General features: G+C 73.7%; 52 protein-coding genes (2 of these 52 cut by a window edge). 28 read left to right on the top strand and 24 right to left on the bottom strand.

Annotation, left to right across the window (positions count from 1 at the left end; all coding sequences use genetic code 11):
- Positions 1–1337 carry the 5' portion of a transglycosylase domain-containing protein gene (locus tag OHS33_RS33530; protein ID WP_443065380.1) on the bottom strand. The gene continues 877 nt to the left of window position 1, outside the view, so the window shows 1337 of its 2214 coding nt (coding positions 1–1337); the start codon lies at positions 1335–1337; the stop codon falls past the left edge of the window.
- A gap of 136 nt (positions 1338–1473) precedes the next feature.
- Between OHS33_RS33530 and OHS33_RS33525 the strand changes: the two genes are divergently transcribed.
- Positions 1474–1809, top strand: coding sequence for a PadR family transcriptional regulator (locus OHS33_RS33525; protein ID WP_330334178.1), 336 nt, complete (start codon positions 1474–1476; stop codon positions 1807–1809).
- The gene (locus OHS33_RS33520) at positions 1806–2696 is read left to right on the top strand and encodes a hypothetical protein (protein WP_330334177.1); all 891 of its coding nucleotides are present in this window, start codon (positions 1806–1808) and stop codon (positions 2694–2696) included. Before OHS33_RS33525 ends, OHS33_RS33520 begins: the two co-directional genes overlap by 4 nt.
- Positions 2697–2720: 24 nt before the next feature.
- Here the strand turns inward: OHS33_RS33520 and OHS33_RS33515 are convergent, their stop codons facing one another.
- A complete protein-coding gene (locus tag OHS33_RS33515; protein WP_330334176.1) occupies positions 2721–3497 on the bottom strand; it encodes a class I SAM-dependent methyltransferase in 777 nt (258 codons plus the stop codon).
- A 142-nt stretch (positions 3498–3639) separates the two neighbouring features.
- Positions 3640–6456 (bottom strand): AfsR/SARP family transcriptional regulator, encoded by a 2817-nt coding sequence (locus OHS33_RS33510; RefSeq protein ID WP_330334175.1) that lies wholly within the window; start codon positions 6454–6456, stop codon positions 3640–3642.
- Between the two features lie 228 nt (positions 6457–6684).
- Between OHS33_RS33510 and OHS33_RS33505 the strand changes: the two genes are divergently transcribed.
- Positions 6685–7353, top strand: a complete 669-nt coding sequence (locus tag OHS33_RS33505; RefSeq protein ID WP_330334174.1) for a helix-turn-helix transcriptional regulator — start codon at positions 6685–6687, stop codon at positions 7351–7353.
- On the opposite strand, the gene OHS33_RS33500 is transcribed toward OHS33_RS33505, so the two are convergent.
- Positions 7344–9239: an AfsR/SARP family transcriptional regulator gene (locus tag OHS33_RS33500; protein ID WP_330334173.1), complete on the bottom strand. Its 1896-nt coding sequence runs from the start codon at positions 9237–9239 to the stop codon at positions 7344–7346. The genes OHS33_RS33505 and OHS33_RS33500 overlap by 10 nt on opposite strands.
- Positions 9240–9445: 206 nt before the next feature.
- Positions 9446–9904: a BP74-related protein gene (locus OHS33_RS33495; RefSeq protein WP_330334172.1), complete on the bottom strand. Its 459-nt coding sequence runs from the start codon at positions 9902–9904 to the stop codon at positions 9446–9448.
- A 362-nt stretch (positions 9905–10266) separates the two neighbouring features.
- Here OHS33_RS33495 and OHS33_RS33490 point away from each other — a divergent pair, with 362 nt between their 5' ends.
- Positions 10267–10737: a hypothetical protein gene (locus tag OHS33_RS33490; RefSeq protein ID WP_330334171.1), complete on the top strand. Its 471-nt coding sequence runs from the start codon at positions 10267–10269 to the stop codon at positions 10735–10737.
- Between the two features lie 124 nt (positions 10738–10861).
- Positions 10862–12433, top strand: a complete 1572-nt coding sequence (locus OHS33_RS33485; RefSeq protein WP_330334170.1) for a purple acid phosphatase family protein — start codon at positions 10862–10864, stop codon at positions 12431–12433.
- A gap of 114 nt (positions 12434–12547) precedes the next feature.
- Here the strand turns inward: OHS33_RS33485 and OHS33_RS33480 are convergent, their stop codons facing one another.
- A complete protein-coding gene (locus OHS33_RS33480) occupies positions 12548–13336 on the bottom strand; it encodes a TetR/AcrR family transcriptional regulator (RefSeq protein WP_330334169.1) in 789 nt (262 codons plus the stop codon).
- Positions 13337–13443: 107 nt separating this feature from the next.
- On the opposite strand from OHS33_RS33480, the gene OHS33_RS33475 reads away from it, so the two are divergent.
- Complete coding sequence (locus OHS33_RS33475; protein WP_330334168.1) at positions 13444–14361, top strand: ATP-binding cassette domain-containing protein; 918 nt, start codon at positions 13444–13446, stop codon at positions 14359–14361.
- 89 nt (positions 14362–14450) lie between these two features.
- Positions 14451–15182 (top strand): ABC transporter permease, encoded by a 732-nt coding sequence (locus OHS33_RS33470; protein ID WP_330335304.1) that lies wholly within the window; start codon positions 14451–14453, stop codon positions 15180–15182.
- 39 nt (positions 15183–15221) lie between these two features.
- On the opposite strand, the gene OHS33_RS33465 is transcribed toward OHS33_RS33470, so the two are convergent.
- Both OHS33_RS33465 and OHS33_RS33460 read right to left on the bottom strand, forming a co-directional pair.
- Positions 15222–16406 carry a GDSL-type esterase/lipase family protein gene (locus OHS33_RS33465; protein ID WP_330334167.1) on the bottom strand — a complete coding sequence of 395 codons (1185 nt, stop codon included), beginning with the start codon at positions 16404–16406 and terminating at the stop codon, positions 15222–15224.
- A 4-nt stretch (positions 16407–16410) separates the two neighbouring features.
- Entirely contained in the window at positions 16411–17037 is a 627-nt protein-coding gene (locus OHS33_RS33460) for a TetR/AcrR family transcriptional regulator (protein ID WP_330334166.1), read from the bottom strand.
- Between the two features lie 218 nt (positions 17038–17255).
- Between OHS33_RS33460 and OHS33_RS33455 the strand changes: the two genes are divergently transcribed.
- On the top strand, positions 17256–19130 hold the full coding sequence (locus OHS33_RS33455; RefSeq protein WP_330334165.1) for a choice-of-anchor R domain-containing protein: 1875 nt from the start codon (positions 17256–17258) through the stop codon (positions 19128–19130).
- 64 nt (positions 19131–19194) lie between these two features.
- Complete coding sequence (locus OHS33_RS33450) at positions 19195–19944, top strand: dienelactone hydrolase family protein (protein ID WP_330334164.1); 750 nt, start codon at positions 19195–19197, stop codon at positions 19942–19944.
- Between the two features lie 17 nt (positions 19945–19961).
- Here OHS33_RS33450 and OHS33_RS33445 read toward each other — a convergent pair whose 3' ends face one another.
- From OHS33_RS33445 to OHS33_RS33425, 5 genes are all read right to left on the bottom strand, one after another.
- Positions 19962–20237, bottom strand: a complete 276-nt coding sequence (locus OHS33_RS33445; RefSeq protein ID WP_330334163.1) for a hypothetical protein — start codon at positions 20235–20237, stop codon at positions 19962–19964.
- Complete coding sequence (locus OHS33_RS33440; RefSeq protein ID WP_330334162.1) at positions 20234–20989, bottom strand: GmrSD restriction endonuclease domain-containing protein; 756 nt, start codon at positions 20987–20989, stop codon at positions 20234–20236. The genes OHS33_RS33445 and OHS33_RS33440 overlap by 4 nt, the downstream gene beginning before the upstream one ends.
- 104 nt (positions 20990–21093) lie before the next feature.
- A complete protein-coding gene (locus OHS33_RS33435) occupies positions 21094–22701 on the bottom strand; it encodes an alpha/beta hydrolase (protein WP_330334161.1) in 1608 nt (535 codons plus the stop codon).
- Positions 22702–23001: 300 nt separating this feature from the next.
- Entirely contained in the window at positions 23002–24639 is a 1638-nt protein-coding gene (locus tag OHS33_RS33430; protein WP_330334160.1) for a hypothetical protein, read from the bottom strand.
- A 51-nt stretch (positions 24640–24690) separates the two neighbouring features.
- Entirely contained in the window at positions 24691–26868 is a 2178-nt protein-coding gene (locus OHS33_RS33425; RefSeq protein ID WP_330334159.1) for a hypothetical protein, read from the bottom strand.
- A gap of 280 nt (positions 26869–27148) precedes the next feature.
- Here OHS33_RS33425 and OHS33_RS33420 point away from each other — a divergent pair, with 280 nt between their 5' ends.
- The 6 genes from OHS33_RS33420 to OHS33_RS33395 all read left to right on the top strand — a co-directional run bounded on the left by OHS33_RS33420 (position 27149) and on the right by OHS33_RS33395 (position 35627).
- On the top strand, positions 27149–27850 hold the full coding sequence (locus OHS33_RS33420; protein ID WP_330335303.1) for an NPP1 family protein: 702 nt from the start codon (positions 27149–27151) through the stop codon (positions 27848–27850).
- Positions 27851–27947: 97 nt separating this feature from the next.
- Positions 27948–31796 (top strand): nSTAND1 domain-containing NTPase, encoded by a 3849-nt coding sequence (locus OHS33_RS33415; RefSeq protein WP_330334158.1) that lies wholly within the window; start codon positions 27948–27950, stop codon positions 31794–31796.
- A gap of 196 nt (positions 31797–31992) precedes the next feature.
- Complete coding sequence (locus OHS33_RS33410; RefSeq protein WP_330334157.1) at positions 31993–32892, top strand: C40 family peptidase; 900 nt, start codon at positions 31993–31995, stop codon at positions 32890–32892.
- A gap of 58 nt (positions 32893–32950) precedes the next feature.
- A complete protein-coding gene (locus OHS33_RS33405) occupies positions 32951–33322 on the top strand; it encodes a hypothetical protein (RefSeq protein WP_330334156.1) in 372 nt (123 codons plus the stop codon).
- Positions 33323–33471: 149 nt separating this feature from the next.
- Positions 33472–34182 carry a response regulator transcription factor gene (locus tag OHS33_RS33400; RefSeq protein ID WP_330334155.1) on the top strand — a complete coding sequence of 237 codons (711 nt, stop codon included), beginning with the start codon at positions 33472–33474 and terminating at the stop codon, positions 34180–34182.
- Complete coding sequence (locus OHS33_RS33395) at positions 34179–35627, top strand: sensor histidine kinase (RefSeq protein ID WP_330334154.1); 1449 nt, start codon at positions 34179–34181, stop codon at positions 35625–35627. The genes OHS33_RS33400 and OHS33_RS33395 overlap by 4 nt, the downstream gene beginning before the upstream one ends.
- 36 nt (positions 35628–35663) lie before the next feature.
- Here OHS33_RS33395 and OHS33_RS33390 read toward each other — a convergent pair whose 3' ends face one another.
- The gene (locus tag OHS33_RS33390; protein ID WP_330334153.1) at positions 35664–36299 is read right to left on the bottom strand and encodes a VOC family protein; all 636 of its coding nucleotides are present in this window, start codon (positions 36297–36299) and stop codon (positions 35664–35666) included.
- A 164-nt stretch (positions 36300–36463) separates the two neighbouring features.
- On the opposite strand from OHS33_RS33390, the gene OHS33_RS33385 reads away from it, so the two are divergent.
- Both OHS33_RS33385 and OHS33_RS33380 read left to right on the top strand, forming a co-directional pair.
- Positions 36464–36877, top strand: a complete 414-nt coding sequence (locus OHS33_RS33385) for a hypothetical protein (protein WP_330334152.1) — start codon at positions 36464–36466, stop codon at positions 36875–36877.
- Complete coding sequence (locus OHS33_RS33380; RefSeq protein WP_330334151.1) at positions 36874–37092, top strand: hypothetical protein; 219 nt, start codon at positions 36874–36876, stop codon at positions 37090–37092. The genes OHS33_RS33385 and OHS33_RS33380 overlap by 4 nt, the downstream gene beginning before the upstream one ends.
- A gap of 101 nt (positions 37093–37193) precedes the next feature.
- Here OHS33_RS33380 and OHS33_RS33375 read toward each other — a convergent pair whose 3' ends face one another.
- Complete coding sequence (locus tag OHS33_RS33375) at positions 37194–37538, bottom strand: hypothetical protein (RefSeq protein WP_330334150.1); 345 nt, start codon at positions 37536–37538, stop codon at positions 37194–37196.
- Positions 37539–37642: 104 nt separating this feature from the next.
- Positions 37643–38152, bottom strand: a complete 510-nt coding sequence (locus OHS33_RS33370; RefSeq protein ID WP_330334149.1) for a mycothiol transferase — start codon at positions 38150–38152, stop codon at positions 37643–37645.
- Positions 38153–38343: 191 nt separating this feature from the next.
- Here OHS33_RS33370 and OHS33_RS33365 point away from each other — a divergent pair, with 191 nt between their 5' ends.
- Genes OHS33_RS33365 through OHS33_RS33355 form a run of 3 tightly spaced genes read left to right on the top strand, consistent with a single transcriptional unit; the run spans position 38344 to position 41036 of the window.
- The gene (locus OHS33_RS33365) at positions 38344–38856 is read left to right on the top strand and encodes a hypothetical protein (RefSeq protein ID WP_330334148.1); all 513 of its coding nucleotides are present in this window, start codon (positions 38344–38346) and stop codon (positions 38854–38856) included.
- A 39-nt stretch (positions 38857–38895) separates the two neighbouring features.
- Positions 38896–39732, top strand: a complete 837-nt coding sequence (locus OHS33_RS33360) for an undecaprenyl-diphosphate phosphatase (RefSeq protein ID WP_330334147.1) — start codon at positions 38896–38898, stop codon at positions 39730–39732.
- A 29-nt stretch (positions 39733–39761) separates the two neighbouring features.
- Entirely contained in the window at positions 39762–41036 is a 1275-nt protein-coding gene (locus tag OHS33_RS33355) for an FAD binding domain-containing protein (RefSeq protein ID WP_330334146.1), read from the top strand.
- Between the two features lie 61 nt (positions 41037–41097).
- Here OHS33_RS33355 and OHS33_RS33350 read toward each other — a convergent pair whose 3' ends face one another.
- Positions 41098–41937 (bottom strand): alpha/beta fold hydrolase, encoded by an 840-nt coding sequence (locus tag OHS33_RS33350; RefSeq protein ID WP_330334145.1) that lies wholly within the window; start codon positions 41935–41937, stop codon positions 41098–41100.
- 251 nt (positions 41938–42188) lie between these two features.
- Here OHS33_RS33350 and OHS33_RS33345 point away from each other — a divergent pair, with 251 nt between their 5' ends.
- Complete coding sequence (locus OHS33_RS33345) at positions 42189–42515, top strand: DUF6968 family protein (protein WP_330334144.1); 327 nt, start codon at positions 42189–42191, stop codon at positions 42513–42515.
- Between the two features lie 14 nt (positions 42516–42529).
- Here the strand turns inward: OHS33_RS33345 and OHS33_RS33340 are convergent, their stop codons facing one another.
- Together OHS33_RS33340 and OHS33_RS33335 are read right to left on the bottom strand one after the other, a co-directional pair.
- Positions 42530–43552, bottom strand: coding sequence for an aldo/keto reductase (locus OHS33_RS33340; RefSeq protein ID WP_330334143.1), 1023 nt, complete (start codon positions 43550–43552; stop codon positions 42530–42532).
- Between the two features lie 35 nt (positions 43553–43587).
- Positions 43588–45060, bottom strand: a complete 1473-nt coding sequence (locus tag OHS33_RS33335) for a hypothetical protein (protein WP_330334142.1) — start codon at positions 45058–45060, stop codon at positions 43588–43590.
- Positions 45061–45242: 182 nt separating this feature from the next.
- Here OHS33_RS33335 and OHS33_RS33330 point away from each other — a divergent pair, with 182 nt between their 5' ends.
- Positions 45243–46040, top strand: coding sequence for a GntR family transcriptional regulator (locus OHS33_RS33330; RefSeq protein ID WP_330334141.1), 798 nt, complete (start codon positions 45243–45245; stop codon positions 46038–46040).
- Here the strand turns inward: OHS33_RS33330 and OHS33_RS33325 are convergent.
- Positions 46033–46374 (bottom strand): cupin domain-containing protein, encoded by a 342-nt coding sequence (locus OHS33_RS33325; RefSeq protein ID WP_330335302.1) that lies wholly within the window; start codon positions 46372–46374, stop codon positions 46033–46035. The genes OHS33_RS33330 and OHS33_RS33325 overlap by 8 nt on opposite strands.
- 127 nt (positions 46375–46501) lie before the next feature.
- Entirely contained in the window at positions 46502–47803 is a 1302-nt protein-coding gene (aroA, locus tag OHS33_RS33320; RefSeq protein ID WP_330334140.1) for a 3-phosphoshikimate 1-carboxyvinyltransferase, read from the bottom strand.
- 293 nt (positions 47804–48096) lie between these two features.
- Here aroA and OHS33_RS33315 point away from each other — a divergent pair, with 293 nt between their 5' ends.
- On the top strand, positions 48097–49485 hold the full coding sequence (locus OHS33_RS33315) for a S53 family peptidase (protein ID WP_330334139.1): 1389 nt from the start codon (positions 48097–48099) through the stop codon (positions 49483–49485).
- 80 nt (positions 49486–49565) lie between these two features.
- Here the strand turns inward: OHS33_RS33315 and OHS33_RS33310 are convergent, their stop codons facing one another.
- Positions 49566–50216, bottom strand: coding sequence for an alpha-ketoglutarate-dependent dioxygenase AlkB (locus tag OHS33_RS33310; protein WP_330334138.1), 651 nt, complete (start codon positions 50214–50216; stop codon positions 49566–49568).
- Between the two features lie 130 nt (positions 50217–50346).
- Between OHS33_RS33310 and OHS33_RS33305 the strand changes: the two genes are divergently transcribed.
- The gene (locus tag OHS33_RS33305; protein WP_330334137.1) at positions 50347–50967 is read left to right on the top strand and encodes an L-threonylcarbamoyladenylate synthase; all 621 of its coding nucleotides are present in this window, start codon (positions 50347–50349) and stop codon (positions 50965–50967) included.
- 36 nt (positions 50968–51003) lie between these two features.
- Here OHS33_RS33305 and OHS33_RS33300 read toward each other — a convergent pair whose 3' ends face one another.
- Both OHS33_RS33300 and OHS33_RS33295 read right to left on the bottom strand, forming a co-directional pair.
- Positions 51004–51630, bottom strand: coding sequence for a TetR/AcrR family transcriptional regulator (locus OHS33_RS33300; protein ID WP_330334136.1), 627 nt, complete (start codon positions 51628–51630; stop codon positions 51004–51006).
- 42 nt (positions 51631–51672) lie between these two features.
- Positions 51673–53229, bottom strand: coding sequence for an MFS transporter (locus OHS33_RS33295; protein WP_330334135.1), 1557 nt, complete (start codon positions 53227–53229; stop codon positions 51673–51675).
- Positions 53230–53475: 246 nt separating this feature from the next.
- On the opposite strand from OHS33_RS33295, the gene OHS33_RS33290 reads away from it, so the two are divergent.
- The 4 genes from OHS33_RS33290 to OHS33_RS33275 all read left to right on the top strand — a co-directional run.
- Positions 53476–53904, top strand: a complete 429-nt coding sequence (locus OHS33_RS33290) for a ribonuclease (RefSeq protein ID WP_330334134.1) — start codon at positions 53476–53478, stop codon at positions 53902–53904.
- Between the two features lie 118 nt (positions 53905–54022).
- A complete protein-coding gene (locus OHS33_RS33285) occupies positions 54023–55216 on the top strand; it encodes a sensor histidine kinase (protein WP_330334133.1) in 1194 nt (397 codons plus the stop codon).
- Between the two features lie 50 nt (positions 55217–55266).
- Positions 55267–55941 carry a response regulator transcription factor gene (locus OHS33_RS33280; RefSeq protein ID WP_330335301.1) on the top strand — a complete coding sequence of 225 codons (675 nt, stop codon included), beginning with the start codon at positions 55267–55269 and terminating at the stop codon, positions 55939–55941.
- Between the two features lie 125 nt (positions 55942–56066).
- Positions 56067–56117, top strand: partial view of an SHOCT domain-containing protein gene (locus OHS33_RS33275; protein WP_330335300.1) — the 5' end (the start) only. The gene runs 264 nt beyond the window's last position; 51 of the gene's 315 nt are visible here — the first part of the coding sequence; its start codon is at positions 56067–56069; its stop codon lies beyond the right edge, outside the window.

The following is a 56117-nucleotide window of genomic DNA, read 5'->3' as shown; positions in this document are numbered from 1 at the left end:
ACGGCGAGCAGCCGCCCGTCGGGGGCGACGCTCGCCGCGCCGATCTTCGCGTACTGGTCGGTGGTGGGCCGGTGTTCGGCGTCGAAGGCCTTCTGCGTCTTCTGCACGGCGGCGGTCAGCGCGTCCGTGCGGTTCCTGTCGAAGGTCGTGTAGATCTGGTAGCCGCCGAGGTCGAAGTCCGAGTCCTTGATGTGCCCGGATTTGATCGCGTACGCCTTCGCCAGCTCCACCAGATAGCCGGACTGCCCGGTGGCGTCGCTGACGACGGAGCGCTCCAGCGGGTCGGGGAACTTCGTGTACTTCGCTCGCTCGGCCGCCGAGAGGTTGCCGGTCGTGACCATCCGGTCCAGGGTCCAGCTCCAGCGCTCGACGGCGCGCGCCCGGTTCTCCTTGCTGACGGCCGGGTCGTACAGGGCGGCGCCCTTGAGGAGGGAGGCGAGGAAGGCGCCCTCGCTGGCGTTGAGCTGGGAGACGTCCTTGCCGTAGTACGCCTGGGAGGCGCGCTGGATGCCGTAGGTGCCGCGGCCGAACCAGCTGGTGTTGAGGTAGTCCTGCAGGATCTGCTGCTTGCTCTTCGCGCGGTCCAGCTTCACCGCGAGGAGGATCTCGGTGAACTTCCGGGAGACCGTGCGGTCCTGGTTCAGGTAGGCGTTCTTCACGTACTGCTGCGTGATGGTCGAGCCGCCCTGCGTTTCGCCGCCGGTGACGGCGGCCTTCACGGCGCGCAGGAAGCCCGAGGGCGAGACCCCGGGGTCCGAGTAGAAGCTCGCGTTCTCGGCCGAGAGGATGGCGCCCTGGACCGGCTTCGGGACCTTGTCGAGCGGCATTTCCTGGCGGCTGACCCAGCCGGTGCGGGCCATTTTGGAGCCGTCGGACCAGTAGTAGACGTTGTCCTGCTGCTTCGCGAAGGAGTTGAGGTCGTCGGGTATGTCGGTGACGGCGTAGGCGATCCCGACGAAGGCGACCGCGGTGAGGAGCCCGTAGAGGAACGCGCCGAGCCACTGGCGCCAGGACGGTATCCAGCGGCGCCAGTCGGTGCGGCCGGGCCGGGGGTAGGCGGGGCGCAGGCGCCGTGCGAGGGGGCGCGCGCGGGCGATGAGCGGGCGCCCACGGGCTATGAGCGGGGCGAGGGCGGGCGCGACGGCGGCCCATCCGGCCAGCGCGCCGCCGGGGGCGCGGCGCTTGCGCCGACGGCCCGCGGCGGACCTGCCCCGGGACCCGGATCCGGAAGCGGACCCCGAACCGGCCACCGGACCGGGCCCGGACTCGGCCTCGGCCCCGTTCTCCGGACCGCTGCCGCCCGACCGGCCCCCTGATGCCCCGCCGCGACTGCTCACTCCGAATGTCCCCTCTGACGCTTTGCCCCCTCACCCTATGGCGCTCGTAGGAACCTCCATGACGGCGCCCCGGCGGTTCGGCCCGCCCGCCCGCTCCCCCGCCGGTATATGCCGGTGGGTGACTTACGATGCGGGGATGAGTGATCGTGCGATGCAGGAACCCACCCTCCTCCTCCTGACCGCGCTCGCGGACGAGCCCCGGCACGGCTACGCGATCGCCCGCGAGGTCGAGACGATCTCGGGCGGGCGGGTCAAGCTGCGCACCGGCACCCTGTACGGCGCCCTGGAGCGGCTCCTGGGGCAGGGCCTGATCGAGGTGCACGAGGAAGAGATCGTGGACAGCCGCCTGCGCCGTACGTACACGCTCACCCCCGCCGGGCGCGAGAGCCTCGGCGCCGAGGTCCAGCGGATCGCCGCGACCGCCCGCGAGGCGACCCGCCGCCTGGGGATCACCGGGGAGGCCACCGCGTGAGCCTGCCGCTGCTGCGCCTGTATCCGGCGAAGTTCCGCCGCGAATTCGGCGAGGAGATGGCCGAGGCGTACCGGGAGGCGACCGAGGGGGCCGGCCGGTGGACCCGCTTCCAGGAGGCCTGCGACATCGCGGCGCACGCGCTGCGGCTGCGCCTGGGGCTGGGCTCCGCCCAGCGGGGCGGGCGGCTCTTCGCCGCCGCGTCGCCCTTCGCCCTGGCCGCCACGGCCTCGTACTCGGCCTTCGACCTCGTCTCGACGGTCTCGGACTGGCAGATCAGCGACAACCCCGATTTCCTCGTGCCGCTCACCTACGCCACCGGCGGCGGCCATCTGGTGGCCCTGATCGGCGCGGTCGTGGCCCTGTCCGGGCGCCACTCGGGCGCCCTGTGGGCACTGGCGGGCCTGGTCGGCGGCGCCGTCTCCGTCCTCGTGACCGTGCTGCCCGCGGACCTGCCGGTGCCGTGGCAGCTCCCGGCCTTCCTGCTGCTGCCGATGGTGCCCGCCGTCCTGCCCCTGGCCTGTCCGCCGGACCTGCGGCCGGCGCGCCGGATCCGCAGCACCTCGGGGGTGCTGGCCCTGGCCCTGTGGGCTCCGCTGGCGGCCTTCCTGTTCGCTCTGCTCGACTCGAAGGGAATCGGGCTCTTCGTGCACTGGCGCTACGGCGTTCCGGTCATCGCGGCCCTGGCCCTGGCGGGCCGGTCGGCCCTGTCCGGGCTGCGCACCGCCCCTCAGGTCGTGGTCGCGGCGCTGCCCTTCATGATCACCGGGTTCTTCGGCGGAGTGCTCGACCAGGACAGCATCCCGACGGCCCTCCTGCTGCTGGCGGGCGCGGCCCTCGCCGTACGGCTGTGGCGGAGCCGGAACTCCGGGACGGCCACGCCCACCTGAGCCGACGCCCCGGGCCGCCTCCGCTCAGCGCGCGGTGACCCGGATCTTGGACTGGCCGTGGCCCAGTTCCTCCCAGTCCGCCATGAAGCGGGCCGCCAGTCCGTGCCGCTCGGCCAGGGCGACGAGGGTCTCGGTGCGGTAGTAGAAGTCCTCGCGGAGCACCTGGTGTTCGGAGCCGGTGGTGCGGTCGAAGGTGAAATCGAAGTGCCCGCCGGGCGCCAGTACCCGGCCCACGTGGGCGAGGCACTCGTCGATGACCTCGACCGGCGAGTGCGAGAACACGCTGTGCGCGTGCACGACGTCGAAGTGGGCGTCGGGCAGGAAGTCCAGCGTCAGGTTCCCGGTGATGGTCAGGTGCGGGACCTTGGCCTGGAGCCCGCGCTCGGTCAGGGTGCGCTTGGCCGCGATCAGGATGTCGGGCGAGATGTCGATGCCGTAGTAGTGGCCCGGCTCCAGGTGGTCGATGAAGCGCCAGCCCGCGCGCAGGTTGCCGCAGCCTATGTCCAGCATCCGCGCGCCCGGTTCGAGGCCGTGCCGGAGCAGGTAGTCGAACTGCATCCGGCCGAGTGCGAGCCACCGTTCGTGCGTGTGGCTCCCCACGGCCGCCTCGGGGCTGCGCCGGGTGTCCGAGGCCATCACGGCCCGGTAGTAGCTCACGTGGTCGGGGTGCTTGAAGGCCAGCCAGCGGTCGCGGGCGGCCCGCTTCAGGTACGGGGCGATGCGGTGCGGGCTGCTCGCGGCGTACCGGACCTTGTGGGCGAGGGACGCCCGGTTGGCGACGAGGTTCTTCTTGCTGGCCATGCCTGCTCCATCTCCGTCACATGCCGAAGTCCGGGCACGCGGGAGCGCGTCGACCGCCGCCGGACCGGGATTCATGCGGCCACTATATGTCGGTGAACGACATATACGTTTCACCGGGCCATGTGCGTGTCACCGGGTCAGGTCACCGGGCCGTGAGGGAGGTCAGGGTCGCGGAGGCCGCGGCCACTTCGGGCAGGCCCAGCGCCGCGAGCTGCTCCACCGCCTCCGCCAGCCGGTCCCTGGCCCGGTCGTGGTCCCCGGCCACCGCGAGGGCGGTGCCCAGCAGGCGCAGGGTCCGCGCCCGCGCGGCCCGCCAGCCCAGCCGCTCGGCCGCCGCCAGCGCCCGCTCACCGCACTGCACGGCCTCCCCGGCCCGGTCCGCGGCGAGCCGGGCCGCGGTCTCCGAGATCAGGTTCATGACCACGAGGGCCGGGTATCCCCCGCGTTCGGCCAGCCCGGCGCTCTCCCGGTGCCGGGCGACCGCCTCCCGCGTACACCCGGCGTGCCGGGCCACGATCCCCAGGCTGTACAGCGCGTGGGCCTCGCCGTGCCGGTCCGCGGTGTCGCGGGCGGCCGTCAGGCTCAGCCGGCAGGCCTCGGCGGCCTCCTCGAAGAGGTGCAGGTTCAGCAGGGTGCTCACGCTGTTCGAGCGCGCGCTGGTCGTGCCCCACGTACTGCCGCAGGCCGTCCCGAGGGCGATCGCCTCCCGGTAGAGGGCGTCGGCCCCGCGCCAGTCGGCGCGCGCCTGCCGGACCACGGCCAGGCAGGTGAGGATGTCGGTGCGCACCACCTCGTCGGCCGCCTCCCGCGCCGCCCGCTCGGCGTCGCGCAGCGCGGTCTGCGCCTCGGCCAGCCTGCCCAGCCGGGTGAGGGCCGACCCCAGCATGTATCCGGTGCGGCCCGCCGCCCTCGGGTCCCCCTGCTCCTCGGCGGCCCGCAGGATGCGGCGGGCCGGGGCCACCAGCGCGGCCCACAGGAACGAGCCGTCGAGCGGCGGATCGAGGACCAGGACCATGTCCGCGATCAGCCCGACCGCCGACGGGCTCGCCTCCAGCGTCTGTACGGCCACCGCGAGAACGGCCTCGATGTACGGCGCCACCGGGTGCCCCCCGCTGTCCTGGGCGGCGACGGGCACGCCGTCCGCGGCCGTGGGGGTGAGCAGGCCCACCACCGGATGTCCGGGGCGCTCGACGGCGTACGCGTACCGGGCGCGGGCCAGGATGTGGTCGACCAGCCGCAGCAGGGCGCGCGTCCGCTCCGGCGGCGCGTCGTCCCGCGCGGACCGCGCGGCGGCGAACGCTTTGAGCAGATCGTGGAACCGGTAGGTGGAGGGAGCCGGGGACTCCAGCAGCCCGAGCGCCGTCAGCCGCTCCAAGTACCGCTCCGCCCGCGGCCGTTCCAGCCCGGCCAGCGCCGCCGCCGCGGCCAGGTGCACGGTGTGGGCGTGGGGCAGCGCGAGGAGCCGGAACAGCCGCGCCTCCTCCGGGGCGAGCAGGTCGTAACCGAGCCGGAAGCACGCCTCGACGCTGTCCTCGGCCCCGGCCCGGCCGGACGGCCCGGGCGAGAGGGGTGCGTCGCGGCTCCCGTCGAGGAGCCGGACGAAGTCCGCGAGCGCCCAGGCGGGCCGCGTCGCCAGCCGGGACCCCGCGATCCGCAGCGCCAGCGGCAGCCCGCCGCAGCGCTCGGCCAGGGCCGCGGCCGCGGCGGGTTCGGCGCCGATCCGCTCCTCCCCCACGATGCGGCCCAGCAGGGTCAGCGCCTCCCCGGTGGCCAGGACGTCGAGGCGCACGCGCAGCGCGGCCGGCACCTCGGGCAGGGTGCTGCGGCTGGTGACCAGGACCGCGCAACCGGGCGAACCGGGCAGGAGGGGCGCGATCTGCGCCGCGTCGCGCACGTCGTCCAGGACCAGCAGGATCCGCCGGCCCGCGAGCCGGGTCCGGTAGAGGGCCGCGCGCTCCTCGGGCTCGTCGGGGAGGGACGGGCCCGCCACGCCGAGCGCGCGCAGGAAGGAGGCGAGCACGGCGTCGGGCCGCGCCGGGTCCTCCCGTACGCCGCGCAGGTTCGCGTACAACTGCCCGTCCGGGAAGTGCTCCCGCAGCCGCTGGGCCGCGTGCACGGCGAGGGTGGTCTTGCCGACCCCGCCGATCCCGCCGACCACGGCGATCACCACCCTGTCGGAGGCGGTCCGGGCCAGCCGGTCGAGCAGGGCCCGTACCTCTTCGTCGCGGCCGGTGAAATCGCTGGGGACGTACGGGAGTTGCGCGGGGATCGGTGGTTGGGGAGCGGTGACGGCGGCCTGGGGGACGACCGGGGCCTGGTGTGTCTCGCCGAACCGGCCGCCGCGCTCCAGGGCGGTGTCCCGCAGGGCGCGCAGCCGGTCATTGAGGGGGTGTTCCAGGCACAGACCGGTCAGTTCGGCGACGAGCCGGGCGTGGCGCCCGAGGGCCAGGTCGAGTTCGATCCGCTCCACCAGGACCGACAGGTGCAGTTCGGCCAGGCTCTCGCGCCGGATGCGGGCCTGCGGGCCGGGCAGCCCGGCCAGCGCGGCGCCGCGCCACATCGCCAGGGCCCGCGCCAGCAGGTCCCGCGCCCCCGACGCGTCATCGGCCGCGGCCGTCGCCCGCGCCCGGGCCACGAGGCCCTCGAAGCGGGCCAGGTCCAGGGCGTCGCGGCCGATGTGGAGGGCGTAGCCGCGGCCCTGGGTCACGAGGCCGGGGCCCAGGATGCGCCGGAGCCGGTACACGTACGACCTGACCGTGCCGACGGCCGCGGACGGGGGCTCCCCGTCCCACAGGCCCGCGATCAGCTCGTCCAGGCCCACCACGGCGTCACGCCGGCACAGGAGCATGGCGAGCAGGGCGCGTTGCTGTGGCGGACCCAGCGCGAGCGGGGCCTCGCCGCAGTGCGCCTGAAGGGGTCCGAGCAGGGAAAAGTACGGTTCGGGTCGCGTGCCACTCATTGTTCTTCTTCCCACTCCCGCTTCTACGGGGAAAATATGCGTGCGCGTGCCACCCAGCCGGAACTCTACCAAGAGCGCGCGGAACGGGAGGAACGGTGCGCGCGGGCGGCGGCCCGGCCGATGGACGGTCACCCATCGTTCGTCGACGGGCTGTTGATCCGCCTGCGCGACCCTGTGCGCAGCGGGACCACGAGCCCGCACCACACGAAACGGGGAGGGGAAAGACACATGCCGGTACTGACCGACCGCATCACCGTGACGATCCACGCCGCCGATCCGCTCAGCCGGGCCGGAGTCGTCCGCCATCTGCAGCACCAGCCGACCGTGGACATCGTGCCCTTGTTACCCGGGCGGGACGCGCCCCCGGCGCCCGCCGCCTCGGTCGCCGTGATGACGATCGACCGGATCGACGGACCGTCGGGGGCCGCGCTGTGCGAGGTGCTGCGGGGCGGCGCCCAGCGCGTGCTCCTGGTCGCCCGCGAACTGCGCGAACCGGAGCTGCTCGCGGTGGTGGAGTACGGCGTGCGCTCGATCGTCTGGCGCCACCAGGCCACCGAGGAGCGGCTGTTCGAGGCCGTCCAGCGCACCGCGCGAGGGGAATGCGTACTGCCGCCGGACCTGGTCGACCGGGTGCTGGGGCAGGTGAACCGGCTGCGGCGTTCGGAGACGGCGGCCGCCCGTACGGGCCCGGGCGGCGCGCCGCGGTTCGGTCTGGCGCCGCGCGAGACGGAGGTACTGCGGCTGATCGCCGAGGGGCTGGACACCCGCCGGATCTCCGAGAAGCTGGCCTACTCCGAGCGGACCGTCAAGAACATCCTGCACGGCCTGATGACCCGGCTCCAGCTCAACAACCGCGCGCACGCGGTGGCGCACGCGCTGCGCGAGGGCTACATCTGATGCGGCGGGCCCGGCCACGGGCCGAACTCCCGCACCGCGAACTCCCCCACCAGCGGGTGGAGTCGGTAACGGCCCGAAGGCCCGGGCGCCAGCAGACAGGAATCCACGAGTTCCTCCAGCGCGCGGGCGGTCTCCGGACCGGGAGCGAGGTCTGAACGGAGGGCGGGGGCAGGGCCGTCGAGCAGCGCGGCCGCTTCGGCGACGGTGAAACCGTCCGGCGCCGTCGCGGCCCCGGTCACCGCGGTGGACATCGCCACCGCCCGCAGGGCCCGTACGGCCGCCTCCGACAGCCCTTCGGCGCGGCGCCGGAAACCGTCCTCGACGGCCCGGCCGTCCGCCCGTGGCGACGCGGCCAGCTCCAGCGCCAGCGGCAACCCCGCGCACCGGTCCAGGAGTTCACGCAGTCCGGCGGGGTCCCGACGGACCCGCCGGGCCCCGGAGACCGCACCCAGGAACTCCCGCGCGGTGGCCTCGTCCCATTCCGGTACGTCGATCATCCGCGCTCCCGGTACGACGATCGCGCGCGAGGCGGCGGTCACCAGCGCCGCGCACCCCGGCGCCCCGGGCAGCAGCGCGAGCACCTCCGCGGTGTCCCGGGCGTCGTCGAGCAGGACCAGGACGCGCCGCCCGGCGAGCAGCGAGCGGTACAGCGCCGCCCTGGCCTCCACGTCTTCCGGCACCGCCGCGCCCGGTGTTCCCAGGGCCCGCAGGAGGACGCCGAGCGCGGCGCCGCGTCCGGCGCCGAGGCCGGCCCGCAGCACCCCGTCCGGGAAGAGGGCGCGCACCTGCCCGGCCACCCGGGAGGCGAGCGCCGTCTTGCCGACGCCCGGCATACCGGTGAGCACCGCGACGGGCACACCGGTCGCGGCGCCGGAGAACAGCCGGGCCAGGAGCGCGCACTCGGCGGCCCGGCCCACGAAGAGCGGCGCCGGGGCGAGGCCGTCGCCGTCGGGCGGGATCCCCGCACCGAGGTCCGGCCCGGACACAAATACAGGTACGGGTACGGGTGCAGGTACAGGTGCAGGAACCGGCTCGGGCAGAGCGACCGGCACCGACGGCGGCTCGGCGCGGCGCGGGCCGCCGGGGACGCCCCCCACGCTCTTCCGTACCGCACCGTGCAGGGCGGCGAGTTCCGGTCCGGGAGTGACCCCCAGCTCCAGGCCGAGGGTCTCGCGGGCACTCTCGTACACGGCCAGTGCCTCGCCGGACCGGCCGCCGCGGTGCAGGGCGCGCATGAGCAGTGCCTGGGCGCGCTCGCGCAGCGGGTGTTCCGCCGCGAAGGCCCGCAGGGCGGGGACCGCCGCCGTGTCGCGGTCCGGTCCCAGCTCCAGCGCGTCGTGGAAGTGGTCCTCCCGGGCGGCCAGCCACAGCCCGGTGAGCCGGTCGCGCTGCGCCTCGGCGTGCGGGCCGGGCAGACCCGCCAGCGGGCTGCCCGCCCAGAGGGCGAGGGCCCGGCCGCGGACGCCGTGCGCCTGCCGGACGGCTCCGGCCGCACGCAGCCGGGCGGCTTCGGCCAGCCCGCGTTCGAAGGCGGTGACGTCCAGCAGGGGGCGGGCGAGGCGCAGGGCGTACCCGCCGGAGGTGTACACGAGGAGCCGGGCGGGGGCCCGGGGCGGCCGGTCCGGTTCGAAGAGGGCACGCAGCCGGGACGCGTAGGTCCGCAGGGTTCCGACGGCGCGCGGCGGTACGCGTTCCCCCCAGAGCGCGTCGCACAGCTCCGCCGTGGTCGCGGTCCGGCCGGTGCGCAGCAACAGCACGGCAAGGAGGGCCCGTTGCTGGTTCGGGCCCAGGTCGAGTGACGCCCCGGCGGCCGTGCGCGCGGTCATCGGCCCGAGCATCCGGAAGCGCATCCCGTCCGTGGCCGCGGCCACGCGTTCCCGCACCACCGCACACACCTCCCCCGTCCCACGGCCGCCGCCTTGCGGCCACCGGTGAGGAGTCACGTTACTTCGGGCCACGGGCCACGGGCCGCTTCGCGGACCGGGCGCCGCCCGCGGCCCGGCCGGCACCGCCGGCCGCCGGGGGGAAGCGGCGGCCGGGGTGACGTCGGGCGCGGTCGGCACCCGGAGCGGGTGGCTCCCGGAGCCGTGCCTTACGGCGCGGTGACCTCACGCGTCAGCTTCGACTGCCACGGGCACCAGGTCGAACCGGGCAGGAGCGCGCCGCCCACCTCACTGAGGTGGTTGTTGACGTAGGAGATGCTGGCGTCGCAGACCTCCATGGCCATCCCGAAGAACTTCACCGATTCCGGGGCCAGCGTGTACTTCCAGGGCTGGTTGTACGAGGCGGGGGCCTTGACGACCCGACCCATCACACCGCGGTTCTCCGTGTCCACACCGCTCAGGATGTCGCGCGCCTGCTGGATCCGGGCGGCGTCGTTGAGCTTGAAGACGAAGGTGTTCTTGCCGTCGGTGAACTCGAAGTACGCCGTCGACGAGGCCGCGGGGGCCGCGGTGTCGAGCTGCGCCGCCTGGGCGGCGGGCGCGGCGAGCGCCAGCGCGACCATGGAGACCGCCGCGAGACTTCCGGCCTTGGTGAGGGTACGTCGCATTCCTGGAACCTCCAGTGTTCGTCGGGGCGCTTCTGCGACCCGCTCTGCAGCGAACGTAATCGGGAATCTCACGAATTGGTCAGTTGTCTCCCATGTGTGCCCCAGCGGACCGTCAAGGTTGCCCCAAAGACTCCCATGACCTTCAAAAACCTGCCCGCCAAGGCCATTGGCCATGGAAAGGGGTGAACACCAGGAATCCGGAGGGGGCTTGCGGCCCGTCAGGGGTTTCCCCGGGGTTTCCCGGATCCGTCCCCGGCAGGAGACGGCCGCGTCATCGACGGCCGGCCGTGGGGTGTTCCAGGCTCGAATCGTTCGGATCACTCGGATCGTTCGGATCACTCCTGCGACGAAAGGGAATCGCCATGCCCATCGCTCTCCACGGCGGACACGTCCGCACGCTCGCGAAGGCCTGCACGACCATCGCGGCGGGCGCGCTGCTCGTGACGGCGCCGGCGACCGCGACGGCCTCCGCACAGGCCACGACCGCGCCCTCCTCCGTCAAGACCTCCGTGAAGGCCTACGTCCAGCGCTGCACGGACCTCGGCAACGGCACGCTGTGCATCGACGTCAACGGACGGGTCGGTGCTCAGGGCGTCATCGGCGTCGGCTACTGGAAGCGGGCCGGGGACTCCGTCCACGTCCGGCTCGGCTGGCAGAACACCACGGGCGGCGGCGCGAACTTCAGCAGGAACGTGCACGGTCCGCTGGTCCCGGGGACCGACACGGGCACCGAGACGTGGCGGACGTACCTGGCCGCCGGCTGCGTGTACCCGCTGATCGAGGTGGTCGGCCAGGGCACGCTCAAGGGCAAGGAGGTCTGCGTACCCGCCTGACCGCCGCCACCGGGCGACGCGCGCGTGCGGCACCCGGGATTCCGGGACGTCACATGGGAATCTGTACCTCCCCCGTTCACCTTCCGGTGAGCCGCGCGTCGCCTGTGGAGAGGAGGTTCGCGCCATGGACCTTCCCAGCTTCGGCATCCCCGAGAAGCTCGCCGCCCGCATGAGCATGGCCGAGCAGCACGATTACCTGCGCTCGAAGTTCACGCGGCGCGGCGCCCTGCGCGCGGGCGCGGTCACCGCGGCGGTGGCCGGTGTCGGCCTGGCCTCCGGCGCGGCCTCGCCCGCCTACGCGGCCCCCACCATGGTGACCTCCACCGAGCGGCGCGGCGTCGACGGTTCGCTGGCCGCGCCGTTCGGCCGCCACCTGCAGTTCGGTGCGGACCCCAAGACGCAGATGCGGGTGTCCTGGCAGACCCCGTTCGCGGTGAAGAAGCCGTACCTGCGGGTCGGGACGAGCCCCTGGTCGCTGAGCCGGAGGATCGACGCGGAGGTCCGGCACCTGAGCACTCCCGTCCTGAACGGCGGCAAGATCGCGGCGGCCGAGCAGTTCTACATGCACGCGGGCCTGGACCGGCTGCGCCCCGGCCAGACGTACTACTACGGTGTCGGCCACGACGGGTTCGACCCGGCCGACCACCGCAACCTGGGCACGCTCGGCACCTTCACCACCGCGCCCGCGCGCGCCGAGAACTTCACCTTCACCGCCTTCGGCGACCAGGGCGTGAGCTACCACGCCCTCGGCAACGACGCGGTGCTGCTGGCCCAGAACCCGGCCTTCCACCTGCACGCGGGTGACATCTGCTACGCCGACTCCTCGGGCTCGGGCACCTCCGGCGACTCCTACGACGCCCGCACCTGGGACCAGTTCCTGGCCCAGACGGAGACGGTCGCCAAGTCCGTGCCCTGGATGGTGACGACCGGCAACCACGACATGGAGGCCTGGTACTCCCCGCAGGGCTACGGCGGCCAGAACGCCCGCTGGTCCCTCCCGGACAACGGCCCGGACCCGGTGAACCAGCCCGGCGTCTACTCCTTCGTGCACGGAAACGTCGGTGTCGTCGCGCTCGACGCCAATGACGTCTCGTACGAGATCACCGCCAACTTCGGCATCAGCGGCGGCAAGCAGACGGCCTGGCTCGACCGGCGCCTCGCCGAGCTGCGCCACCACCGCGACGTCGACTTCATCGTGGTGTTCTTCCACCACTGCGCGTTCTCCACCACCAGCGCACACGCCTCGGAGGGCGGCGTGCGCGAGGCGTGGGTGCCGCTCTTCGAGAAGCACCAGGTGGACCTGGTCATCAACGGGCACAACCACGTGTATGAGCGCACCGACGCCATCAAGGGCAACAAGGTGGGCCGCAAGGTCCCGATCGGCGAGCGCACCGACCCGACCCGGGACGGCATCGTGTACGTCACCGCGGGTGCGGCGGGCCGCTCGCTGTACAGCTTCCCGGTGCCCGACTCGTACGAGGGCCACGTCGCGGACCGCGACAGCGTGGACAGCTACCACTGGGTCAAGGGCGGGGCGAAGGCGACCGAGACGGTCGAGTGGTCCCGGGTGCGCTACACCAACTACTCGTTCCTCGCGGTGGAGGTGGAGACCGGCCGCTTCCCGAAGCTCAAGGTCAGCGCCCTCGCCGAGACGGGCCAGCGCATCGACCACTTCGAGATCCAGCGCGGCCACTGATCCGGACACCGCCGTGCGCTCCGGGGCCCGTTCCGAAAGGGACGGGCCCCGGCCGTTTTCCCCGGACCGCCGTCACGGCGCGTCGGGGCCGGCCGGCCCGGGCTCGGGCAGCGGTCAGCCTGCGGCGGCCCGTCCGTCGATCAGGACCTCCAGGCCGTCCAGGATCCGGCCGAGGCCGAAGGCGAACTCCGCGTCCGGCGCGTCGGCTTGTCCGATGGCTCCGGAGGCGAGGAGCCGGGTCACCGCCGGATGGCGTTCGGGGTCGGTGAGCAGCGTCAGGGTGTTGGTGTAGCGGGCCAGCATCCGGTCGGGCGTGATCCCCGTCTTGATCATGGCGTCCATGATGTCGGCCGTCAGTGTGGTCTCGTTGCGCACCAGGCCGCCGATCAGCATCAGCGTCGACAGTTTCTCCCCCTCGCGCAGACCGCTGTCCGCCAGGGAGACCAGCCCGCGTTCCATCCAGGCGACCTGGTTCGGGGTGGCCGGGGGGCCGGTGATCGGGATGCGCAGGATCCAGCTGTTCTGCTGGAGCCGCGCCCGCTGCTGGTAGGCCCATTCCGTGACCGCGCCGCGCCAGTCGGCGGCCGGGTCGACGGTGGCGGGCGGCGGGGTGCCCACTCCCGCCTCCGCCATCAGGATGTACAGCTCGTCCTTGGCGGTGACGTAGCGGTAGAGGGACATGGTCGAGGAGCCGAGCTGCTTGGCGACCCGGCCCATGGAGACGGCCTCGACGCCCTCGGTCGCGGCGAGGTGGATCGCGGCGTCCACGATCCGCTCCAGGGTGAGCGCGGGCCGCGGGCCCTTGGTGGGGCGTTCGCGCAGCCCCCAGGCCGTTTGCAGGCTGGCCGGGAGCCCGGTTTCCGGTTCGTCCGGCTCTTCCGGCTCTTCCGGTCCTGTCGCCATGCCATCTCCTGGGTGCCGTCCACGTGCTGCGCTGTTGACCCACATCCTAGTTCTGTGTATTACTTACACAGTAGAGCGTACGCCTTACGCAGAAGGGATGACCCGACGTGCACCTCGGAATCCATGCCACCGCACTCACCAAGTCCTACGGAGCCACCCGCGTCCTGGACGGCCTCGACCTGGCCGTCCCCCGCGGCAGCGTCCTCGCCCTGCTCGGCCCCAACGGCGCGGGCAAGACCACCGCCGTCCGGATCCTGGCCACCCTCACCGCCCCGGACTCGGGCACCGCGCGGGTGGCCGGGCACGACATCGCCGCCGAGCGTGCGCTCGTACGCCAACGCATCAGCCTCACCGGCCAGTTCACCGCGGTCGACGCGCTGCAGACCGGCGCCGAGACCCTGCGCATGTCTGGCCGGCTGGCCGGGCTCCGCCCCCGCGAGGCCCGCGCCCGGGCCGATGAGCTCCTCGGCCGCTTCGGCCTCGCCGAGGCCGCCGGCCGGACCGCCAAGAGCTACTCCGGAGGCATGCTCCGCCGACTCGACCTCGCGGCGAGCCTGGTCTCCCGGCCCGAGGTGATCTTCCTGGACGAGCCGACCACCGGCCTCGACCCGCGCAGCCGCGCCGAACTCTGGGACGTCGTACGGGAATTGCGCACCGACGGCACCACCGTCCTGCTCACCACCCAGTACCTGGAAGAGGCCGACCGCCTCGCCGACCGGATCGTGCTCCTCGACGGCGGGCGCGTCGCCGCCGAAGGCAGCGCCGCGGAACTGAAGTCCCGGGTCGCGGGCCACCGCCTCGACCTCGTCCTCGCCTCGCGCGCCGCCTACGACCGGCTCGCACCCCGCGCCGTCCACCACGCGCCGGACGACCTCACCCTCGGCGTCCCCACCGACGGCACCGCGGCCGATGTACGCGCCCTCCTCGACTCCCTCGACCCCGACCGCACCGCCGTGGACCGCTTCACCGTGCGCGGCGCCGACCTCGACGACGTCTTCTTCGCCCTGACGGGAGCCCACCGATGAGCACGACCACGAGCACCGTGTCCAGGCCGGCCGTGCCGGCTCCGCCGGTCCCACCGCGCGCGCCGTCCGCGCTCACCGCGTCCCTCACCATGGCCGGGCGGAGCCTGCGCATGAGCCGCCGCAGCCCGGACGCGCTGATCACCGCGCTGATGCTGCCGGTGATGCTGATGCTGATCTTCGTGTACTTCTTCGGCGGGGCCATCGACACCGGGGACGGCACGGCGTACGTGACCTACGTGGTGCCCGGCGCCATGCTGCTGTGCGCGGGCTTCGGCGCGGCCTCCACCGCGGTCAGCGTCAGCGACGACATGCGGGGCGCCGCGGTCGACCGGTTCCGCGCCCGCGGCATCGGGGGCGTGGCGGTCCTGGCGGGCCACGTCACCGCCTCGGTGCTGCGCAACCTGGTCTCGACCGCCCTCGTCCTGGCCGTCTCCCTCGCCATCGGGTTCCGCCCCGACGCGGAACCCCTCGCCTTCCTGGCGGCCGCCGGGCTGCTCACCGCCTACATCACCGCGATCTCCTGGCTCGCCGCGGCGCTCGGCCTGCTCGCCCGCACCCCCGAGGCCGCGGGCGGGTTCACCTTCCTGATGATGTTCCTGCCCTACCCCTCCAGCGCCTTCGTCCCCATCGACACCATGGAGCCCTGGCTCCACGGCTTCGCCCGGCACCAGCCCCTGACCCCGGTCATCGAATCCCTGCGGGCCCTGCTGCTCGGGCACGACGCGGGTTCCGCGCCGTGGGTCGCCCTCGCCTGGTGCGCGGGCATCACGCTGGTCTCGCTCGCCTCGGCGGCGGTCCTGTTCCGCCGCCGCACGGCCTGAACGGGCGCGTGGGCCCGCGGCCGGGTCAGGCGGCTGGGGTCAGGCGGCCGGGTCCGCGAAAGGGCCCTTGGGCGCGAAGACCAGAGCGGCGAAGCGTTCACCGATGCGGCGGTGGGTGGCGGCGTCCGGGTGCAGCTCGTCGGGCAGGGGCAGTTCGGCGTTGTCCGCCTCGCCGTACAGCGCGCGGCCGTCGAGGTGGTACAGGTTCGGGTCCTCGGCCGCGCGCTGCTCCACGATCCGGGCCAGCTCCTCCCGGATGACGCCCAGGGTCAGCTTCCCGTTCGCGCGCTCGGCGGGGTCGCCCGTGGCCAGGAAGCGCAGCCGGCCGGTGCTGAAGGCGGCGAAGTCGGGGGCGCTGGGGCCCGGGGTGTCCTCGTGGATGGGGCACAGGATGGAGGAGACCACCAGCAGCGGCGTGTCGGGGTGGCCTTCGCGGATGGTGTCGAGGAAGCCGTGGACGGCGGGGGTGAAGGCCCGCAGCCGCATCAGGTCGGTGTTGACGAGGTTGATGCCGATCTTGAGGCTGATCAGGTCGGCGGGGGTGTCGCGCAGCGCGCGGGCGGTGAACGGGTCGAGCAGGGCGCTGCCGCCCAGGCCCAGGTTGGTCAGTTCCACCCCGCCGAGGGCGGCGGCGAGCGCGGGCCAGGTGGTGCTCGGGCTCGCCGCGTCGGAGCCGTGGCTGATCGAACTGCCGTGGTGCACCCACACCTTGCGGCCCCGGTCCGGTGCGGGTTCGAGGGGCGCATCGGAGCGCAGGGACACCAGCTCGGTGGTCTCGTTGTGCGGCAGCCAGATCTCCACGTCCTTGTCCGCGTCGGACAGGCCCGCGAACCGCAGGGTGCCGACCGGGCCGGGCTCCAGCGTGGTGGTGCCCGTCGCCAGGTCGACGGTCAGGGTGTTGCCGCCGGTGACACCGGCCCGGCCGGCCAGAGCGCCGTCGACCAGCAGGTCGTACACGCCCTCCGGGCGCGGCGGGGCGCCCGGGTAGACCCGCTTGGTGGGCAGGGCGTCCAGTTCGAGGACGGTGGCACGGGTGCGGAACACCAGCCGGACCCCGGAGGGCTGGGACTCGGCCATGGCGAGCTGCGCGTCGGCGTACTGGGCGCGGGCGCGGGCGGGCAGCCGGTGCGGCAGGACGCCGTGCTCGGTGTGCTCCAGGTCGAGGGCGCCGCGCAGCAGGTCCGCGGTGACCGGTGTGGTGATCGAGGGATGCGCGGTGTTCATGGTGTCAGCCTGTCGGTCGGGGGTCGGAAGGGTGCGGGAGGACCGTCGCGCTTCCACTGTGCGGTGAAGTGGTCCAGGTGCGCAGGAGGGCGTCGAGCCGGTCGAGGATCCACGACCAGGTTTCCTGCGCGTCGGGAGCGCTGTGGCTGAATCCCCCGGACAGCTCCAGGGTGACGTAGCCGTGGAAGACGCTTCCCAACAGCCGGACCGCGTGCGTCTGGTCGGGCTCCGCCAGGTCGTAGCCCCGCAGGATCGCCCGGGTCATCCGCGCGTGCCTGCCGCCCGCGCTCGCGGCGGCCGCCTCGGGGTCGAGGCGGAACTGCGCCGCGGCGTAACGGCCGGGATGCGTCCGGGCGTAGTCGCGGTAGACGTTTGCGAAGGCCGCCAGGGCGTCCTTGCCCGCCCGTCCGGCGAGGGCGGCGGCGACCGTGTCGGCGAGTTCCTCCAGCGCGAGCAGGGCGATCCCGGTCTTGAGGTCGTGGGAGTTCTTCAGGTGCGAGTAGAGACTCGCGACCTTGACGTCGAAGCGCCGGGCGAGCGCCGAGACGGTCACCTGCTCGAAGCCGACCTCGTCGGCCAGCTCCGCTCCTGCCTGGACCAGGCGTGCCGTGGTCAGTCCCGCGCGTGCCATACCCGCACCTCCTTCTGCCTGAACACATCTTGCATTTACCTAAAGCCTTTAGGCAAATCCCGGTACGGACCCCCCGCACCGGTTTGGTCCCTCCGGGTCGATCCCGCGCCGGGCGAGGAACGCGACGCCCCGGCCCTCGTTATCCGCGCATGACGTGCGTCCGCGGTCGCCTCGCGTGACTGCGGTGGTGACGGCACGTCACCGAACGAGGGAGGCTCATGGCCCCGTCCATCACGCTGTCCGCCGTCCTGGCGACAGCCTTGCTGAGCGTTCCCGCAACGGCCCCCGAAGGCACCCCCGCCGCCCCCAGGACCGACCAGGCCCGGCACGACGTGGCCCTGTTCAGCGTCAAGGCCGAGAACAACGCGGCGGCGCAGGAATTCACCGCCGACTCCTCCCGCCTCGACCGGGTGAGCTTCTACCTGACCAGCGGGGCCGCCACCGGCACGGTGACCGTCCAGGTACGGACCGAGCGGGACAGCGCGGCCTCCGCGATCGCCGCCCGGACACTGGACCTGGCCGCCCTCGGCGGGGCCGGAGCGGGCTGGGTCGAGGTCCCGCTCACCGCCCCGCTGGCCGCCGGGACCCCGTACTACCTGTTCGTCCAGGCCACGACCGCCGAGAACAAACCCGTCGTCTGGCACGGGACCCGGCAGGCGGACCCTCAGGCACCGGTCAGCTGGAACTACGACCGCGCCCACTGGGGCGGCTGGCACTCCGACCCGGCGCGCCTCGCCTTCCATGTCAACCCGGTCGACGGCGACCGCTGCGGGGAGACGGAACCCTGCTACGTACCCGCCTCGGCGCTGGCCGCCCGCACCTCCGGGCTGCTCGGCAACCGGGACGCGACCGAGGCCGTCTCCCCCTCCTTCGCGGTGGGCGCCGCCTACGTCGAGGGCAGCAACGTGCTGCGCCTGCCGTCCGGCCGCTGGCGCTACCTCCCCACCGGCCGGACGGCGTCCGTGGTGACCGCGGCGGACGATCCCGGCGCGCTGCGGCAGATCGCCGAGAGCCGCGCCTGGCTGGCCGCCGGGAAGGTGCCCGGCGCGACACCCGCGCGACAGGCGGCGTCCCGGCGCGCGCTGCTGTCCATGCGGGCCCTGCTGCGCCCCAACGGGGCGTTCGCCGCGGCCTGGTCCCCGGCCTGGGAGAACAACTGGCCCCGCGACGGCAGCTTCGCCGCCGCCGCCTTCGCCGCCACCGGCCATGACGCCGAGGCCTACCTCGTGCTCCGCCACAACCAGGCGACCCAGCGCCCCGACGGCACCTGGGAGGCGCGGACCACGCTCGACGGGGCCGGGCCGCCCGACTCCCGGACCTGGCAGCTCGACGGCAACGGCTGGGTGCCCTGGGCCACATGGCAGTGGTACCGGGCCGCGCCCGCCCAGGACCGGGCCGCCCGGCTGGCGGCGCTCTACCCGATGCTCCAGAAGGCCGCCGACTACGCCACCGACTCGCTCGACGCGAACGGCCTTCCGCCCGCGGGGCCCGACTACTGGGAACTGCCGACGGACACACCCAACATCGGCACCGCCGCGGCCCTGCTCTCCGGCCTCAACGCCGCCGCCGACCTCGCCCGCGCGAGCGGGCGCGCCGGGGACGCGGCGCGTTGGTCGCTCGCCGCCCGGCGCCTCTCCAACGGCATCGCGACCCACTTCGCGCCCGGCGGGTACCCGCGCACCAGTGACGGGCTCCACGGCCGGGACAGCGCCGCCGCGTTCATGGCCCCGCCCTTCAACACCGCGCCCGCCGACCTGCCCTCGGCCCTCGACTCCACCTGGGACGCGCTGCTGCTCCCGAACGGCGGGATCCTTCCCGGCAACGACCCCGAGTTCAGCTGGGGGTCGTACGCGTGGACGCCCAGCACGACGTTCTTCGCGCTGGCCTGGGCCGGTACGGGCGAACACCAGAAGGCCGACCGGGTGCTGGACTGGGTCCTGTCCAAGCGCAACGGGCTCGGCGAACTCCCCGAGACCGTCGACGGCGCCGGGCGGCCGTCCTCGGTCGCGCCGCTCGGCTGGACCGACTCACTGGTGCTGCTGGCCGCCCTGGCCCTCGACGGCTCCCCCGCCCCGGCACCGCCCACGCGCTGAGGTATACCGTTGATCGTTCATCGTTGATCGAGCGAACTCCGACGAACTCCGAGGAAGGAAGCCCTTGTTCACCAAGGCACTGACGATTCCCACCCCGGACGGCGAGGCCGATGCCTTCGCCGCGTTCCCCGACGGGGACGGGCGGCACCCGGGGGTGCTGCTGTACATGGACATCATCGGGATACGGCCCGTGCTGGAGGAGATGGCCCGCGAGCTGGCCGGGCACGGCTACTACGTGCTCGTCCCCAACCTCTTCTACCGGCACGGCCCGGCGCCGCTGGTCGAGCTTCCCGCACACATCGATGCGGAGAGCCGGGCCGCGCTCTTCCCGCGGCTGGTGCCGATGCTCAAGGAGCACACCACCGACCGGGCGCTGCGCGACGCCGACGCGTACGTCGACTTCCTCACCACCCGGCCCGAGGTCAGCCCCGGACCGGTCGCCGCGATCGGCTACTGCATGGGCGCGGCCCTGGCGATGCGCACCGCGGCGGCGCATCCCGGCCGGGTGGCGGCCGTCGCCGGGTTCCACCCCGGGAAGCTGGTCACCGACGCGCCCGACAGCCCGCACCTGCTCGCGCCGGACCTCGCCGCCGAGGTGCACCTCGGGCACGCCGAGCACGACATGACGCCCGAGGCCCTCGATGAGCTGGACCGGGCCCTGGGGGCCGCGGGGCTCCGCTACACCTCCGAGGTGTACCCCGGTGCGGCCCACGGCTTCACCATGGCCGACACCAGCGCCTTCAGCGCCGCCGCCCTGCGGCGCCACTGGGACCGCCTGCTCCCCCTGCTCGCCCGCACCCTGCCCCGGCCCTGACCCCGCCGGCGGTGGCGTCAGCCGCCGGACTGCTCCTGCACCCGGTATCCGGCGCGGACCAGGGCGAGGGCGGCCAGGTGGACCGCGTGCGGAGTGCCTTCGAGGCGGTGCGGACCGGCGGTGAGCCGGTACCACTCCTCCGCGCCGGTGTACTGGATCTCGACGAGCGCACCACCGCCCGGCCGGGCGGTGGTGCGCAGGGTCAGGTCGCCGGTGACGACCCCGACCTCGTCGGTCATCGCCCCGCCGGGTCCGGCCACGACCTCGTCGGCCCACTGTGCGCCGGCGGTCATGAGGCGCAGGTGTCCAGCATCGTCGTGAGCATCTGCTTCTCCGGTTCGGTCACCGTCAGGCCGTACGTCGACTTGACGGTGGTCCAGGCGCGCCCGTACTGGCACCAGGCGCTCTTGTCGGTGGGCTGCCAGCTGTCCGGGGTCTGGTCGCCCTTGGACCGGTTGGCGGACGCGCTCACCGCGATCAGCTGCGGACGGACGAGGTCGTTCGCGAACTCCTTGCGGCGCTGCGAGTCCCAGGCCGCCGCGCCGGAACGCCAGGCGGCGGCGAGGGGCACCATGTGGTCGATGTCCAGCTTGCCCGCGTCGCTGACCGTGACCCCGTCGTAGAGGCTGCGCCAGGTGCCCGAGAGGGCCTTGCAGTCCGTGTTCAGCGCGACGTCCTTGCCGTCGCGCTTGATGACGGTCTCGCGCGTGTCGCACTTGTTGCCCTGGTCGATCCAGTGCGTGAACTTGTCCCGGGAGTACCCGGCCATCGAGCCCACGGGCCCGACCTTGAGCCCGGCCAGCTGGGTCCGCGCCACCTGCACCGTGACCATGCCCGGCAGCACGTCCCCGGCGGCGGGCTTGGCGTCGTCGGCCCCGGGAGCCTTCTTGGAGGCCGACGACGAGGGGGACTTGGCGCCGCTCGCGGACGCCGAGGGTTTGCCGTCGCCCGCGCCCCGGTCGGCCGCGGGCTTGCTGCATCCGGCCACGGCCAGCAGCAACGAGGCCGCCACCACCACAGCGGGCACCCGCATCTGACGTCCCATATCGTCCACCCCACCCAGAACCGCACCGACCCGTTGTCCGGTTCACCCTACCCAGTACCGATACCTCTCAAGTCGGCGGCACGCGAGCGTGCGTCACCGCACGGTCAGCGCAGCGCCGGGATCACATCGCGCGTCTCGTCCACCCCGGTGAACGCGGCGCGCCGGGCGAGCGGGGCCGGGGGCGCCTCGTCCGCGCAGACCGTGCCGCGGGCGGGCAGGGCCAGGGTGGCGAGGTAGGTGTTGATGAACGCGCTGGCGCACGCGCTCCGGTTGTAGGCGGTGTGTCCTTCACCGGCGAAGGTCAGCAGCCGTCCGTTGTCCAGCGTCCCGGCGAGGGCCACGGCGTCCTGGTACGGGGTGTCCGGGTCGCCGGTGTTGCCGATGACCAGGATCGGCGCGGAGCCCGCGGCCCGGTAGGAGCCCTCGAAGCGGCTCGGGCGCTCCGCCGGCCACTGGGCGCAGGTGGGCGCGTGGTTGTGGTCGTAGGTGGGCGGCCCCAGGCCGACGGGGGGTCCCATCAGCGGAGCGGCGGCGGCCTCGGCGCTGACCACCGCGCCCAGGAGCAGGCGGCTGGTGGGGTAGACGCGGTCGGCGCACTCGACGGCCATGTTGACGTTGAGGAAGTCGAAGGACGCCGGTGAGGGCGGGTTCAGCAGCCAGGTGGTCCGGTGCTCCTGGGCCGCCCGCAGGCTCTGGCCCAGGTCGGGCCAGATCTCCTTGCCCGAGTTGATGTTGAACATCAGCCGGTAGGCGAGGGTGTAGCCGGTGGCCGGGCGGCCGCTCGCGGTGATGACGGGACGGGCGTCCAGGTCCTTCTTGAGCTGCTCGAAGGCCTGCCGGGGCTTGCCGTCGCCGAACCCGCAGGTCGTGGGAGTCTGCGCGCACCAGTCGAGGAACCGGCCGACCGCCGCGTCCAGGGCGAGGAACTGCCCGGCGTCGTAGGCGTACGGCACGTCGGCGTAGTGCCGCGGGTCGTAGGAGCCGTCCAGGACCATGGCGCGCACGCGCTGGGGGAACTGGGCGGCGTACACGGTGCCGACGTAGCTGCCGAAGGAGCGGCCGTAGAAGGTGAGCTGCTCCTCGCCGAGGGCCTGGCGGAGCAGGTCGATGTCCTTGGCGTTCGAGGCGGTGCCGATGAAGGGCACCAGGTCGCCGGAGCGTTCCTTGCAGGCATTGCCGAAGTCACGGCCCTGCTGGACGGCGAGCTGCAGGGCTCCCGGGCCGGGCACGCCGTGCGCGGCGTCGACGGCCGCCGCGTACTCCTGGTCGTTCCAGCACTCCACCTGTCCGCTGCGCTTCACGCCGCGCATGTCGTAGCCGATGACGTCGAAGCCGTCGCGGAGCGCGGCGGGCAGTGCGTCGTAGCTGCCGCGCGCGAAGTCCACACCGGAGTTGCCGGGGCCGCCGGGGTGCAGCAGCAGGACGCCGGTGCGGTGGGCCGGGTCGGCCGCGAGGTGGCGGGTGACGGCGAGCGGGATCGTACGCCCGGTGGGCTGCCGGTAGTCCAGCGGAACCTGGGCGGTCGCGCACTCGAAGCCGTCCCCCGGGTCGGCGCAGGGGCCCCAGGCCAGGGTGGGCACGGGCGGCGCGGCCAGGGGCGTCGCCGTGGCGGCCCCGGGCGTGACGCCCAGGAGTGCCGTGACCGCGGTCAGGACGAGGGTTATCCCCCACACCACTCGTTTGCGCGGATCGACGGCCGATCGGATCTGCATGCGGTGAACTCCTCGTCGTGGCACGTGGGTCGGGCGGCGCACACGACGGGGGGCGTGCGCGCGCCCTCGCTCGGCTGAGCGGCACGCACAGGTTCCCATCCGTGGGCACGGCCGGGATAGACCGTGCGCCCGACAAGATCCCGAACGACGGGCCCCGGTGACGGCGCCCGGGCGCTCACCCGGGCGCCGGGGCGAAGTCCAGGCGGTGGCGGACGGATTCCGGGCCGCGGACCCGGGTGCCGGAGACCACCGGTTCGCAGGCGTCCCGGACGCGGCAGTCGACGCGCCGAGGTGTCCCCGTCAGCAGCCGGGGGCGCCGGTGCCGCCGCGCTGCGGCAGGCTCAGGTTGGGGGCGGAGTTCGGCCAGGCCAGGCTGATCGTCTTCGTCTTGCCGTCCGGCTGGATCTGCACGATGGGGGCGGGCTTGCCGACGGGGTTCCCGTGCTCTCCGAACGACAGCCAGCCGCTGGCTCCGGGGAGCATCTGCGCGCAGTAGAACTGGTGCAGGATGCCGGTCTCCAGGCCCGGGTTCTTCAGGCCCACGCCGTCGCGCCGGGCCGCGCTGATCGCGGCCACCGTGGCGTCGTGGGTGAGCATCGCCTGGCCGTTGGCGAGGTCGGCCGGGTCGTAGGCGAGGGCCGCCGCGTCCCCCTGGGTGGTCAGCCGCTGCCCGGTGCAGGGGTCGGGCCGTCCGGTGTACGCCGCCCAGAACTGGTCGAAGTTGTGCTTCGCGTCCGAGCCGGGGCATTCGGCGCCCCATTCGTCAGGGCTGGCCAGCGCGGTGTAGGCGACGGTGACCCGGCCGGAGGCGACCCCCTTGAGGACCGCCTCGTCGTGGATGGCCTCGGAGGCGTCGTCCCCGGCGAGGATGTGCAGCTGCGGGATCCCGCAGGGCGGGCCCTGTACCCAGTTCTCCACGAACGCGCCGAGGTCGCGGCCGCGACCGGCGAAGTACACGACGCCCGGCGCCGCCTGGCAGAGGTTCGCGTGCATCAGGTTGAACTGCTGGATCAGGTAGGCCTTGCGGCCGGAGCCGCTGGGCAGGTCCTTCGGCGAGGTGTACGGGAAGTCGGGGACCACCCGGTTCGGTCCCTTGAACTGCTCCTTCGCCTGGGCCGCGAGGGTGGCCGTGTAGTCGTCGCCGGCCACCGTGTCGGCGACCACGGCGACCGATCCGACGGCGGGGCGCAGCCCGGAGACGTACTGGTTGGCGGCGGTCACCGAGTCGGTGTTGGTCGGCGAGACCCGGAACATGTCGGGGATGTACTTCTGGGGGTCGGTGGGGTCGAGGTTCATCGAATTGCCGGTCACCGTCGAGCCGATGACGGGGATGTGGAGCCGGGCGGAGATCGCGGCGGCGGCCCGGTGGGCCCCGTCGGTGCTCTGGCCGAGGCCGACGACGGCGGAGATGTGTTCGGCTTCCGCGTGCTTCGCGACGCGGTCCACCGCCTCCTTCCACGAGCCGTACTGGCTGCCCATGTTGGCGAGGTACAGCTTCATGCCGGGCGTACTGCCGTACGCAGCCGTGTTGTTGGCCCGCCAGACGGCCGCGACGGCGCCTTCGATGTTGGGGTAGAGCGAGTCGTAGGTGAGGGTGTCCACATCGGCGACGGGTGAGAGGTCGAGCATCAGCACCACGCTGGCGGAGGGCTCCTTGACGGCTTCGTTGGCCGCCTTGATCGTGTCCTCCAGGGCGCGCATGCGTGCCGGTTCGGACTTGGTGAAGGGGGTGCTGTCCAGGTTCACGCCGACGCACGCCAGGGGTGACCCGGTCGCGGTCATCCCGGCTCCGCAGCTCAGGGGCGGCTGGACGATACGGTCGTAGACCCAGCTGCCGCCGAAGACGATCCCGGCGAGGAGGACGAGGGTGGCTGCCAGGGACAGCACCCGGTGACGTTGGAGCCATCCGAAGCGGGGGTTGTGGACACCTACGGTCATGAACACTCCTAGCGGTGCGCCCGGGCCCGCCCCGCGGCGGGCCCGGAGGGGTCAGGCGTAGAGCGCGCCCGCTTGCTGGAGTGCGCTGACGTCCAGTAAGCGGGAGTTGTGCGACAGCCGTTCGAAGCCTTCTTCGATCTGGGCGTCCCAGCCGTGGCTGTGTTCGGTGAGCGGGTCGTTGTAGAGCCAGAGCAGGGCCAGCAGTTTGGCCGTGGCCACCGCCACGACGTCGCTGCCCCGCTCCTCGATCCCGGCGAGCAGGAATGCGTACGCCTCCGGGGCGGACCGCTCGTGGACGAGGCGGCAGGGGGCCGACGCCAGGTAGTCGAGCAGCCGCACCCAGGCCCGGTGGTCGCGGTCGAACCGGGCCGCGAGGGCTTCGGCGACCGGGGTGAACCGGCCGAGGCACAGTTCGTAGAACAGCCGTTGTTCCTCGGCGGCCTCGGGCGGGCGGCCGCGGGCGGCGGACATCGCGGCGAGCGCCTCGGCCTGACGGCGGAACACCCGGTTCCAGGGATCGGTGTCCTCGGCGTCCCCGTCCCGCGGTGTCCTGGACGGGCCGCCCGCGGGCGGTAGGGCGGGTGCGGCCGACAGGGCGGTGAGGACGCAGCGGCCGAGCCACGGGTGCAGGGCCGCGGGCCGGTCCGCCGGGCCCCAGCCGACCTCGCGGATGCGGGAGGCGGGGTGCGCGTGCGTACTGACCCAGAGGTTGCGGCGCAGCAGCTCCAGGCTGTGCGGGAGGTCGGTGAGTTCGGCCGGTACCCACGGGTCGTCGGCGGTGCGCGCGTCCGCGAGGTAGGCCGCCGCCAGCACGATGGCGGGCGGGGCGGTCCAGCGCGCCGCGGGCACGGCGAGCCCCTCGGGCAGGCTGGTTTCCAGGGCCCGCGACCACAGGGGTCTGCCGCCGCTGTCGAGGGCGGCGGGCAGGGGTCTCCCGGCCGCGGTCGCGTCGTCGTCCGGCGGCGCGCCCTCGCGCTGTTCCTGTACGGCGGTGACGGCGCCCCAGTGGCCGCCGGTGAGCCGGTGGGCGACGGAGGCGGCCAGCGGCGGCGCGAGGGATCCGGGGGCGTCGGTGACGTAGCCGACCTGGTCCTCGGTCATCGGGTCGAGCCACACCGGGTACCACTGGGCCGCCACCGCATCGGGGTCCGCCTCGTCGTCCCGGGCCCACTGGGCGCGGGCGGCGCGCGAGAGCAGCGGGACGCGGCGCTGTGAGGTGCCCGCGAGCGGGGTGGTGCGCCAGGGTTCGCACCAGCGGTGGGTCCATTCGGGCTGCCACTGGTCGCAGGCGGCGAGCACGATCAGCGGGTCGGCGCCGGCCGAAGCGCCCTGGCCGTTCTGCCGGTTGCGGATGCGCGCGTTGACGAGGGCGCTCAGGAAGCGGCGTCCGGCGGGGGTCTGCGCGCCGTCCACCAGGAGGACCCACGCGTGGTCGTGGCGTCCCCGGGCCGCCTCGGCCGCGGGGATCTCGCACGAGCAGGCGGACCGCAGGGCCGGGTGGTGTTCGACGTGGTGCTGGGCATCGGCGAGGAACGCCGCGAGCAGGGGGCCGACGGCCGCCGAGCGGGACGCGGCGCTGAGTCTGATGAGGGCGTCGACGGAGCCCGCGGCCTCCGCCTCCGGGATGCTGACGTGCCAGCGCAGGGCGTCGCGCAGGCCCCAGCGGGCGGCGCTCTGGAGCAGCGAGCCGATGACGGGCCGGGCCTGGTCCCGGACGGCGGCGACCACTTGGCGGCCGGCGCCGGAGACCAGGGGGCTGAGCGCGCCGGTGGCCACGACGTCCATGGTGGTGACCGCGGCGCCCTCCAGCCGGGTGGCGAACCTGCCGTGCCGGGTGCCGCGCGTGTAGGCCTGTATCAGGCCCCTGATCTGGTCGGTGGCCTGGGTGCGGTCGGTCTCCAGGGTCTCGTTGAGGGCGAGCAGCCCGAGCGCGAAGCGGTGGAAGACCGGGCTGTGGCGCAGGGTGTCCCAGCCGCGCATCATCTGGAAGGCCACGAGGGCGGCGGCGGACACCGGGTCCACCGGGTTCTCGTGGAAGTCGAGATGGGCGTGCACCACTGTCGAGCCGCAGCCCTGGGACAGCGAGGCCAGCAGGGTGGACTTGCCCGACCGGCGCGGTCCGAGCAGGGCCATGACGGGCTGCCGCTGGTGCGGGTACCGCCAGATCATGTGCCGCAGAAAGGCCTCGGTCCCCTCCGCGTGGCCGTGCTCCGTCGTAGCGTTCACCATTGCCCCCGCCCCCCAGCTGGTCGCGTCGCCCGCGTCGGCGCAACGGAAGTAAACACCGAACGGACGCCGGACGACGGGCATACCGCGGATATTGAGGATCGTGAGAACAGCCGTTCCAGGGCCTCGTGTTCGCGGGTGCGGCACCGCAGAATGCCACCACCCCCCGATACGCCTAGGAGTCGAAGTGCGCAGTCTGCTGCCGTCCACGGTGCCGCCCGGTCGCCCGCGCGGGATACGCCGGTTCCTGACCACCGCCGGACTGGGCGCCGCGGCGCTGGTGATGACGCTGCCCGCGGTCGCGAACGCCGACGTACTGCCCTCGCTGCCGCAGAACGCAGATGGCCTGGAACAGACGTTCTCCCCCGCCTACGACTACGACAGGGACGGCTGTTACGCCACCGCCGCCATCAGCGGTGACGGGCGGCTCAACCCCGGCCTGAAGCCCGGCGGGGACGTGAACGGGCACTGCCGGGACCTCGCGCAGCTGCAGAACTCGAACACGTACTCCCGCGAGAAGTGCAACAACGGCTGGTGCGCGGTCATGTACGCGAGCTACTTCGAGAAGGACCAGGCCACGCTCGGCCCGCTGGCCATCGGGCACCGGCACGACTTCGAGCACGTCGTGGTCTGGATCAAGGACAACCAGGTGCAGTACGTGTCTACTTCGCAGCACAGCGGCTGGAAGTGGTACCCGCGTTCCGACGTCCGGTTCGACGGGACCCACCCCAAGGCCGTCTACCACAAGGACGGCGTCTCGACCCACTTCTTCCGGCTGGCCAACGGGAACGACGAGCCGCCCGAGAACCACACGGGCGGCTGGTTCTACCCGCGGCTGGTCGGCTGGAACGGATATCCGGCGGGTCTGCGGGACAAGCTGATGAACGCCGATTTCGGCGCGGCCACCATCAAGATCACCGACGGGCGCTTCGGTGACGCCCTGAACGCGGCCAAGCCCCCGATCCCCTTCGATCCCTACAGCTGAGCCTTCGACGCGGGTCGCGCACGGGCGGGCGCGCACACAACCGGAGGAACTCCTCCCCGTTATGCGTACGTCCCGTCCGTGCGGGAAAGTACGCCCCGTGCCGACGGACCAGGGGACGACCGGTGGATTCGCGGCGGAGCTGCGGCGCATGCGCCAGCTGCGCAAGATGTCGCTGTCGGCTCTTGCCCGCTCCGTCCACTACAGCAAGGGGTACCTGAGCAAGATCGAGAACGGTGGGAAGCCGCCGACCCCGGACCTCGCCCGCCGCTGCGACGAGGCACTGGACGCCGGGGGCGAGCTGGCCCGGCTCGTCCCGGCCCAGCGTCCGGCGGCGGGCGCCGCCGTGCGTCCGGACGCCGTACGGGCGGGAGGGGGCGCGGCGCCGGACGGAGCCGCCGCGGTCTGTCCCTACCGGGGGCTCGCCGCCTACGGGCCCCAGGACGCCCCGTGGTTCTTCGGGCGCGACGGGGACACGGCGGAGCTCGCGGCCCGGCTGGCCGGGCGGACCGGACGCGGCGCGCTGGCCGTGGTGGCCCCTTCGGGGGCGGGGAAGTCCTCGCTCCTGCGGGCGGGGCTGCTGCCCGCGCTGCGGCGCGGGGTGCTGCCGGTGACGGGGGCGGGCGACTGGCCGGTGGTGCTGTGCACGCCGGGCGCCCATCCGCTGAAGGAACTGCTGCGCTGCGCGGGCGAGGTGCTGGGAGCGGCGGCCGCGGAGATCACCCCCGAGGAACTCGCCGACCGGCCGGACCGGCTGCTGGAGGCGGCGGCCGTCGCCCGCGGGGGGCCCGGACTGGTGCTCGTCGTCGACCAGTTCGAGGAGGTGTTCACGCTCTGCGAGGACGAGCGGGAGCGCCGGGCCTTCGTCCGGGTGCTGCACGCGCTGGCCGGTGCGAGCGGCTCGGCCGGTACGGCGGACGCCGCCGCCGGTGCGGCCGGGGGGACCCGGCCGGGCGCGAACCCGGACTCCGCCTGTGCCACGACCGCCGTGGTGATCGGGATCCGCGCGGACTTCTGCGGCCACTGCCTGGACCACCCGGAGCTCGTCGAGGTGTTCACCCACGGGCTGTTCGCCCTGGGCCCGATGTCCGGCGCGCAGCTGCGCGAGGCGATCACCGGGCCGGCCGCCCGGGCCGGGCTCACCCTGGAGGGCGGTCTGGTCGAACTGCTCCTGCGCGACCTCGGCGACGGCTCGGCGGCCAACGCCGGTTCGCTGCCGCTGCTCGCCCACACCCTGCTCATCACCTGGCAGCAGCGGGCCGGTACGACGCTCACCGTCGCGGGGTACGAGATGACGGGCGGGATCCACGGAGCGGTCGCCCGGACCGCCGAGTCCGTGTTCGGCCTCCTCGATCCGGCCGAGCGGCGGATGTCGCGGGAGCTGCTGGTGCGCCTGGTGCACATCGCCGAGGGCGCGGCGCAGACCCGCAGGCCGGTGGAGCGCGGACGGCTGCTGCGCCAGTTGGCGGACCCCAGGGCCGGTGGCCGGGCCCTCGACGCGTTCATCGAGGCCCGGCTCGTGACGGCGGGCGGCGAGACTGTGGAGATCACCCACGAGGCACTGCTGCACGCCTGGCCGCGGCTGCGCGAGTGGACCGAGCGGGACCGGGCCTCGCTGCGGATGCGCCAGCAGCTCTCCGAGGCGGGGGCCGAGTGGGCGGCGGGCGGGCGGGACCCGAGCCTGCTCTACCGGGGGACGCGGCTGGCGGGCGTACGGGAGTGGATGGACCGGGCCGCGGACCGCTCGCTCGGGCCCGAGGAGCGGGAGTTCGTGGCCGCCTGCGAGGCCGAGGAGGAGCGGCGCGGCAGGGCGCTGCGCCGCCAGAGCCGGGTCCGCCGGGCCATGGTCGTGACGCTGGCGGGGCTGCTCGCGATCGCGCTGGGGGCCGGGGCCCTGGCCCTCCAGCAGCGTGCGCGCGCCGTGGACCAGCGGCTCACCGCGCAGTCCGAGGCCATGGCGGTGCGGTCCGGGCTGCTCGCGGCCGGACAGCCCGAGGCCTCGATGCTGCTCGCGGCGGGCGCCTACGGCACGGCCCGCACCCCGCAGGCGCGCGGCGCGCTGCTGAGCACGCAGGCGCAGTACTTCGCGGGGCGGCTGCCCGGACACGAGGGGCCGGTCAACTCGGTCGCCTTCAGTCCCGACGGCACGCTGATCGCCTCGGCCAGCTCGGACACCACCGTCAGGCTGTGGAACGTCGCCACCCGGCGCCCGGTCGCCACGCTGCGCGGTCACACGGGCCCGGTGACCTCGGTCGCCTTCAGCGCGGACGGGCTGCGGCTGGCGACGGCGAGCGCGGACGGCACGGTGCGGCTGTGGGACGCGGTCGCGCACCGGATCACGGCGACGCTGACGGGGCACCGCGGCGCGGTGCGTTCGGTCGCGTTCGCCCCGGACGGCCGGTCGCTGGCCAGTGGCGGGGTGGACCGCACCGTCCGGCTGTGGAACCTGCCCGACGCCACCGCCCGGGCCGTGCTGACCGGGCACGGGGACACGGTCATGGACGTCGTCTTCAGCCCGGACGGCGCCACCGTCGCCTCGGCGGGCGCCGACCGCACCGTACGGCTGTGGAGCACGGCCGGGGAGCGGCAGACGGCGGTCCTCGCCGACCACACCGACCAGGTGCTCGGCGTGGCCTTCAGCCCGGACGGCCGCACGCTCGTCTCCGGCGGCGCCGACCGGACCGTACGCCTGTGGGACCTGCCCGGGGGCACGGTGCGGGCGGTGCTCACCGGGCACGGCGACGACGTCAACGGGGTCGCGTTCAGCCGCAGCGGTGACACGGTCATCAGCGCGAGCGGCGACGGCACGGTGAAACTGTGGGACCCGGTCACCCGCAAGGTGGTCACCACCCTGTCCGGCCACACCGATTACGTACAGGCCGTCGCCGCCGGGCCCGGGGAGCAGCTGGCCACCGGGGGCTTCGACCAGTCGGTGGTCCTGTGGGATCCGGGCCGGTCCGCGCTGGCCGCCCGGCCGTTCGCCGAGTCGTGGCAGTCGGCCTTCGCCCCGGACGGGCGGCTGCTCGCGGCCGCGGAGGCGGACGGCACCGTACGGATCTGGGACACCGCCCGCCGCAGGCTGGTCAACACCCTGACCGGACACGACGGTTCCGTGTTCGCCGTGGTGTTCTCCCCGGACGGGCGGCTGGTGGCCTCGGCGGGCGCCGACCGTACGGTCCGGTTGTGGGAGGCGGCGACCGGGAAGCCGGTCGCGACGCTCAACGGGCACGGCGGTTCCGTCTTCGGCCTCGCCTTCGCCCCCGACGGCCGGGAACTCGCTTCGGCCAGTGCCGACCGCACGGTCGCGCTGTGGGACGTGGCCACCGGACGGCGCGAAGCCGTCCTGGAAGGCCACCAGGACTTCGTCAACGCCGTCGTCTTCAGCCCGGACGGGCGGACCCTGGCCACCGGCAGCGACGACCTGACCGTACGGCTGTGGGACGCGCGGGATCCGGGGCACCCGGAGCGCGCCGTGCTCCGCGGCCACACCGGGTCGGTGCGCGGGATCGCCTTCGCGCCGGACGGGCGCACCCTGGCCAGCGGCGGCAACGACGGCACCGTGCGCCTGTGGAACACCGCCCGGCGGACGGCGGCCGGGACCCTCGCGGGGCACAACGGCTCGGTGCGGGCGGTGGCGTTCAGCCCCGACGGCGCGGTCCTGGCGAGCAGCGGCAGCGACCAGACGGTGAAGCTGTGGGACCCCGCGGCCGACCGGCAGATCGCCACGCTGAGCGGTCACACCGGCCCCGTCTGGGGCGTGGTCTTCGACCCGGTGCTCCCGGGCACGCTGGCGAGCAGCAGCAACGACGGGACCGTGCGGCTGTGGAACACGGACGTCGCGGAGCGCGGGGCGCAGGTGTGCCGGCTGGTGGGGGACACGGGGAGCGCGCGGTGGGCCCGGCTGCTGCCGGACGAGCCGTACCAACGGGTCTGCCCGGCACGGCGGTAGGGGATCGCGGGCCCTCCCCGCGCCGACCCCCCGGGGGGCCGTTTCCCGGGGGTTTCCCGTTTCCCACTTGTACGGGCGACGCGTGGCGCCTCGACAGGGCCCCCGGCCGCGGCCCAGTCTCGAACCACCGCGGCCGATGACCGTACTTCCGGTCCTGAACGGCCGCGGCGGTACGACGAAACGGGGGAACACCAGCATGCGCAGCATCCTTTCCAGAGCGAAACGGTCCGCGGTCATCGCGGGGATCCTGGCGGTCTGCGCCGCCGGGGCGCTCGTCCAGCCCGCGGCGGCGGCGCCCGCTCCGGTGGTCTCGGCTCCGGCGGTGTCGGCCCGCCCCACGCGGGCCGAAGCCGCTTGCGGGGTCCTCGCGTCGGGGGCCTCGGCCGCGGCGGAGGCCGCGGTCCGGGCCGCCTGCACACAGATCGGCGTCTGGTACACCTGGGGCGGCGGCCACGGGCCGCAGCCGGGCGCCACCTACGGTCAGGTCGACCCCACCGACCCGGCCAGCGAACACGACCCGGAGCGGCTGGGGTTCGACTGCTCGGGCCTGGTCCGCTACGCCTACGCCCAGGCGACCGGGCAGGACCCGCTGGCGGGCAACGCCAACAGCCAGTACCACTCGCCGCGGGTCACCACCCGCATCCCCGCGTCCCAGGGCACCGGAGCACTGCTCCCCGGTGATCTGCTGGCCTGGGGCGGCGACGACAGCATCCACCACATCGCCCTCTACCTCGGCGCCGGAAAGATGGTCCAGGCCAAGCAGTCCGGCACCCATGTGATGGTCAGCGACCTGGTGCCCGGCGGGGACTACAACGGGGCGGTGCGCATCGGCGCGACGCCGGGCCAGGGCACCAACTTCTCCACCTGGGGCACGGACGTGTGGACCCACACCGAGCCGTCCACGACGAGCCCGCGGGCCGTCAAGTTCGCCGGTCCCACCCGGATCCGCGTCAGCTGCCAGAAGCACGCCCAGTGGGTGGACGCCGAGGGCTACCACAACGACGCCTGGTCGTACCTCCCGGACTACAACGCCTGGCTCACCAACATCTACATCCAGGGCCCGGCCTGGCTGGACGGCGTCCCGACCTGTCCGTGACCCGGTCCCGCGCCACCCGCTCTTTCGATCACTCGGTTCATCCTCAGAGGAGTTCGCTGTGAACGCACGCAAGAAGCTCGCCCTCCTGGCCGCCTCCGGCACCCTGGCGCTGGGCCTGGCCGCATCGGTCGCCCCGGCCGCGATGGCCTCGACCACCGACACGCAGGGCTGTCCGTCCGGCGCGGTCTGCATCTACCCGCAGGACGCCGGCTGGAACGGCGGCCACCCCAGTCTCACCTACTACAGCTACGGGGCCCACAACCTGTCCAACCAGAACGGGAACCACATCGTCTTCAACAACCAGACCGGCGGCGCCACGATGCGCACCTGCACCGGGTACAACGGCACCGGCTGTCAGGGCTACCTGCCGGCCGGGAGCTACATGGTCAAGGACCTGACTCCGATCAACTCGATCACCCTCCAGCCGTAACCCGGCCGCCGTACCCACGGACCGCTGCCCCCGGGACCCCCCGGGGGCAGCGGTCCGCCGTCATGGGCGCCGACCCCGGGTTCCGGCCTGCCGGGATACCGTGAGAGGGTCGGGCCGGTCTCGCCGGGAGGCCGGGCGAGGAGGACACGGTGACCGGGAACGCACACGTGGGCGTGGTGCTGGTCGCGGACGACGACGCGGCCATCCGCCGCTCCCTGGAGCGGGGGCTGCGGCTGAGCGGCTTCACCGTGCTGCTCGCCGAGGACGGGAGCGCCGCCCTCGACCTGGCCGTCGAGCGGGCCCCCGACGTCCTGGTGCTGGATGTGTCCATGCCCGGCATGACCGGTACCGAGGTCTGCCGCCGCCTGCGGGACCGGGGGGACGAGACACCCGTCCTGATGCTCTCCGCCCTGGACGAGCTGGCGGACCGGGTGGCCGGGCTCCAGGCCGGGGCCGACGACTACCTCGTCAAACCGTTCGCGCTGGAGGAGCTGGTGCTGCGGCTCCGCGCCATCCTGCGGCGGCGGCCGCAGCAGGCTCCCTCGGAGGTGCTGCGCGCGGGCCCGCTGGTGATCGACCAGGCGACCCGGCAGGTGCACCACGAGGGGGTCGAACTCCACCTCACGCGACGGGAGTTCGAACTGCTGGTGCAGCTGGTCCGCAACGCCAGGATCGTCCTCACCCGGGACCAGCTGCTGGACCGTGTGTGGGGCTACGACTTCGACGTGCGCTCGGACGCCGTCGACACCTTCATCAGCTACCTGCGCCGCAAGCTGGAGGAGGGCGGGCGCCCGCGCCTGATCCACACGGTGCGCGGCGTCGGCTTCGTCCTGCGCGTACCCGGGGAGAACGGCCCGTGAAGCTCGCCACCCGGATCGCGCTCTCGGTGACCGTGATCGTGCCGCTGCTGGTGCTCGGCGCGGGCCTGCTGGTCCTCGGCCTGGTCAGCCGTGACCTGCACCACCAGCAGGACACCCGGCTCCAGGACCTGGCCGCCGCCGCGCTGCCCGACGTACGGACCCTGCTCGCGGCCGAGCTGCGCGGGCGGCCCAAGGTCGAGCAGAACCAGCACCGGCGGGTGCTCGACGCCGTGCTCGACGCCGGGATCCTGGTCCGGTCCGCCGACGGGACCGATGTCCTGGCGGGCGGGCCGCAGCCCGCCGACCCGGCCAAACTGCCCGGCCCGGACACCGGCGGGCCGGTCACCGTACGGGCCAAGGGCCACGCCTGGCGGGTGCTGACCGTCCCGGTGACCGGCGCGGCGCCGGGCACGCTCTGGCTGTTCGCCCCGGCCTCGGCCACCGACCCGCAGCTGACCGCGGTGCGCGGTCGGGTGCTGCTGGTGGCCCTGCTCTCCGCTCCGGTCTCCGGCCTGCTCGCGTACGCGCTGGCCGGGCGCGCCACCGCCTCCGTGCGCCGCCTGAGCCGCCGGGCCGCCGCGCTCGACCCGGGGGCGGGCGCGGCGGCCTTCCCCACGGCTCCCGTCAACATCGCCGAGGTGGACGAACTGTCCGCTGCCATCGGCCAGTTGCTCGCCCGGTACGAGGAACAGGCGGCCCGGACCACGCAGGCGCTGGACACCGCCCGGTCGTTCTCCTCCGCCGCCTCGCACGAACTGCGCACGCCACTGATGAGCATGCGCACCGACCTGGACGTCCTCGCCGCGCACCCCGACCTCTCCCCCGCCGAACGGGCCGAGGTGGTCAAGGACCTGCAGAGCGACCACGCCCGGCTGCTCGAACTCCTCACCGCGCTGCAGATGCTCGCGCGGGGCGATCTGGTGGAGGTGTCGGCCTTCGCTCCGCTGGATCTCGCCGAGCTGGTGGACACGGCGGTCGGCGAGATCACCCGGCGCCATCCCGAGGCCCGGGTGGGCACCGCGCTCCCCCCGGAACTGCTGGTCTTCGGCTGGGACGCCGGGCTGATGATCCTGCTCGCCAATCTGCTCGGCAACGCGGTGGTCCACGGTCACCTGCCGGGCGAACCGCCGGGGATCTCCGTACGGCTGCGCGCGGAGGGCCCGTACGCGGTGCTCACCGTGGACGACGAGGGACCCGGCATCCCGCCGGAGGAGCGCGAAAGCGTCTTCCGGCGCTTCCACCACCGGCCCGGCAGCCCCGGGTCCGGGCTCGGGCTGACCCTGGTCGCCCAGCAGGCCGCGCTGCACGGCGGTACGGTCACCATCGAGGCCGTACCGGGCGGTACGGGCGCCCGGATCGAGGTACGGCTGCCGCTCCCGGCCACGGACGACGCCCCGGCCCCGCCGCCGCTGCCCACACGCCGCGACTGGATCTCCCGCGGCTAGGTTCCGGCTCTTGGGTCGGCGGTAATCGGGCCCTGGTCAGATCGTGACCGGGCCGTGGGCGGTGGCGAACTCGACCGAGACCAGGCCCGGTTCCTCATCCTCGACCCAGGTGACGTCGATCTGGTCGAGGGGGTGGTCGGCCGGTTCGCCGAGGAATTCGGCGATGGAGGCGGCGTCGCCGGCGATGGAGACCCCGTGGATGGTGGTGGAGGTGCGCGGGTCGGCGCTCGGGCGCTCCTCGAGGGGGACCGACCACTGGAGGAAGTAGGGCAGCTGCGGGTCGTCCATCAGTTCCAGCAGGCCGATCTGCTGCCACCTCAGGTCGAACCCGTCGGGGCGGACCCGGTGGCCCTCGGTAGAGGCGCGGCCGAGGCGGGCCTCGACCGGGGCGATGTCGTCGACGGAGACCACCCAGCCGAGCCAGCCGCCGCCCTCGGCGGCGCGGCGCGCGACCGCCTGGCCGAAGGGTGCGCGGTCGGCGGCGGGGTGGTCGAGCGTGGTGACGACCTCGACGTAGGTGCCGCCGCTCAGCGGGAGAATGAAATTGCGGGTGCCGAATCGTGGGTGCACGCCCCCGTCGACGAACCCGGCGCCGAGGGCCGATCCGATCCACTGAACAGTCGAGACGAAGCTGTCGCGGGCCACCGCATAGGACACGTGATCAAGTCGCACCGCGCCATCATCACCCGACGACCCGCACAAATCCCCACGCCACGCCCGCCGCCCCGGCCGCGTCCGCCGTGGACTCACAAAGAAACCACAAAGACGGTCCTTAGCGTCCGGTGTGGCCGGTCCGCCCGTGTGCCGGCCCCGTTCGCACCTGAGGAGACACGACCATGCCCGCGAACCGCACGACCGTTGCCGCGATCGGCGCCCTGGCCCTGGCCGGAGCGCTGCTCGCCGTCGCCCCCGCGCAGGCCGACTCGTCCCCGGCCGGATCGGCGAAGGCCAAGGCGCCCAAGTCCGCGCCGAAGGGTGACGGTTCCAAGGAGATCTGCAAGCGACTGCCGAAGACCAAGGCCCGGGTCGACGCCGCGGTCACCCGCCTCGGCGGCGACGCGACCGTGAACGGCTCGGTCGCACGGCTGGAGCAGCGCGTGGCCAACGCCAAGAGCGCCGGTCACACCGAGATCTACACCTACCTCAATGACCGCCTCACCGCCCGCAAGGCCCTGCTGCCCACGCTGCAGAAGCGGCAGGGCGACCTGAAGGGCGTGAGCACCTGGTGCGCCGCCCAGGACACCAAGTGACCGTGCCCCGCCGCGCCGCCGCAGCGCTCGCCGTGCTGGCCGCGGGGTCGGCACTGCTGCTCACCGGTTGTTCGCAGGACAAGGCCGACCGGCCCGCGGCGGAGCAGTCCGCCGGCCCGGCCGACAGCGGCGAGCAGGCCCAGATGCGGCAGAAGCTGGACGACGCCGACAAGGCGGCGGACGACGCCGACACGGACGCCACCCAGAACAACTGACCCACGGGCCCGGTCCGCACCCGGTCCGCTCCTCCCGAGGGGCGGACCGGGCGGTCCGGGCCTCGGGGCGTCCCGGGGTTTGCCCGGGTCGGCCCCCGGGATCAGACCGCGGCGGCCGGGGTCGTGTCGAGTTCCCAGGCGTGGCGCTTGAACTCCCGCACGAAGTCGGGGTGGTCCTCCCACTGGCGGGCCACCCCGCGCAGCACGTCCCAGTGCTGCTCGACCGACTGGTCGATGACCCGGGCCACGGCCGGTTCGGCGGTCGGGCGCCGCTCCAGCAGCCCCTTGACCGCCGACGCCTCCAGCACGGCGTTGCGCAGCGCGCGCAGGGCGCGCGAGGTGTCGTCCATCCCGAAGCCGTTCTCGCTGCCCGTCTCCGCGGCGAACAGCGGGGTCAGGCGCGCCTCGATGAACGCGGTGATCCGCTCGAAGTGCTGTACATCCATAGGAAACTCCCTCTCCTGCCGCACTGAGCGACGAACCGTGTGTCAAGACCCAGTTCTATCAGCGCGCCCGGGAGCCCCACGCGGGTGCCCCACGCGGGACCCCGCTAGCGGCGTTCCAGCGCACCGCGGACGAAGGCCGCCTGTCCGGCGTGCTGGAGGTCATCGGCCAGCACACTGACCAGCCGGGCCCCGAGGGTGACCGGCGGGTCCCAGCGCTCGTCGACCACCCGCTCCAGGTCGGTGGCGGCGAGGCCGCGCAGGAAGGCGACCGTCTGCTCGTGCACGGCGTCGAAGTACCCCAGCAGCAGCGCGTCCGAGCCGACCCGGACCGAGCCGACCTGCGCGGCGGTGTGCCCGTAGCCGGTCGCGCGGACGGGCAGCGGCAGACCGAACCGGTCCGCCCAGCCGCCCGCGGTCCACACCTGTTCGCGCTCCGCCACTTCCGCCACGTGGTCGTCCTGTACCCGCGTCAGGTGCCACACCAGCCAGCCGATCGAATTCGCCTCCGGGTCGAGGCGCGCGGCCAGTGCGTCGGCGGAGAGCCCTTCGACGCTCTCGTGCACCACCTCCTGGATCCGTCCGAACGCGTCGGCCAGTACGTCCGTGGCCTTCATGGGTCCTCCTCGCCCGTGGTGTCCCGGCGCCGCCGGACCGGCGGCCGCCCGTCCGGCCACCATGCACGGCGCGCGGTCCGGTGCGCGGTCTGGCGCGCGGGCACGGCCTCGGGCACCATCACACCGCACCCGTATCGCCCGTACCGCACCCGCATCGCCTCCCATCGCCGTACCGAACCGGAGGAACCACCGTGCGCGTCCGTCCCCTGTTCAGCGTGCTCGTCCTCGTGTCCGGGGCCCTGGCCGCCCCCGGCTTCGGCGTCCTCACCTCGGCCACCGCGGCCGAGGCCGCCCCCGTCAAGATCAGTCACGCGACGGCCACCTCGATGTTCCGGCAGTCGGGCATCACCTGGTCGTCCTCCGGCAACTGCTCGGACCGTTCCAACCCGACGTGCACGTCCTTCGAACAGCTGAACCTCGCGACGGCCCAGGCCGCCCAGGTGCTCAAGGGGGCCAGCGGCTGCGCCCTCAACATCACCGGCGGGACGGAGACCGGCCACGCGTCCGGAACCTACTCGCACTGGAACGGGTACAAGATCGACCTGACCAAGGGCACCTGCGTCGGGAACTACGTCAAGAACACGTTCACCTACATCGGCCTGCGGGGTGACGGCGCGCCCCAGTGGAAGTCCGGTTCGGGCAACATCTATGCCGACGAGGGCAGTCACTGGGACGTCCTGTACTACAACTGCGGCGGCTGCTGAGGCGGGCGCCCCGCCAACGACAGCGCGAGGATGATGCACGTGAGCGCGATCAGCATCGGTCAAGCCGTGATTCTGGGCGTGGTCGAGGGAGTGACGGAGTTCCTGCCGGTCTCCTCGACCGGACACCTGAAGATCACCGAAGGCCTGATGGGGATCCCCGTCGACGACAAGAGCGTGGTCGCGTTCACGGCCGTCATCCAGGTGGGGGCCATCGCCGCGGTGCTCGTGTACTTCTCCAAGGACATCGTGCGGATCGTCTCCGCATGGGGGCGGGGCCTGCGGAACCCGGAGGAGCGCTACCACCACGACTACAAGTTCGCGTGGTGGGTCATCTACGCCACGATCCCCATCGTCGTCGTGGGACTGGCCGCCAAACCCCTCATCGAGGGCACGCTGGCCTCGCTGTGGGTGGTGGCCGGCTCCCTGATCGTCGGCAGCGGCCTGATGTGGGCGGCCGACCAGATGGGCCGGCACAAGCGCGGCGAGGACGACACCTCGCTCAAGGACGCGATGCTCGTGGGTTCCTCGCAGATCCTCGCGCTGCTCTTCCCCGGCTTCTCGCGCTCCGGCGCGACGATGTCCACCGGGCTGATCCTCGACCTCGAACGGGTCGCCGCGACCCGCCTGTCGTTCTTCCTCGGCATCCCGGCGCTCACCGGCGCGGGCCTCTACGAGCTGAAGGACGCGGTCGGCGCCGGGGTGAGCGCCGTACCGCTGCTGGTGGGGACCCTGGTCTCCTTCGCCGTCGCGTACGCCTCGATCGCCTGGCTGCTGAAGTTCGTCGCGAAGCATTCGTTCAACGCCTTCGTGGTCTACCGCATCGTCGTCGGCGTGCTGCTCTTCGGCCTGCTGGGGACGGGCATCCTGCACGCCTGAACGGGCACCCTCTTCTGGAAGGAACGGACATGCGAGACGGCGGTACGGTCGCGGTCATCGGCGGGAGCATCGCGGGCTGTGCCTTCGCCGCGGCGGCCGTACGGGCCGGGGCGCGCGAAGTGGTGGTGCTGGAGCGGACCCTGGGGCGGCTGGAGGACCGCGGGCTCGGGCTGTGCGTCCACGACGAGCGGGCCGCCGAACTGACGGCCACCGGCGCGCTGCCCGCCGGGATCGCCGCGCACCGGCTGGTCCGGCGCCGGTGGGTGGTCCGGGACGGGTCCGGGACCGGCACCGGCGCTCCGTCCGCGGGCCCGGCCGCGGGTGGGCGGGTGATCTGGGAGCAGCCGTTCCCCTTCCACTCCTACCACTGGGGCCTGCTGTGGCGCGGGCTGCGGGACGGCATGCCCGCCGCCGTGGACTACCGGCAGGGCGAGACGGTCACGGCTGTCGTGCGGGCCGGTGAGCGGGCCGAGGTGCGCCTGGGCGGCGGCGGAGCCGAACGCTACGACCTGACCGTCGGCGCCGACGGCTACCGCTCGGTGGTGCGCCGGACGGTCTGCCCCGAATCCCGTCCGCACTACGCGGGTTACGTGTGCTGGCGGGGCAACCTCGACGCCCGGCGGGCCGCCGCCCTCGACCCGTCGGGCGGAGAGTGGGACGACGCGGTCACCACCGTCTGCTTCCCCGGCGGGAGCTGTGTCGTCTACCGCATCCCCGGGCCGGACGGCCCCCGGGTGAACTGGGTCCTGTACGCCACCCCGCCGCCGGGCGCACTGGGGCTCGACGACCCGGCGAGCGATCCGACGAGCTTCCCGGCCGGGCGGCTGAGCCCGGAACTGACGGAGCATCTGGCCGGGTTGCTGGCCCGGGAGTTCCCGCCGTACTGGGCCGCGGTGCTCTCACTGACCGAACCCGAGGACACCTTCGTCCAGCCCATCTACGACCTGGAGACCCCGCGGACCACATCGGGGCGGTTCCTGCTCGGCGGTGACGCCGCCACCGTGGTCCGGCCGCACAACACCAGCGGGGCCGCCAAGGCCCTCCAGGACGCCAGCGCCTTCGAGACCGCGTGGCGCGAAGCCGCGTCCTGGGACGGGCTGCTGCGCGGCTACGAGGAGGCCCGCGGCCCGGCGGGGCGGGATCTGGTCGCCCTGGCCCGCAGGCTGGGCCGCGCCCAGGTGGAACGTACGCCCCCGTGGGCCGCGATGAACGAGCGCGACGTGGAGGCGTGGTGGCGGGAGCAGCTCGCCGGGGCCGCGGGGATCGGCGGCGGGTCCATGGAACCGGCCCCTCGGGAGTCCTGAGGGGTGGGGAGGCGGGGCCGGCTCCCCGCCCGCTCACTCTTTGGAGGGAACGGCCCCTCGTTCATGCAAGGAACGCCGCCGTGGCCGCCACGAACCGCCCGGCGTCGTCGAGCCAGGGGAAGTGCCCGGCGCCGGGCTGGACGACGAGCCGGGCGTCGGGGAACAGCCCCGCCACCCCGGCCATCGCACCGGGCGGCGAGTTCAGGTCGTACTCACCGGCGAGTACGAGCACGGGCCCCGCGTGCCGGGCGAGCGCGGGGCGGGTGACCTCGGGCTCGAAGGCGCCCTCGGAGCCGTAGACGGCGGCGGCCACGGTGTTGCGCTGGGCGTCCGCCGCGCGCTGGTGGGCGCGGGCCTCCTCGTCCCAACGGCCGTACCAGAAGGGTGCGATGGCCCGGAAGGCATCGGCCGACGGCCGTCCCTCGACGACCGTCTCCAGGGCCGCGAACGCCTCGGGGAACCACGGCTCCTCCTTGCGCAGCAGCGCCGTCCCGCGCCGGTCGTCGCCGGTGACCGGGACGCCGACGGCCATGACGCTCGGGGTGATCAGGGCCAGCCTGCCCACGCGTTCCGGGTGGCGCGCGGCGTACAGCACCGCCAGGTTCGTGCCCGCCGAGTGCCCGAGCAGGTCCACGCGGGCGAGGCCGAGGTGCTCGCGCAGGGCTTCGACGTCGTCGACGAGCCGGTCGCAGCGGTAGCTGGTGTCGTCCGCCGGGTGGGCCGAACGGCCGGTGCCGCGCAGGTCCAGCACGATCAGCTGCCGGTGGGCGGTCAGCCCGCCGAGGTCACCGAGGTACACCGAGTCCTGCATCGGCCCGCCGGGCAGGCAGACCAGCGGTGGGCCGTCGCCGGTCACGCGGTAGGACAGTTCGGTTCCGTCGGGTGCGGAGAAAGTGGGCATCGCGGAACCGTGTCACACCCACCGGCCCCGGGCAACCGCATACGGCGGCCGTGCCGCTGCGGCCGCCCGTGCGTGCCGTCTGACGTGGGACTTTGGCGACAGGCCCGGCTGGGGGAACCAGATATTCCGCTTTTCTGGAGTACGGTCGTCGGCATGGGCGGCCGCGGCTGCCCATGCCTCCCCCGAGCATCTCCAGACATACCTCCGGGCTCCGCGAGCCGACGGCCCGGAGGAGGATCACAGGAGCGACCATGCCCGACAGCGACACCCTCGGTCCCGTCATCGCCTACCGCACCCTGGAGGCGGCACCCGAGAGCGGCGCGCCCTTCACCGTCTCGCTCCAGCTCGGGACACCGCGCCCGGAGGGCGACCCCGAGGGGGACTGGATCTGCCCCTGCCGGATCGAGGGCCTGGACGATTCGATCGTCTACGAGATCCACGGCGTGGACGGTCTACAGGCCGCCAGCATCGCCATGAGCGTCCTGCAGAGCCAGCTCGAACACGCCGCCCGGGCGGCCGGGCTCACCTTCACCTGGGGCGGCGAGAGCGGCCTCACCGCCGCACAGACCTCCCCCTGACGCCGTGACCGGTCCTACGGCAGCGGGCCGCCCCGGGCCGTGAGCCACAGGTCGTACCACTCGTCGTGGGTGAGATCGGGGTCCCGCAGCGCGGCGTCGCGGCAGGCGCGGATCCGCTCCGGGCGGCCGGTCCCCACCACGGGGGCGATCCGGGCCGGGTGGCGTTGCAGCCACCAGAGCACGATGGTCTCCGGCGTGGTGCCCTTCGCCCCGGCGAGCGAGCGGACGAGGCGCGCCGTCGCGTGCTGCTCCCCGGTCTCCTCCCGCCCGGTGAACCGGCCCTGGGCCAGCGGTCCCCAGGCCTGCAGGCGGACGTCGTGGGCCAGGCAGTACTCGATGGTCCCGGTGGGGAAACCGTTCGCCGCGGCGGCGGCGGCGGTGTTCACGAGGACGCCGTCCTCCACCCAGTCGCGCCGGTCCAGGCTCATCTCCAGCTGGTTGACGGCGAGGGGGAAGTCGAGGTGGGCCTGGAGGGCGGCGATCTGCGCGGCGTTCATGTTCGACACGCCGAAGCCGCGGACCAGCCCCTGCCGCCGGAGCGAGGTGAGCGCGGCGGCGACCTCGCGCGGATCGGCCAGGGGGTCGGGGCGGTGCAGGAGCAGCACGTCGATGACGTCCGTGCGCAGTCGCCCGAGGCTCTCCTCGACGCGCTGGAGGATGGCCGTACCGCGCAGGTCGTAGCGGCCGGGCCGGTCGCCTTCGGCCAGTCGGATCCCGCATTTCGTCTGCAGGGTGACGCGTTCGCGCAGCCCGGGCGTGCGGCTCAGCACCTCGCCGAAGACGGCCTCCGCCTTGCCCCGCCGGTAGATGTCGGCGTGGTCGAACACGCTGATGCCGCTCTCCAGGGCCGCTTCGATCACCGCTTCGGCCTGGTCGATGTCCGCGGGCCCGTACGGCTCGGGGCCCCAGCCGCCGCCGAGTGCCATGCATCCGTACACGACCCGGGCGGTGTCCACCCCGTCGGGCGCGGCGCCCCGCGCCGTCACCGTGCCCTGTGTGGCGTGTGCGCCCTGTGCGGCTCCTGCGTCCTGTGGCATGGCGACCACCCTACGTCCGGTCCCGCGGGCTCGGTTCAGTCGGCGGGGGTCCGGTCGGCGAGGAGGCGCTCGATGTCGTCCACCCCGTGGATCAGGTCGCGGTTGAGGGCCTCGTCGGAGGCGAAGTCGCGGGTCATGTCGACGTAGTAGCCGTCGGGCAGGGTCGATTCGGCCCGGGACAGATCGGAACGCAGGTGGCGCAGCCGCCCGACCGACTGCGCCGCGGGCAGCTCGGCCAGCGTGAGCGCCCGGTACAGCCCGCCCTCGGTGTCCGCGCCGGGCGGCGACGCCGCGCGCAGGGCCTGGCCGAGGGCCCGGACCCGGAACCGGCCCAGGGCGATGGCCAGCTCGATGCCCTCGTACGAGACCTCGACCGATGAGGGTTCGTCATGCTCCAGCCACGACGCGAGGTTGCCCGCCCGGCGCGGAACCTCGCCGTCCGGGCCGCACACGGCATCGAACACGGCGCTCACCCGGGTGATGTCCCGGGTCAGCGCGACGGCGTACGCACGGGCGTCGACCGCGGGGAAATCGACCCCGGAGTCCCGGTACCACGACGCCTCGGCGTCCTTGCGGAACCGGTCCGTGTGGAAGGCGAACAGGGCCCCGAGGCGTATGGCGGCCAGCTCGGCCATGGGGAGGTGTTCACGCCACTTGGCCTGCTCCGCCGCGTAAGTGCGCAGCGGGGCCTCGGGGCCGCGGTAGGGCCCCGGGGCGGGAGTGGGCGGAGCGGGGGCGGCGCAGGGCGGGACCGGGAGGCGCGGGTCGAATCCCCACGCCCGCGGGAAGGCCCGGGCGATACCGGCGGCGGCGAACGGCCCGCCGCCACGGACGGGGACACCCGCGCGCCCGCCACCGTGGCCCGCGCCGCCGATGTCGGCCAGCCCCGCCTCCAGGTCGAGCACACCGTCGAGTACGGCGGCCAGCTCGTCCAGCGCGGTGGTGAGCCGGGTGATCAGCGCGTCCTCGGTGGACGTGCCCAGCAGCCGTCCCACGGAGCGCAGCGTCCGGCGGACCTTGCCCGTCGGGAGGAGCAGTTCGTAGCCGGTCTCACCCGGCGGGTACGCGACCGCCGTCAGCGCGATCACCCGGCGCTGCCGCGGCTCCAGTCCGGCCAGCCGGTCGGCGACCGCCTCCCACGCGGCGAGCACCGGCACCTCCCGGGTCCCGGAGGCCGGCGGCGCGGGAACCGCCTCTTCCCCGCCTTCGGCCCGGCGCGCGGACTCTCGCCGCTCCAGCCCGGCGAGGGCGACCCGGTACGTCCAGGTGCACAACTCGCGGTCCCGGTCGCGGACTCGGGCTCGACCGCCGTCGCCGGGGTCCTGGTCCGCCGCGAGCGCGTCGGTGGTCACCGCCCAGTCCCGGGCCGCGGCCATCGTGTCCTGCGCGAGGCGGACCGCGTCGCCCAAGGCGGCGCCCCGCACCATCAGGAACGCGACCAGCGGCGCCGTCCGCGCCCGGTAGAACGCGGCGAACTCCGCCGCCGCGCCGTGGGACCGGTCCACCATCCGCACGCACCCCCTCGTGCTCGGGAACGGGGCTCACGCTATCTCCCGGGCCGCGTGGGCCCGGGATCCGATTCGGCCAAACCCGTACGGTCGCCGGACACCTACTCACCGAAAGGTATAGACCACTGCTACGTTGGTCCAGCAGACCGCGCAGTCCTTGACCACCCGTCCGAGGAGAAGCCATGCCCTCCCCTTCGCGGGGTGACGGCCCCGCCGTCATGCCCAAGTACCAGCGGATCGCGGCAGCGCTGCGGCAGGAACTGGAGCGCACCGCCCGCGCCCCCGGCGCCCGGCTGCCCTCCGAGCGCGTCCTGGCCGCCCGCTACCAGGTCAACCGGCAGACCGTCCGGGCCGCCCTCCAGCACCTGCGCGAGGACGGCCTGATCGTGACCGGCCGCCGCGGCACCCGGCCGGTCACGGCCGGACCACCTACCACCGGCCCGGAGCGCGAGACGGCCCACGCGACGCCCGATGTCTCCGGCGCTCCCGGTACCCCCGAGGCCCCCAGCCAGAACTGGCTGACCCACGTCACCGTGGCGCCCTCGCTCGCCGCCCTGCTCTCCATGCGCGGCGGGGACCGGACCCTGGTCCACCACCACCGCGCCCTCGGCCCCCGGGGCGAGGTCCTGCACCACGCGGTGACCTACCTCTGCCCGGCCGTCGTGGCCGCGACCCCCGAGCTGGCGGGCTACCTCGACCGGGCGGCGACGGCGGTCCGCGACGAGGACCTCCGGCCCCTGCACCGGTGGCTGGAGCGGGCGGCGACGACCGCCCGGACCGCCGAGACGATCACGATGACCCGCACCACGCACCCGTCGGCATCCCGCCCGGCGGGCAACCCGGCCTGCGGACTGTCCGTACGCCGCACCCTGCACGACCCAACGGGACGGCTGCTGACGGTCACCGACCTCGCCTACCCGACCTGGGACCGGCTGACCTTCCACCGCGACCTCCCGGCCCCGGGCTTCCTCATCACCTAGCGGAGTCGGCCCCGGGCGAGGCCGGTCCGTCGGTCTCGACGATCACGAGCGTGCCCCGGCTCCCCGGCCGGACCGCGTGCGGCGTCCCGGCCGGGACCACGTAGACCTCGCCCGCCTCCACCGGCACCGGCCGCCCGTCGACTTCGAGCGCAAGGTGCCCGTCGAGCACGAGAAGGGCTTCGGGAGCGTCGTGCCGTTCCACCTCCACGGGCAGGCCGTCCATCCTGAGCACCTTCACCCGCGCGGTACCCACCTGCCCGACGACCCGCGAACTCCAGGCGTCGGGCAGGTCCGTCGCGGCGTCCAGCAGGTTGGTCGCGTCCATCGGGCTCATCAGGTTCACGGCACACTTCTCCCACCGGCCGGCGGCACGAGGTCACCGGCCGTTTTCGACACGGTCGTTGGATGTCCCGAACGCTATCCGGACCGCGGTGACGGCTGGTCGACCGAACGGTAAAGGATCAGCTCCCGCTCCCGATCCCGCCCTCGCTCCAGCCCTCGCTCCAGCCCTCGCGCAGCGCCGCGAAGGCCGCGTGGAAGCCGGGGAAGGTCTTCCTGACGCAGCCGGGGTCGTCGAAGGTGATGCCGGGCGTGCGCAGCGAGGTCACGGCGAACGACATCACCATCCGGTGGTCCCCGTGCGTGGCGATCTCCGCGGGGCGCGGCGCGCCCGGGGTGATCTCGATCCAGTCCCGCCCGGTGGCGACCTCGATGCCCAGGCTCCGCAGGTTCTGCGCGCAGGCCTCCAGCCGGTCGCACTCCTTCACGCGGGTGTTGTACACGTCCTCGATGCGCACCGGCCCCGACGCGAAGGGGGCGATGGCCGCGAGCGTGGGCATCGTGTCGGAGATGTCCCGCATGTTGACGGTGAGGCCGCGCAGTTCACCGGAGCGGGCGCCGGTGACGGTGGTGCGGTCGCCCGCCATCCGTACGGTGGCGCCCATGCGCTCCAGCACCTCGACGAACCGCAGGTCCCCCTGGAGGGCGCCCCGGCCGAGGCCGGGCACGGTGACCTCCCGGCCCGCGACGGCGGCCGCCGCGAAGAAGTAGCTCGCGGTCGAGGCATCCGGTTCCACGGGGTAGGCGGCCGCGCGGTAGCCGCCGGGCGGGACGGTGTAGACCCTGCCCTCCGGGGTGTCGTGGCGGCCCACCTCCACCCCGAAGGCCCGCATCATCGTGGTGGTGATGTCGACGTACGGCTCCGAGACCAGCCGGGTGACGGTGATCCGCAGCCCCTCCGCCGTCAGCGGACCCAGCATCAGCAGGGCGGTGAGGTACTGCGACGACTCACCGGCGTCCAGGGTGAGTTCACCGCCCTTGACCCCCTGCGCGGTGACGGTCAGGGGGTGGTGACCCTCGACGTCTTCGTGGCGTACGTCGACCCCCAGCTCGCGCAGCGCCCGGGTGAGGGGCGCGACGGGGCGGCGGCGCATCTGGGCGGAGGCGTCGAAGCGGTACTCGCCGCGACCGGCGGCGGCCACCAGCGTGGGCAGGAACCGGGCGGTGGTGGCGCCGTCCCGGCAGTACACCTCCGCGTCGGCCACGGCCGGTCCGCCGGGGCGCCCCTCGATCGTCCACGCCTGCGGCTGTGCGTCCGGCTGCCGCTCGACGCGGTACCCGAGGGCGCTCAGGCCCTCCGCGAAGCCCTCGGTGTCGTCCGAGTGCAGCGGGCGCAGCAGGGTGGTGGTCCCTTCGGCGGCCGCCGCGAGGAACAGCGCCCTCGCGGTGATGGACTTGGAGCCTGGGATGTCGGCGATCGTCACGGGGGCCTCTCGGGTGCGGTGGGTCCTGTCTTCCGCCTCAGATCCTGCCCTGCCCGGCGGCCGCGTGCGGGGGCCTTCCACCCGTTGGACGGTCCGCCCGATGCTCCGCGGAAAGGCCTCGCACGTATGGCTATGGCCAAGAGTATGGCCGCGGTTCGGTCGGGAAGCGTCAAGGAACGCCCCGTCAGGCAAAGCATTCGACATCAAGCGACCAACCACCTTGTCCTGTGCATGACCTCCCGATGTGATCACGGCAGCCGCCCGTGCGGCTTCACTCCACACGAGGAGCATTCATGCGCACACCCCACCCCCGGTCCCGCGCCGTGGTCGCGCTGGCCGGGGCCACCGCCCTGGCAGCCGCCGCTCTGGTCAGCACGCCGCTCACCGCCGCCGCCCAGGCCGGTTCCCCTTCAACCGCCGGGCGCGCCAAGCCGGTTCCGGCGATCGCCGGGCACCAGCTGGTCCGCGCGGTCGGCAGCCCGCTGACCACCGAGCAGTGCCAGGCGCAGTGGAAGATCGCCTGCTACGGCCCGCTGCAGTACCGCCAGGCCTACCACCTCGCCCCGCTCTACCAGGCGGGCATCACCGGCAAGGGCCGGACCATCGTGATCGTGGACTCGTTCGGCTCGCCGACGATCCAGCACGACCTCGACGTGTACAGCAAGCAGTTCGGCATACCGAGCAGCCGGGTCGAGGTGGTCAAGTGGGGCAAGGTGCCGCCGTGGGACCCGAAGAACGCCGACATGACCGGCTGGGCGGGCGAGTCCACGCTCGACGTCGAGATGGCGCACGCGATGGCGCCGGACGCGAAGATCGTGCTGGTGGAGACCGCGGTCGCGGAGACCGAGGGGGTCACCGGCTTTCCCGAGATGATGTCCGCGGAGAAGGCGCTGATCGACCGGGGCGTCGGGGACGTCATCACGCAGAGCTTCGGCGCCACCGAGAACACCTTCCCGGGCTTCGACCAGGGCGACTTCTCCAGCCTGAAGGACCTGCGGTACGCGTTCAAGGACGCGGCGGCCCACGACGTGACCGTCCTCGCGTCCTCCGGTGACGGCGGCGCGACGGACAGCACGGCGGACGGCAGCGGCACCTACCCGATGCGGGTCAACTCCTGGCCCTCGTCGGACCCGTTGGTCACCTCCATCGGCGGGACCCAGCTGCACCTCGACGACCAGGGCAACCGGCTCAGCCCCGAGAGCGTCTACAACGACAACGGTGCGGGCGGCGGCGGGCAGTCGCACGTCTTCGACCGGCCCGGCTTCCAGAACGGCGTGCGCGGCGCCGTCGGGAACCGTCGCGGCACCCCCGACATCTCGATGGCCGCCGCCGTCAACGGCGGGGCCTGGGTGTACTCCAGCTTCGACCCGACCGCGGTCGGCTGGGACGTCTACGGCGGCACCAGCGAGGCCGCCCCGCTGTTCTCCGGCATCGTCGCCCTCGCCGACCAGGCGGCGGGCCGGCGGATCGGCAACTTCAACGACGCCCTGTACTCCCTGTACAAGCACGAGGGGTACAAGCCGTCGAGCGGCCTGGTGGACGTCAATGACGGTACGAACAACAGTTACGCGGGCGTCACCGGCTACACCGCGGTGAACGGCTACGACATGGCGACCGGCATCGGCACCATCGACGCGTCCCGCTTCGTCCCGGCCCTCGTCCGCGAGAGCCGGCACCACTGACCGGCCCGCGGCGGCGTGCCCACCTATAGGGGGGTGCGCACGCCGCCGCGGCGCCCCCGTCCCCGGCCCGGCACGCGCCCTCAGCGCACTCCGCGGGTACGGAACTGGATGCTGATCCGGGGGCCGACGGCGCGGGCGGTCTTCGGGACCGCGTGCTCCATGGTCCGCTGGCAGGAACCGCCCATCACCACGAGGTCACCGTGCCCCAGCGGCAGCCGCAGCAGGGTGGGGCCGCCGTCGCGGGGGCGGATCGCGAGGTCGCGCGGGTCGCCGACGGAGACGATCGCGACCATGGTGTCCTCGGTCGCGGAGCGTCCGGTGCGGTCCCCGTGCCAGGCGACGCTGTCGCGGCCGTCCCGGTAGAGGCACAGCCCGGCGGTCACGAAGGGTTCGCCCAGCTCGGCGGCGTAGTGCCGGGTCAGCGCGTCCCGCGCCGCGGTGAGCACGGGGTGCGGCAGGGGCTCGTCGGCCCCGTAGAAGGCGAGCAGCCGGGGCACCTCCACCTCGCGGTCGTACATCTGCCGCCGCTCGGCCTGCCACGGCACGTCCGCCGCCAGCCGTTCGAACAGGGCGTCCGCCCCGGTCAGCCAGCCGGGCAGGTGGTCGGCCCAGGCTCCGGCCCCGAGCGCGGTGCGGCGCAGGCCGCGGAGCGGGCCGAGCGCCGTTTCGTCGCTCTGGTCGAAGAGGGACCCCTGGAGTCCCGCGAGTCCGAGGTCCTGGAAGGCGTGCATGGTGCCAGCGTACCGCTCTATCCGAACACCTGCTCGATTTTGCCCTCACCCGGACCGTGGGGGGACCCGAACGCACGGCCCACCCGCCCTCACCTGCGTACGGAGGCTCCTGATCACGTACGCTCGGCAGATGGCGAAGTATTTCGATGTGCACCCCGAAAACCCCCAGCAGCGCACCATCGGCAGCGTCGCCGACAGCATCCGTGGAGGCTCGCTCGTCGCGTACCCCACGGACTCCTGTTACGCGTTGGGCTGCCAGCTGGGCAATCACGACGGCGTCAGCCGGATCCGTTCGATCCGTCAGCTCGACGACCGTCACCACTTCACCCTGGTGTGCCAGAACTTCGCACAGCTGGGCCAGTTCGTCCACGTCGACAACGACGTCTTCCGTGCGATCAAGGCGGCCACCCCCGGCAGCTACACCTTCATCCTCCCCGCGACGAAGGAGGTGCCGCGCCAGCTCCAGCACCCCAAGAAGAAGACGGTCGGCGTGCGCATCCCCGCCCACGTCGTCACCCAGGCGCTGCTCGCCGAACTCGGCGAACCGCTGCTGTCGAGCACCCTGCTCCTGCCCGACGAGCCCGAGCCGATGACCCAGGGCTGGGAGATCAAGGACCGGCTCGACCACGTGGTGGACATCGTCGTCGACTCGGGCGACTGCGGGACCCAGCCGACCACGGTCATCGACTTCTCCAGCGGCGAGGCCGAGATCGTGCGCCGCGGCGCGGGCGACCCGAGCCGCTTCGAGTAGGAGCGGGCGGGAGCAGGTCGGCCCGCCGGTTCAGTCCTAGCCGTCGAGCAGCCGCTGGAGCCCGGGAGCGTACAGGTCCGCGAGCCGCTCCGGCGGCGTACGGGCACCCGCGCCGTCGGGCCGGTGCAGGCTCAGCGTGGCCCCCAGCCCCAGCAGCTGACCCGCGATCAGCTCGGCGCGCAGCTCCCGGTCCCGGCCGGTCAGCGAACCGGCCAGTCGGCCGGTGACCTGCTCGCGGAACCGTTCGCGCAGCAGGGTGCGCTCGTCGTCGTTGCCGAGGGAGAAGACCACCCGCAGCAGCGGGTCACCGCGCAGCTCGTCGCGCAGCCGGACCATGGTCAGGACGAGGTGGCGGCCGAGCGCGTCCGGGGCCGTCGCGAACAGGGTGTCCGGGAACAGGGCGTCGGCGGCCGGGCGGAAGTCGGCGACCGTGTTGAACAGGCGCTCCTTGCTGCCGAACCGCTTCACGATCAGGGACGGGCTGACCCCCGCGGCGGCGGCGATGCCGCGCAGGGTGACCTCGGCGTACGGGCGCAGGGTGAAGGCCCGGCGGGCGGCGCGCACGATGGCGTCCCGGCCGCTCCCCGTCTCGGCGCCGCTCCCCGTCTCAGCGCCGGGGTCCGTCTCGGCGGCGGGGTCCGCGGGGTCCTCCATCGCGCTCATGTGGCCTCCCGGGCGGCGGACGGAGGTGTCGTCACGGCGACGTTACCCGCCGGGCCGGAGGGCCGTGCCGAGGGCAGGAACAGGGCCACCACCAGGGCGGCGAGCGCGGCCCCGGCCGCGATGAGGAAGATCAGCAGGTAGGCGTGCAGGGTGGGGGCGCTGCGCCCGGCGGCCATGAAGGTGACGTGCGCCAGGACGGCGGCCACCACTGCGCTGCAGCAGGCCTGCCCGACCGAGCGCATCAGGGTGTTCAGCCCGTTCGCGGCGCCGGTCTCGGTCACCGGGACGGCCCGCATGACGAGCGCGGGGAGCGCGGAGTAGGCGATCGCGGTGCCGGAGGAGACCACGGTGGCCCCCGCCACGATCAGCCAGAGGCTGTGGCTGGTGAAGAAGCGGACGACGTACCCGAGCGCCATGACCGCGGCGGCGAGGGTGTGGGGGTGTCCGGTGGATCAGGGTCGGATAGGCCGGGTCGGCTGGTGCCGTGCATTGCAAGGCGGAGGAGGGAGTCGACGCGGAGCGTCGGCGACCGACGACAACGCGGCAAGGCGCGGTGCCAGCCGACCCGGGCCCGGCCCTGATCCACCGGACACCCCCTAAGGCCGTCCGGGGACCGTAGGAGGCGGAGATCCGCGCCGAGACGGGGGAGAGCGCCACCATGGACAGGCCACCGGGCAGCAGGCACAGCCCGCTGACCACGATGGAGGCGCCGAGTCCGTAGCCCGTGCTCGTCGGTTCCTGCACCAGCTGGGCGGTGACCAGCGAGTTCGCGTAGAAGGCGAAGCCTATGAGCAGCCCCGCGACATTGGTCAGCAGCACCGCCGGGCGGGCCGAGACCCGCAGGTCCACCATCGGGGAGCTGGTGCGCAGCTCGTAGCGCCCCCACAGGAGTCCGATGACCAGGGAGCCGCCGAACAGCCCGAGGGTGCGCGCCGAGGTCCAGCCCCAGTCCGCGCCCTGGGTGATCGCGAGCAGCAGTCCGACCAGGGTGGCGGCGAGCCCGACGGTGCCGATGACGTCGAAGCGGCCCGGGGTGCGCAGGGGGGATTCCGGTACGGCCCACAGGACGAGGAGCACATCGAGCACGCCGAGGGCGGCGGAGGCCCAGAACATGGTGTGCCAGTCGAAGTTCTCGACGACGACGGCCGCGACGGGCAGGCCAATGGCGGCGCCGATGCCGAGGGTGGAACTCATCAGGGCGATGGACGGCAGGATCCGCTCGGGCGGCAGTTCGTCGCGGATGATGCTGATGCCCAGCGGGATGACGGCGAGCGCGGCCCCCTGGAGGGCGCGGCCCGTGATCAGGACGCCGATGTCGGAGGTGACCGCGCACAGCACGGACCCCGCGGTGAGCACGCCGAGCGAGGCGAGGAGCACCCGCCGCTTGCCGTACATGTCACCGGCCCGGCCGAGTACGGGCGTGAAGACCGCGCCGGTCAGGAGGGTGATCGTGACGAGCCAGCCGGCCGCGCCCGGGCTGGCCCCGGTCAGGTCCGGCACGTGCGGCAGGAGCGGGACGACCAGGGTCTGCATGACGGCGACGACCGCCCCGCAGAAGGCGAGGACGGGGACGACCAGACGCGGCACGGCGGCGGGCATACGGCTCCAGACACTGGCCCCGAAGGGGGGTGCACAAGCGTTTACCCCCAAGGTAAACGCTTGTGCACCCCCGTCTCCCCCATCTCCCCATCCCCGGTGGAGAGTTCCGAGCGGGCCGCCCGGGTGTCGCCCCGCTGAAGCTCCGGGGACGCTTGCGTTGCAGCCGCCACACGCGTGGTGAACAGGCGGGGAAATCAAGGGAGTTGGCATTGACGGCGCCATCGCCGCGCGCATCACGATGGGCGCATGAGAATCCCCACGCGCCTGGCCGCCCTCGGTGGCGCCGCTGCCGTCTCCCTCGCCCTCCTCGTCGCGCCGACCGCCTCGGCCGTCTCCTCCGCGGCGTCCTCCGCGACCTCCGTGTCCTCCGCGACCGCCTCCGTCAAGGCCGTCGGCACCATCTGTTACTCCGCCCTGCCGTCCCAGGCCCACGACACCCTGGACCTCATCGCCTCGGGCGGCCCGTTCCCGTACTCCCAGGACGGCGTCGTCTTCCAGAACCGTGAGGGCCTGCTGCCGAGCCACACCTCCGGGTACTACCACGAGTACACCGTGATCACCCCGGGCTCGCCGACGCGCGGCGCCCGCCGGATCATCACCGGGAAGCAGACGCAGGAGGACTACTACACCGCCGACCACTACGCGAGCTTCCGCCTCGTCAAGTTCACCTGCTGACCGGCCGGGCGGCCGGTCCCCCGGCCCCGTGCCCCGCACCGCGTACTACGGGGGGAGTACGCGCCCCCGCACCGCCCGGCGGACGACGGCGGGCCCCCGGGCCCTCTAGCGTGGCCGCATGGCGCAGCGGCGGGAGTACGGGGCACGGCGGACCAGGACCGGCGGGGGCGGACCGCCGTGGCGGAGCGCCCTCCTGGTCGCCGTGGTCGCGCAGGCCGGCACCGGTTGGGTGGCGCACCTGCAGCCCGGCCGGGAACCGCTCGGCTGGCCCGGCCACGCCCTGCTGCTGCTCGGCCCGCTGCTGCTCGTCCTGCGCCGCCGGTACCCGGCGGCGGTGGTGGCCGGGGTCTGCGCGGTCACGCTCGGCTATCTGGCAGGCGGCTACCCGTACGGCCCGGTCTTCTTCAGCGTGGCCGTCGCCTGCCTGTCGGCCGTGGTCGCCGGGCACCGGTACGTCGCCTGGGCCTCCGTCGGGCTGCTCTGGGCCGGGCACCTGGCCATCGCGCACTGGCTGTACCGGTGGCTGCCGCCCGCCGGGGACGGCCCCGCGCCGTGGGCGGGCGAGGGCCCGGTCATCGCCTGGGCGCTCGCCGTGCTCGCCGCGTCCGAGGTGGTGCGCGTACGCCGGGAACAGCGCGCCCGGGACCGGGCCGAACGGGCGGTCGCCGAGCGGCGCCGGGCCGACGAGGAGCGGCTGCGGATCGCGCGCGAGCTGCACGACGTACTGGCCCACAGCATCTCCGTGATCAACGTGCAGGCCGGGGTCGGGCTGGCGCTGCTGGATTCCGATCCGGAGCAGGCCCGTACCGCGCTGCGGACCATCAAGGCCGCCAGCAAGGAGGCGTTGGGCGAGGTCCGGCAGGTCCTGGACACGCTGCGCGCGCCGGGCGCAGCCCCCCGCGCGCCCGCCCCCGGGCTCGACCGGCTCCCCGAACTCTTCGCCCAGGCCGCGTCCGCCGGGCTCACCGTCTCCCTGGAGGGCGAGGCCGTCGGCCCCGCCCTTGCGCCGGGTACGGACCTGGCCGCGTTCCGGATCGTGCAGGAAGCGCTCACCAATGTGGTGCGGCACTCCGGCTCCCGGACGGCGCGGGTCCGCATCACCCGGCCGCCCGGCGTACTGGAGCTGCGGATCGACGACGACGGCCCGGCCACCGGCGGCGACCCGGGCGGCAGCGGCAGCGGGCTGACGGGGATGCGCGAACGGGCCGCCGACCGGGGTGGCAGCATCGAAGCCGGACCCCGGCCGGACGGCGGCTTCCGGGTGGTGGCCCGGCTGCCGGTGGCGGGCGGCGGAGCGGAGGAGCGGGCATGAGCGGGACGGCGGGAATGGACGCAGCAGCGGGAACGGGAGGCTCCGCGGGGGTGATCCGCGTGCTCCTCGCCGATGACCAGCAGCTCGTACGGGCGGGCTTCCGGGCCCTGCTCGACGCGCAGCCGGACATCGAGGTGGCCGGTGAGGCGTCCGACGGGGCCGAGGCCGTCGCCCTGGCGCGCGCCCTGCGCCCGGACATCGCCCTGATGGACATCCGGATGCCGGTGCTCGACGGGCTGGCCGCCACCCGTGCGATCACCGGGGACGCCGCGCTGGCCTCCGTCAAGGTGGTCATGCTCACCACCTTCGAGCTGGACGAGTACGTCTTCGAGGCGATCCGCGGCGGCGCGTCGGGTTTCCTGGTCAAGGACACCGAGCCGGAGGAACTCCTGCGCGCGGTACGGGCGGTGGTGGCGGGCGACGCCCTGCTCTCCCCCGGGGTGACGCGCCGCCTGATCGCGGAGTTCGCGGCCCGTTCGAAGGCCCCGGAGGCCGCCGCCGCGGCCGGTGAACTGCACCGGCTGACCCAGCGGGAGCGCGAGGTGGTGGCCCTGGTGGGGATGGGGCTGGCCAACGAGGAGATCGCGCGCCGCCTGGTGGTCAGCCCGCTGACGGCGAAGACCCACGTCAGCCGGGCGATGGTGAAACTGGGCGCCCGCGACCGGGCCCAGCTGGTGGTGCTGGCCTACGAGTCGGGGCTGGTCCGGCCCGGCTGGCTCGGCTGAGCCGCACACCTCCCGGGTACTCCCCCGGAGGTATCCGTACTGCCGCCGGGGGGACGACGACCGGGGGCCCTCGCGGGGCGAGGCTCGGGGTGACGGATCAACCCCTTCCGAGGAGCGCAGTCGTGATGAACACCCTGGCGTACGACGGGCCCGGCCCGTGGATCCTGTTCTTCCCG

The sequence above is a fragment of the Streptomyces sp. NBC_00536 genome (genome assembly GCF_036346295.1).
GTDB lineage: Bacteria > Actinomycetota > Actinomycetes > Streptomycetales > Streptomycetaceae > Streptomyces.
The sequence above is the reverse complement of the archived record's forward strand: the minus strand, read 5'-3'. Positions and strand labels throughout refer to the sequence as shown.

What these genes read in the sequence shown, in the direction of transcription:
- OHS33_RS33525 (WP_330334178.1), top strand. Translation starts at nt 1,474, where the DNA reads ATGAGTGATCGTGCGATGCAGGAACCCACCCTCCTCCTCCTGACCGCG.
- OHS33_RS33515 (WP_330334176.1), bottom strand. Translation starts at nt 3,497, where the DNA reads ATGGCCAGCAAGAAGAACCTCGTCGCCAACCGGGCGTCCCTCGCCCAC.
- OHS33_RS33510 (WP_330334175.1), bottom strand. Translation starts at nt 6,456, where the DNA reads ATGAGTGGCACGCGACCCGAACCGTACTTTTCCCTGCTCGGACCCCTT.
- OHS33_RS33505 (WP_330334174.1), top strand. Translation starts at nt 6,685, where the DNA reads ATGCCGGTACTGACCGACCGCATCACCGTGACGATCCACGCCGCCGAT.
- OHS33_RS33495 (WP_330334172.1), bottom strand. Translation starts at nt 9,904, where the DNA reads ATGCGACGTACCCTCACCAAGGCCGGAAGTCTCGCGGCGGTCTCCATG.
- OHS33_RS33490 (WP_330334171.1), top strand. Translation starts at nt 10,267, where the DNA reads ATGCCCATCGCTCTCCACGGCGGACACGTCCGCACGCTCGCGAAGGCC.
- OHS33_RS33485 (WP_330334170.1), top strand. Translation starts at nt 10,862, where the DNA reads ATGGACCTTCCCAGCTTCGGCATCCCCGAGAAGCTCGCCGCCCGCATG.
- OHS33_RS33480 (WP_330334169.1), bottom strand. Translation starts at nt 13,336, where the DNA reads ATGGCGACAGGACCGGAAGAGCCGGAAGAGCCGGACGAACCGGAAACC.
- OHS33_RS33470 (WP_330335304.1), top strand. Translation starts at nt 14,451, where the DNA reads ATGGCCGGGCGGAGCCTGCGCATGAGCCGCCGCAGCCCGGACGCGCTG.
- OHS33_RS33465 (WP_330334167.1), bottom strand. Translation starts at nt 16,406, where the DNA reads ATGAACACCGCGCATCCCTCGATCACCACACCGGTCACCGCGGACCTG.
- OHS33_RS33460 (WP_330334166.1), bottom strand. Translation starts at nt 17,037, where the DNA reads ATGGCACGCGCGGGACTGACCACGGCACGCCTGGTCCAGGCAGGAGCG.
- OHS33_RS33455 (WP_330334165.1), top strand. Translation starts at nt 17,256, where the DNA reads ATGGCCCCGTCCATCACGCTGTCCGCCGTCCTGGCGACAGCCTTGCTG.
- OHS33_RS33445 (WP_330334163.1), bottom strand. Translation starts at nt 20,237, where the DNA reads ATGACCGCCGGCGCACAGTGGGCCGACGAGGTCGTGGCCGGACCCGGC.
- OHS33_RS33440 (WP_330334162.1), bottom strand. Translation starts at nt 20,989, where the DNA reads ATGGGACGTCAGATGCGGGTGCCCGCTGTGGTGGTGGCGGCCTCGTTG.
- OHS33_RS33435 (WP_330334161.1), bottom strand. Translation starts at nt 22,701, where the DNA reads ATGCAGATCCGATCGGCCGTCGATCCGCGCAAACGAGTGGTGTGGGGG.
- OHS33_RS33430 (WP_330334160.1), bottom strand. Translation starts at nt 24,639, where the DNA reads ATGACCGTAGGTGTCCACAACCCCCGCTTCGGATGGCTCCAACGTCAC.
- OHS33_RS33425 (WP_330334159.1), bottom strand. Translation starts at nt 26,868, where the DNA reads ATGGTGAACGCTACGACGGAGCACGGCCACGCGGAGGGGACCGAGGCC.
- OHS33_RS33420 (WP_330335303.1), top strand. Translation starts at nt 27,149, where the DNA reads ATGACGCTGCCCGCGGTCGCGAACGCCGACGTACTGCCCTCGCTGCCG.
- OHS33_RS33410 (WP_330334157.1), top strand. Translation starts at nt 31,993, where the DNA reads ATGCGCAGCATCCTTTCCAGAGCGAAACGGTCCGCGGTCATCGCGGGG.
- OHS33_RS33385 (WP_330334152.1), top strand. Translation starts at nt 36,464, where the DNA reads ATGCCCGCGAACCGCACGACCGTTGCCGCGATCGGCGCCCTGGCCCTG.
- OHS33_RS33375 (WP_330334150.1), bottom strand. Translation starts at nt 37,538, where the DNA reads ATGGATGTACAGCACTTCGAGCGGATCACCGCGTTCATCGAGGCGCGC.
- OHS33_RS33370 (WP_330334149.1), bottom strand. Translation starts at nt 38,152, where the DNA reads ATGAAGGCCACGGACGTACTGGCCGACGCGTTCGGACGGATCCAGGAG.
- OHS33_RS33355 (WP_330334146.1), top strand. Translation starts at nt 39,762, where the DNA reads ATGCGAGACGGCGGTACGGTCGCGGTCATCGGCGGGAGCATCGCGGGC.
- OHS33_RS33350 (WP_330334145.1), bottom strand. Translation starts at nt 41,937, where the DNA reads ATGCCCACTTTCTCCGCACCCGACGGAACCGAACTGTCCTACCGCGTG.
- OHS33_RS33345 (WP_330334144.1), top strand. Translation starts at nt 42,189, where the DNA reads ATGCCCGACAGCGACACCCTCGGTCCCGTCATCGCCTACCGCACCCTG.
- OHS33_RS33340 (WP_330334143.1), bottom strand. Translation starts at nt 43,552, where the DNA reads ATGCCACAGGACGCAGGAGCCGCACAGGGCGCACACGCCACACAGGGC.
- OHS33_RS33335 (WP_330334142.1), bottom strand. Translation starts at nt 45,060, where the DNA reads ATGGTGGACCGGTCCCACGGCGCGGCGGCGGAGTTCGCCGCGTTCTAC.
- OHS33_RS33330 (WP_330334141.1), top strand. Translation starts at nt 45,243, where the DNA reads ATGCCCTCCCCTTCGCGGGGTGACGGCCCCGCCGTCATGCCCAAGTAC.
- OHS33_RS33325 (WP_330335302.1), bottom strand. Translation starts at nt 46,374, where the DNA reads ATGAGCCCGATGGACGCGACCAACCTGCTGGACGCCGCGACGGACCTG.
- OHS33_RS33315 (WP_330334139.1), top strand. Translation starts at nt 48,097, where the DNA reads ATGCGCACACCCCACCCCCGGTCCCGCGCCGTGGTCGCGCTGGCCGGG.
- OHS33_RS33310 (WP_330334138.1), bottom strand. Translation starts at nt 50,216, where the DNA reads ATGCACGCCTTCCAGGACCTCGGACTCGCGGGACTCCAGGGGTCCCTC.
- OHS33_RS33305 (WP_330334137.1), top strand. Translation starts at nt 50,347, where the DNA reads ATGGCGAAGTATTTCGATGTGCACCCCGAAAACCCCCAGCAGCGCACC.
- OHS33_RS33300 (WP_330334136.1), bottom strand. Translation starts at nt 51,630, where the DNA reads ATGAGCGCGATGGAGGACCCCGCGGACCCCGCCGCCGAGACGGACCCC.
- OHS33_RS33295 (WP_330334135.1), bottom strand. Translation starts at nt 53,229, where the DNA reads ATGCCCGCCGCCGTGCCGCGTCTGGTCGTCCCCGTCCTCGCCTTCTGC.
- OHS33_RS33290 (WP_330334134.1), top strand. Translation starts at nt 53,476, where the DNA reads ATGAGAATCCCCACGCGCCTGGCCGCCCTCGGTGGCGCCGCTGCCGTC.
- OHS33_RS33285 (WP_330334133.1), top strand. Translation starts at nt 54,023, where the DNA reads ATGGCGCAGCGGCGGGAGTACGGGGCACGGCGGACCAGGACCGGCGGG.